The sequence below is a fragment of the Sinorhizobium saheli genome, from assembly GCF_001651875.1.
GTDB classification, from domain to species: Bacteria; Pseudomonadota; Alphaproteobacteria; order Rhizobiales; family Rhizobiaceae; genus Sinorhizobium; species Sinorhizobium saheli.
Map to the genome: position 1 here is coordinate 1 of NZ_LNQB01000083.1, position 57,671 is coordinate 57,671.

General features: G+C 64.5%; 49 protein-coding genes and 2 pseudogenes. 30 read left to right on the plus strand and 21 right to left on the minus strand.

Features of this window, described 5'->3' with window-relative positions; genetic code table 11:
• From ATB98_RS29085 to tssH, 13 genes and pseudogenes are all read right to left on the minus strand, one after another.
• Positions 1-391, minus strand: a 391-nt coding sequence (locus tag ATB98_RS29085) for a hypothetical protein (protein WP_157111054.1), incomplete at its 3' end; no start/stop codon positions are given.
• Positions 392-432: 41 nt separating this feature from the next.
• Positions 433-1,005: pseudogene (locus ATB98_RS19935) on the minus strand (contractile injection system protein, VgrG/Pvc8 family); the annotation flags it as partial.
• A gap of 4 nt (positions 1,006-1,009) precedes the next feature.
• Positions 1,010-1,309: a PAAR domain-containing protein gene (locus ATB98_RS28085; protein ID WP_084435611.1), complete on the minus strand. Its 300-nt coding sequence runs from the start codon at positions 1,307-1,309 to the stop codon at positions 1,010-1,012.
• A gap of 111 nt (positions 1,310-1,420) precedes the next feature.
• Positions 1,421-1,942 (minus strand): hypothetical protein, encoded by a 522-nt coding sequence (locus ATB98_RS29090; RefSeq protein WP_153435707.1) that lies wholly within the window; start codon positions 1,940-1,942, stop codon positions 1,421-1,423.
• A gap of 39 nt (positions 1,943-1,981) precedes the next feature.
• Entirely contained in the window at positions 1,982-2,587 is a 606-nt protein-coding gene (locus ATB98_RS19940; protein ID WP_066876667.1) for a hypothetical protein, read from the minus strand.
• Positions 2,588-2,597: 10 nt separating this feature from the next.
• Entirely contained in the window at positions 2,598-3,203 is a 606-nt protein-coding gene (locus ATB98_RS19945) for a hypothetical protein (protein ID WP_066876669.1), read from the minus strand.
• A 1-nt stretch (position 3,204) separates the two neighbouring features.
• Positions 3,205-4,239 (minus strand): DUF4123 domain-containing protein, encoded by a 1,035-nt coding sequence (locus ATB98_RS29095; RefSeq protein WP_153435706.1) that lies wholly within the window; start codon positions 4,237-4,239, stop codon positions 3,205-3,207.
• A 5-nt stretch (positions 4,240-4,244) separates the two neighbouring features.
• A partial coding sequence (locus ATB98_RS30095) for a bacteriophage T4 gp5 trimerisation domain-containing protein (protein WP_407695297.1) occupies positions 4,245-5,128 on the minus strand: 884 nt, incomplete at its 5' end.
• Position 5,129: 1 nt separating this feature from the next.
• Positions 5,130-6,617, minus strand: a pseudogene (gene tssI / locus ATB98_RS30100) (type VI secretion system tip protein TssI/VgrG); the annotation flags it as partial.
• Between the two features lie 30 nt (positions 6,618-6,647).
• On the minus strand, positions 6,648-7,577 hold the full coding sequence (locus ATB98_RS19965; protein WP_066876674.1) for a hypothetical protein: 930 nt from the start codon (positions 7,575-7,577) through the stop codon (positions 6,648-6,650).
• 9 nt (positions 7,578-7,586) lie between these two features.
• Entirely contained in the window at positions 7,587-8,486 is a 900-nt protein-coding gene (locus tag ATB98_RS19970; protein ID WP_234781956.1) for a hypothetical protein, read from the minus strand.
• Positions 8,487-8,797: 311 nt separating this feature from the next.
• Positions 8,798-9,274 (minus strand): Hcp family type VI secretion system effector, encoded by a 477-nt coding sequence (locus ATB98_RS19975; protein ID WP_066876676.1) that lies wholly within the window; start codon positions 9,272-9,274, stop codon positions 8,798-8,800.
• Positions 9,275-9,310: 36 nt separating this feature from the next.
• Positions 9,311-12,082, minus strand: a complete 2,772-nt coding sequence (gene tssH, locus ATB98_RS19980) for a type VI secretion system ATPase TssH (protein ID WP_066876677.1) — start codon at positions 12,080-12,082, stop codon at positions 9,311-9,313.
• A 232-nt stretch (positions 12,083-12,314) separates the two neighbouring features.
• Between tssH and tssA the strand changes: the two genes are divergently transcribed.
• From tssA to ATB98_RS20050, 14 genes are all read left to right on the plus strand, one after another.
• Positions 12,315-13,358 carry a type VI secretion system protein TssA gene (tssA, locus tag ATB98_RS19985; protein ID WP_234781973.1) on the plus strand — a complete coding sequence of 348 codons (1,044 nt, stop codon included), beginning with the start codon at positions 12,315-12,317 and terminating at the stop codon, positions 13,356-13,358.
• Between the two features lie 61 nt (positions 13,359-13,419).
• Positions 13,420-13,941, plus strand: coding sequence for a type VI secretion system contractile sheath small subunit (tssB, locus tag ATB98_RS19990; protein ID WP_066876678.1), 522 nt, complete (start codon positions 13,420-13,422; stop codon positions 13,939-13,941).
• A 92-nt stretch (positions 13,942-14,033) separates the two neighbouring features.
• Positions 14,034-15,512, plus strand: a complete 1,479-nt coding sequence (tssC, locus tag ATB98_RS19995) for a type VI secretion system contractile sheath large subunit (RefSeq protein ID WP_066876680.1) — start codon at positions 14,034-14,036, stop codon at positions 15,510-15,512.
• A 53-nt stretch (positions 15,513-15,565) separates the two neighbouring features.
• Entirely contained in the window at positions 15,566-16,957 is a 1,392-nt protein-coding gene (gene tssC / locus ATB98_RS20000) for a type VI secretion system contractile sheath large subunit (RefSeq protein ID WP_066876682.1), read from the plus strand.
• Positions 16,954-17,784 carry a type VI secretion system accessory protein TagJ gene (locus tag ATB98_RS20005; protein ID WP_066876685.1) on the plus strand — a complete coding sequence of 277 codons (831 nt, stop codon included), beginning with the start codon at positions 16,954-16,956 and terminating at the stop codon, positions 17,782-17,784. The genes tssC (ATB98_RS20000) and ATB98_RS20005 overlap by 4 nt, the downstream gene beginning before the upstream one ends.
• A complete protein-coding gene (tssE, locus tag ATB98_RS20010; protein WP_066876687.1) occupies positions 17,777-18,289 on the plus strand; it encodes a type VI secretion system baseplate subunit TssE in 513 nt (170 codons plus the stop codon). The genes ATB98_RS20005 and tssE overlap by 8 nt, the downstream gene beginning before the upstream one ends.
• Entirely contained in the window at positions 18,282-20,066 is a 1,785-nt protein-coding gene (tssF, locus tag ATB98_RS20015; protein WP_066876688.1) for a type VI secretion system baseplate subunit TssF, read from the plus strand. The genes tssE and tssF overlap by 8 nt, the downstream gene beginning before the upstream one ends.
• A gap of 10 nt (positions 20,067-20,076) precedes the next feature.
• Complete coding sequence (gene tssG / locus ATB98_RS20020; protein ID WP_066876689.1) at positions 20,077-21,117, plus strand: type VI secretion system baseplate subunit TssG; 1,041 nt, start codon at positions 20,077-20,079, stop codon at positions 21,115-21,117.
• Positions 21,107-22,315, plus strand: a complete 1,209-nt coding sequence (locus tag ATB98_RS20025; RefSeq protein ID WP_066876690.1) for a type VI secretion system-associated FHA domain protein — start codon at positions 21,107-21,109, stop codon at positions 22,313-22,315. The genes tssG and ATB98_RS20025 overlap by 11 nt, the downstream gene beginning before the upstream one ends.
• Positions 22,312-23,652 (plus strand): type VI secretion system baseplate subunit TssK, encoded by a 1,341-nt coding sequence (tssK, locus tag ATB98_RS20030; RefSeq protein ID WP_066876691.1) that lies wholly within the window; start codon positions 22,312-22,314, stop codon positions 23,650-23,652. Before ATB98_RS20025 ends, tssK begins: the two co-directional genes overlap by 4 nt.
• Complete coding sequence (gene tssL / locus ATB98_RS20035) at positions 23,649-25,175, plus strand: type VI secretion system protein TssL, long form (RefSeq protein ID WP_066876692.1); 1,527 nt, start codon at positions 23,649-23,651, stop codon at positions 25,173-25,175. Before tssK ends, tssL begins: the two co-directional genes overlap by 4 nt.
• Positions 25,172-28,648 (plus strand): type VI secretion system membrane subunit TssM, encoded by a 3,477-nt coding sequence (gene tssM / locus ATB98_RS20040; protein ID WP_066876693.1) that lies wholly within the window; start codon positions 25,172-25,174, stop codon positions 28,646-28,648. Before tssL ends, tssM begins: the two co-directional genes overlap by 4 nt.
• Positions 28,649-28,662: 14 nt before the next feature.
• Positions 28,663-30,090, plus strand: coding sequence for a type VI secretion system-associated protein TagF (gene tagF, locus ATB98_RS20045; RefSeq protein WP_066876695.1), 1,428 nt, complete (start codon positions 28,663-28,665; stop codon positions 30,088-30,090).
• Positions 30,087-31,004 carry a protein kinase domain-containing protein gene (locus ATB98_RS20050; RefSeq protein WP_066876700.1) on the plus strand — a complete coding sequence of 306 codons (918 nt, stop codon included), beginning with the start codon at positions 30,087-30,089 and terminating at the stop codon, positions 31,002-31,004. Before tagF ends, ATB98_RS20050 begins: the two co-directional genes overlap by 4 nt.
• On the opposite strand, the gene ATB98_RS20055 is transcribed toward ATB98_RS20050, so the two are convergent.
• Positions 31,001-32,134, minus strand: a complete 1,134-nt coding sequence (locus ATB98_RS20055; RefSeq protein ID WP_066876702.1) for a polysaccharide biosynthesis/export family protein — start codon at positions 32,132-32,134, stop codon at positions 31,001-31,003. The two genes, ATB98_RS20050 and ATB98_RS20055, sit on opposite strands and share 4 nt — an antisense overlap.
• 201 nt (positions 32,135-32,335) lie before the next feature.
• Positions 32,336-33,655, minus strand: coding sequence for a DUF763 domain-containing protein (locus tag ATB98_RS20060; protein WP_066876704.1), 1,320 nt, complete (start codon positions 33,653-33,655; stop codon positions 32,336-32,338).
• Between the two features lie 154 nt (positions 33,656-33,809).
• Between ATB98_RS20060 and ATB98_RS20065 the strand changes: the two genes are divergently transcribed.
• Positions 33,810-34,385, plus strand: coding sequence for a DNA-3-methyladenine glycosylase (locus ATB98_RS20065; RefSeq protein WP_066877379.1), 576 nt, complete (start codon positions 33,810-33,812; stop codon positions 34,383-34,385).
• Positions 34,386-34,502: 117 nt separating this feature from the next.
• Positions 34,503-35,390, plus strand: a complete 888-nt coding sequence (locus tag ATB98_RS20070) for an NAD(P)-dependent oxidoreductase (protein ID WP_066876717.1) — start codon at positions 34,503-34,505, stop codon at positions 35,388-35,390.
• Between the two features lie 64 nt (positions 35,391-35,454).
• On the opposite strand, the gene ATB98_RS28090 is transcribed toward ATB98_RS20070, so the two are convergent.
• Together ATB98_RS28090 and ATB98_RS30565 are read right to left on the minus strand one after the other, a co-directional pair.
• Positions 35,455-35,967 (minus strand): DUF2442 domain-containing protein, encoded by a 513-nt coding sequence (locus ATB98_RS28090; protein ID WP_084435613.1) that lies wholly within the window; start codon positions 35,965-35,967, stop codon positions 35,455-35,457.
• Entirely contained in the window at positions 35,939-36,070 is a 132-nt protein-coding gene (locus tag ATB98_RS30565) for a DUF4160 domain-containing protein (protein WP_153435869.1), read from the minus strand. Before ATB98_RS30565 ends, ATB98_RS28090 begins: the two co-directional genes overlap by 29 nt.
• A 389-nt stretch (positions 36,071-36,459) precedes the next feature.
• Between ATB98_RS30565 and ATB98_RS20085 the strand changes: the two genes are divergently transcribed.
• From ATB98_RS20085 to ATB98_RS20105, 5 genes are all read left to right on the plus strand, one after another.
• Positions 36,460-37,269 (plus strand): TIM barrel protein, encoded by an 810-nt coding sequence (locus ATB98_RS20085; protein WP_066876721.1) that lies wholly within the window; start codon positions 36,460-36,462, stop codon positions 37,267-37,269.
• Positions 37,270-37,506: 237 nt separating this feature from the next.
• Positions 37,507-38,436, plus strand: coding sequence for a sugar ABC transporter substrate-binding protein (locus ATB98_RS20090; RefSeq protein ID WP_066876722.1), 930 nt, complete (start codon positions 37,507-37,509; stop codon positions 38,434-38,436).
• Positions 38,437-38,578: 142 nt separating this feature from the next.
• Positions 38,579-40,120: a sugar ABC transporter ATP-binding protein gene (locus tag ATB98_RS20095; RefSeq protein WP_066876723.1), complete on the plus strand. Its 1,542-nt coding sequence runs from the start codon at positions 38,579-38,581 to the stop codon at positions 40,118-40,120.
• 34 nt (positions 40,121-40,154) lie between these two features.
• Entirely contained in the window at positions 40,155-41,180 is a 1,026-nt protein-coding gene (locus ATB98_RS20100) for an ABC transporter permease (RefSeq protein WP_066876725.1), read from the plus strand.
• A gap of 358 nt (positions 41,181-41,538) precedes the next feature.
• Positions 41,539-43,350 (plus strand): methyl-accepting chemotaxis protein, encoded by a 1,812-nt coding sequence (locus tag ATB98_RS20105; RefSeq protein ID WP_066876726.1) that lies wholly within the window; start codon positions 41,539-41,541, stop codon positions 43,348-43,350.
• Positions 43,351-43,392: 42 nt separating this feature from the next.
• On the opposite strand, the gene ATB98_RS20110 is transcribed toward ATB98_RS20105, so the two are convergent.
• Positions 43,393-44,424 carry a LacI family DNA-binding transcriptional regulator gene (locus ATB98_RS20110; RefSeq protein WP_066876727.1) on the minus strand — a complete coding sequence of 344 codons (1,032 nt, stop codon included), beginning with the start codon at positions 44,422-44,424 and terminating at the stop codon, positions 43,393-43,395.
• A 261-nt stretch (positions 44,425-44,685) separates the two neighbouring features.
• Between ATB98_RS20110 and ATB98_RS20115 the strand changes: the two genes are divergently transcribed.
• The 3 genes from ATB98_RS20115 (at position 44,686) to ATB98_RS20125 (ending at position 48,300) form a co-directional block, all read left to right on the plus strand.
• Positions 44,686-46,212 carry a sugar ABC transporter ATP-binding protein gene (locus ATB98_RS20115; protein WP_066876733.1) on the plus strand — a complete coding sequence of 509 codons (1,527 nt, stop codon included), beginning with the start codon at positions 44,686-44,688 and terminating at the stop codon, positions 46,210-46,212.
• A 70-nt stretch (positions 46,213-46,282) separates the two neighbouring features.
• Positions 46,283-47,293: an ABC transporter permease gene (locus ATB98_RS20120; protein WP_066876736.1), complete on the plus strand. Its 1,011-nt coding sequence runs from the start codon at positions 46,283-46,285 to the stop codon at positions 47,291-47,293.
• Positions 47,294-47,364: 71 nt separating this feature from the next.
• Positions 47,365-48,300 carry a substrate-binding domain-containing protein gene (locus ATB98_RS20125; protein WP_407695298.1) on the plus strand — a complete coding sequence of 312 codons (936 nt, stop codon included), beginning with the start codon at positions 47,365-47,367 and terminating at the stop codon, positions 48,298-48,300.
• 167 nt (positions 48,301-48,467) lie between these two features.
• Here ATB98_RS20125 and ATB98_RS20130 read toward each other — a convergent pair whose 3' ends face one another.
• Together ATB98_RS20130 and ATB98_RS20135 are read right to left on the minus strand one after the other, a co-directional pair.
• Entirely contained in the window at positions 48,468-49,847 is a 1,380-nt protein-coding gene (locus tag ATB98_RS20130; protein ID WP_066876738.1) for a sensor histidine kinase, read from the minus strand.
• The gene (locus ATB98_RS20135; RefSeq protein ID WP_066876740.1) at positions 49,844-50,521 is read right to left on the minus strand and encodes a response regulator transcription factor; all 678 of its coding nucleotides are present in this window, start codon (positions 50,519-50,521) and stop codon (positions 49,844-49,846) included. Before ATB98_RS20135 ends, ATB98_RS20130 begins: the two co-directional genes overlap by 4 nt.
• 76 nt (positions 50,522-50,597) lie before the next feature.
• Here ATB98_RS20135 and ATB98_RS20140 point away from each other — a divergent pair, with 76 nt between their 5' ends.
• From ATB98_RS20140 to ATB98_RS20160, 6 genes are all read left to right on the plus strand, one after another.
• A complete protein-coding gene (locus ATB98_RS20140; RefSeq protein ID WP_066876742.1) occupies positions 50,598-51,665 on the plus strand; it encodes an ABC transporter substrate-binding protein in 1,068 nt (355 codons plus the stop codon).
• 237 nt (positions 51,666-51,902) lie between these two features.
• The gene (locus ATB98_RS20145; RefSeq protein ID WP_066876744.1) at positions 51,903-52,847 is read left to right on the plus strand and encodes a Bug family tripartite tricarboxylate transporter substrate binding protein; all 945 of its coding nucleotides are present in this window, start codon (positions 51,903-51,905) and stop codon (positions 52,845-52,847) included.
• On the plus strand, positions 52,844-53,335 hold the full coding sequence (locus ATB98_RS20150) for a tripartite tricarboxylate transporter TctB family protein (protein WP_066876746.1): 492 nt from the start codon (positions 52,844-52,846) through the stop codon (positions 53,333-53,335). The genes ATB98_RS20145 and ATB98_RS20150 overlap by 4 nt, the downstream gene beginning before the upstream one ends.
• A 14-nt stretch (positions 53,336-53,349) precedes the next feature.
• Positions 53,350-54,867, plus strand: a complete 1,518-nt coding sequence (locus ATB98_RS20155; RefSeq protein WP_066876748.1) for a tripartite tricarboxylate transporter permease — start codon at positions 53,350-53,352, stop codon at positions 54,865-54,867.
• 199 nt (positions 54,868-55,066) lie between these two features.
• On the plus strand, positions 55,067-55,231 hold the full coding sequence (locus tag ATB98_RS29100) for a hypothetical protein (RefSeq protein ID WP_153435418.1): 165 nt from the start codon (positions 55,067-55,069) through the stop codon (positions 55,229-55,231).
• Positions 55,232-55,408: 177 nt separating this feature from the next.
• Positions 55,409-56,191, plus strand: coding sequence for a TIGR01458 family HAD-type hydrolase (locus ATB98_RS20160; protein ID WP_066876750.1), 783 nt, complete (start codon positions 55,409-55,411; stop codon positions 56,189-56,191).
• Positions 56,192-56,241: 50 nt separating this feature from the next.
• Here ATB98_RS20160 and ATB98_RS20165 read toward each other — a convergent pair whose 3' ends face one another.
• On the minus strand, positions 56,242-57,276 hold the full coding sequence (locus tag ATB98_RS20165; RefSeq protein WP_066876752.1) for a glutamine synthetase beta-grasp domain-containing protein: 1,035 nt from the start codon (positions 57,274-57,276) through the stop codon (positions 56,242-56,244).
• Positions 57,277-57,671: the final 395 nt, after the last annotated feature.

The following is a 57,671-nucleotide window of genomic DNA, read 5'->3' on the forward strand; positions in this document are numbered from 1 at the left end:
TGAAAATTTGTTTGTTGTCTTGCTCATATCGGCTCCACTTTCTCAGAAGTTGGAGCCTCCGGCAAACCCGGCGCGGTTCAAGTACTGTCCCATCATTTATTTTGGCACCTCCATTCTCCCTCTCCAAGAATGACAGAATTGAAGTGCCCGGCTGATCAAATAGATTTGTTCCAAGGAATTTAACATTCTCAACGTCGTAGAATGCCTCGATCTCTGTGACTCGACCGTTCTCATATGAGACTATTGGCAAATTGGTTGCACGGTATTCGCGCAGATACATTCCCTCAACATCCGATGATTCTGGTAGACCGATTATTGCGGCCACCTCGCTGGGCGGCATTCCGAATTTTATCGGCCCCATTCCACTAAACGGAATTATTTCCCATTCCATGGTCTACTTCCTCTTCTTTCCCGGCAATAAACCGTGCTTCTCCAAACACCGATGATACGGATGCGGCCGTATTTGTCCGGATGGATTTCCTCGCCCGGCGGGCCGGCGACGATCGCCACCTGCGTGCCTTCGATCCGCGGCCGCTTCGTCTGCCGGTGCGGCGTCAGCGGCACCCGCGATGGCACCGCCTCGAAGCTGTTCACATATTCCGGGTCGTTGGAATTGGTCTCGTAGGAGCGGTCGACCACCGTCTGGCGCATCGAGACGATGACGTGCTCCTCGTAGGCGTGCTCGGGATGGGCGACCTCGTAAGGGGTGAAGCGGCGGCCGACCTCGATGACGCGGGAGGTGGAGCGGCCGAAGACGCGGTCGTGGTCGGCCTCGCTTGCCTGTGCGCGCAGCTTCTGCGCCCTCTCGGCCTCGGCCACCGTCGAAATGCGGGCGGGGTATTCGTAGAGCTCACGCCTCATCGCGTCCGGCATCTGTACCAGCGAGGGGGTGGCGTTTCCCGGCACCATGCGCGGCGTCTCGAAGTTCCAGTCGGCACCGGCCCGCTGGCCCGGCACATAGGAGAAGCGCCGCCCCCAGTCGTTGATGTGGTTGCGGTCCGAGGACAGCTTATTCGAAAGTCAGCCAGGAGACTCCTTGGACAAGTCTTCCACCGTGTTCGCAGGGATCACCTACCCTAGCCACTTTCTTCCCATTGATCTTTGAAATGGACGAGCCGCCGGAAATTGCGGCCGTCGTCGGGACGCCCGTGCAGAGGCATCGGTCGCCCATCGTCGCGACCGGCACCCCGTTCACCGTGACGAAGCTTTGACCGGTTGATTGCACGGGCCCGCCCACGTGCGGTTTCGGCCCAGGATCGCACATCGGACAAATATGCATATGGCCTTTCAGCGATACTGGAGATGCCATACTAAACCCCTATGCTCCGTTCAGGGTGTAAGCCATGAGAAGACGCGAAATCCGTCTTCGTCCAAGGTGATTCTCCCAAACATGCCGATTGAACGATCGGTAAATCGTTCGTCACTCGAATCGAGCAATTTGGGAGCGGACTGACGACCGGTTAGACAAAATCCCTCGGAATATGAGACCGAGATTGAGAAATGCAGCCGTCGTCCCGTGATAAAGACCGGGGATTTTGCTAAGGCTTTCTGCCGTAGCGACGTCCTTTGCCGGCAGCAGGAACACGCCTTTTCCGGCGAGATTCGCCAAACTATGATCAGGTGACAAAGTAATTTCCACTAGTCGATCTTGCTCATAGCGAAGTACAAGACCGTGATCACCGCGAACCTCCGTTACGCTCGAGGCATCTGGGCCGCTCTCGGCATAGAGTGCAAGAAGCGCTTGTTTCTCTTCATCACTTAGATCGCTTCCGAACTGGGCCAGCGTATCCTGTAGGGTGGAATCGGGAATGCGGTCCGACGCCTGCCGAGTGACTGCGCCATAGATGCCTTCACGCGTATCCGCCGCCGCCTTGAGCTCACCAAATCTGAGTTGCCCCAGTCCTGAGCGAGGTGATATCCGCAAATACTCCGTTCTGCCCAAACTAGTAGGCCTCCCATAGGCGATTCGCCGCAGCCATCGTTAAAAGACCGAGTGGACAACAAAGCTTCCAGCTTCCTCAGGGGAAATGTAGGCCTCCTTCCGGACTTCAATCGTTCGTTCACGGAAACGCTCGTCAGACGCTGTTAGCGCCTGCACCTTTCCGGATTCTACCAGACTGAAAGCGTCCAGTGAAACGCCGATATGATCGAAAGCGGCCTGGGTGGAGCGGTAGCGGCCTGGCGCCCCGTTCGCTTTTTCGAAGAGCCTAAGCACGTCCACGGCCGCCGTATCGAAAACCGATATATCTTTGAAATTTGTCCGGCTTTCCCGTGAAGAAGCCATAATTGACACCACACGGTCCGCTTCATAGATCACAAATACGCGCCCGTTATTGAAGATTTCCTGTCGACCTCTTTGAGCCGCCTTGTCTTCGATCGCGCCTCTCACAGCGGCAATATCTTCCTGCGATGCGAATTGACTGAAGAATGCAAGAGTATCGTCAAGTCCGAGTGCTTGGTCGGCATCTTCGGTTACTGTCTCAAGAGGGCCGTAGACTGAACTGAACGCCGCAACCTGATTGGTATCCATTCCAAAGGAGATAAGCCCGAATCCGACTTTGGGTTTGATCGTCCACTCGTTGTCCATCAGGCTAACCTCACTTGATAATGCCATTTTGCCTCAGGCAATTTGCGTAGGCGAACATTTGCGCAATTGCCTCATCATACTTGGTAGGGTTTCCGCTGCGGGCGGCAATGACCCTCACCTCTGCTGCATCCATCATCAGCGCCTGCATTGTCTGTCCGCGAGCGAGCATGGCTCTTTGAGCTGCGTAAGGGGGCCCATGGACCTTACTGCCGTAGGACGAACTTGCATAGTGGTCCTGGGCCTCCATCTGGATTGCTGGCCCTACCGCGCGAGGAAGTGGGGAGTAATGATCGGCCGGCACGTGATGACTGTGGATAGTCCCGGAGGGACCAAGTTTGTTATCCGCCAGACCAACACAACCATGCGCGCCACCCCGATATTTACTGCCGGGAGCACCGCACGCAAGTTCCGCACACGGGTTCTGAGCACAGGTCGCACAGGTGATCGCGGTTGTCTTCGTAGACTCTTCAGGCTTCACCTCTTCTTCGGCCTGCGACATCTCGTTCATTGCGTAGTTGACGCCGAAAGCAGCGGCGGCGGCCGACCCAACGAAGAGCGCTGCCTTGCCTAGCGCGGCAAGGGCGGGCGGAATGAGGGGAACGGCAATAGCAGCCATCTCAGTCCACCTCCCTAGAAGCTTGCTTTTTCACAGCGAGAAACGAGTGCCGCATTAAGAGAGCGACTCGCGTGTCAGCACTGTAGCCCGGCGCATCGGCACGCATTGCTTCCTGCACGCTAGGATTTTGCCCAAGCTGTCCGGACGTCACGAGCGACATGTAGGCCCAGCGACAATGGCCGGCGTCCGTCTCCACTCCGAAGCGGCGGGATTCCCGAAGGGAATATTGGGCGAATTTTTGTAACTTTCCCTCCTCCAAGGCAGACACTCGGTCTGGAGCCACTCTTTCCAGGTAACCGGCGACCTTCCTGGTCAATGCCGCGTCTCTTCGTACGCTTATGGCCCGTATGTTTTCCTGCTCAAGCTTCAGCATTCCTGCCTGCCGTTCAGGCAGATTGGGCGCGCGTCTTGCGCCCATGACACCCCCCGCTTCATTCCATTGCGGGTCGGCGGCGAAGCATAAAGCCTCCGCTGGCCCGAGCAGCCTCGAAACCTGGGCGGGATTGAGGGTCGGCAGCACTTGCGCCATGACATTGGCATCGGCATGACGGAACAATACAAGAACATGATTGGAGGGTGCGGACATTCCTTCCATGGCACCTTCGGTCTGCAAGGGAGAGATCTCGTAGGGTTTGCCGTAGTCGGTTTCGGTATCCTCAGGAACGAGGATCATGTTGGTCGTTCGCAAGTGACGAAATAGCGCATGTCCGCCCGCACTGCATTGCCAGAAGACAGCCGCAGGCGCGAGACCAAGAAGTTCCAGCAGGCGCTCGACAACGTCTGGGTCAGGTGGATTGCGCGTCTCCGTATTTACGGGAGAACCTCTATCTCTGCCCCGGTCGAGCCATACAAGTTGCGGTGCTGTCAGAACGCGGTCCCGGTTGCCATCTCCGCGGTCCAGATATAACGGCGTATGCACGAAATCACCACCAAACAACTTCCTGGGAAGATCCTCGAACTGCGCGCCATCGATTACTGCAAATACAGGTTGCTTCGTCTCCAAAAGAAAAGACTTCAAGCTTGAATTGCTCGCCATTGCACTCACCCTTTGACAAACGGCGTTGAGGACTTCGCCATCTGCCTCAAGCAAGATGCTCCCTCGCCCGGGCCACCGCGACTGAAATTGATCTGATTGCCTTCTATATCGACCTTGAGGCCACGGATTCGAATGCCGCTCTTGTTGATCTCGATATAACCGCCCGGCGCCGATAATAGGATCGTGTCGTCGGCGTAGACTTCCCACAGCTTAGATTCGCCGCGATATCTCTCCTGTGAAACGAGGTTATATAGCTCGCCAACGTGAATACTTATTTTCTTACCAACTGTAGTATGCTGTTCCTTTCCGACATTGACCATCTGCGTCTGCCCGACATTCGTCACCTTGCTGACGCCGATCTGCTCGGCGCGCGCCACGCCGATCGTGTCCGATTTGAACGAGCCGACGATCGTGTTCATGATCCCCGGCAACGGGAACAGCCCGGAGGCCGCGTCGCCGACGCCGGTGCCGGAGCCGGCGAGTGCCGTGCCGGCGTCTGCCCGGGGGCTGGCGCCGGCCACGACGCCCTCGCGGCTGCCGAGGCCGCCGGCGTCGAGGAAGCCGAGGGCGGAGGAGGCGAGCGTGCCGGCGAAGGCGGCGAGCGCCGGGCCGCCGGCGCCGGCGATCTGGCCGGCCTGGGAGAGGAGCCCGGCGGTGTGGCCGGAAAGGCCCTGGACGGCGCCCATCAGCGCCATCGCCATCGGGCCGGTGCCGCCGACCACCGTGTTCATCGAGCCGCCGATCTCGTGCTTCTGGTTGCCGCCGACCTCGACGGCGCGGTTGGCGCCGATCGAGGCGACCTCGTGGCGGTCGATGCGCTTGGTGCGGTCGTTGAGGACCCGCGTCGTCTGGTCCTTCTGGGCGTGGAAGAACTGGTTCTCGCGGCCCGNGCCCTTGTGGGTGTTCGAACGCAGCACCATGCGCGTCTTGTTGGCCGGCAGGTCGTAGGGCACCGGATTGGCCGGGTTCGGCACGACGCCGACGACCAGCGGCCGGTCCGGGTCGCCGTCGATAAAGGCGACCATCACCTCCATGCCGATGCGCGGGATCACCTGCGCGCCCCAGGTGCCGCCGCCCCAGCTTTGCGCCACCCGCACCCAGCAGGTGTCGGAGCCGTCCTTCCTGGCCTTGCGGTCCCAGGGGAACCACAGCTTGATGCGGCCGTATTTGTCCGGGTGGATTTCCTCGCCCGGCGGACCGGCGACGATCGCCACCTGCGTGCCTTCGATCCGCGGCCGCTTCGTCTGCCGGTGCGGCGTCAGCGGCACCCGCGATGGCACCGCCTCGAAGCTGTTCACATATTCCGGGTCGTTCGAGTTCGTCTCGTAGGAGCGGTCGACCACCGTCTGGCGCATTGAGACGACCACGTGCTCCTCATAGGCGTGCTCGGGATGGGCGACCTCGTAAGGGGTGAAGCGGCGGCCGACCTCGATGACGCGCGAGGTGGAGCGGCCGAAGACGCGGTCGTGGTCGGCCTCGCTTGCCTGTGCGCGCAGCTTCTGCGCCCGCTCGGCCTCGGCGACGGTCGAAATGCGGGCGGGATATTCGTAGAGCTCGCGCTTCATCGCGTCCGGCATCTGCACCAGCGAGGGCGTGGCGTTTCCCGGCACCATGCGCGGCGTCTCGAAGTTCCAGTCGGCGCCCGCCCGCTGGCCCGGCACATAGGAGAAGCGCCGCCCCCAGTCGTTGATGTGGTTGCGGTCGGACGATCCCTGCGCCAGACGCACCCGCCCCTCCCCTTGCGCGGAAGCCGACGGCTTCGCCCAGGAGATGGCGCTGTCTGCGACGTGGAGGCGATGGCTGCCCTTGTCGTGGCTGAACCAGAAGTAGAGCCCGTCCTCCTCGAAGCGGCGCATGAGATAGTCGAGGTCGGTCTCGTTCCATTGCACCGAATAATGCTGCGGCGGCGGGCGCGAGACGATGCCGGAGACGTCCGGGGCGGGAATGCCGTGTTCGGAAAACAGCGTCTCGACGATGTCGATCGCCGTCTTGTCCATCCAGATGCGGCAGTCGGAGCGGCGCGAAAGCAGCCACATCTGGGGCTTAAGCACCAGCGAATAGGAACGCAGGCCGCGGCTGACCGGCGGGCCCTCGTTGAGTTCCGTGACGAGACCGTTGAACGGACGGCGCACGCCGCCGTCGTCTTCCTCCCCCTGCTGTACCTCGATGGAGACGTCGACGAGCCGGCCGATCAGCTCCTCGGGCTTCACCGCCTCGCGCTTGGCACGCACCGCGAGGCGGATCTCGAAGAGTTTCGACACCGCCTCTTCGATCTCGACACGCTCGGGCAGCAACTGGTCCCCACCGAGCGGCGAGGAGACCGTGAGGATACGGCTCGCCTGGATGAAGTCAGATGCAAAGGATTGAAGATCGTCCATAACATCAAGTCCCGTCGTGGAAGCGGTGCATCACTGTTGTTGCGGCCGAGGGTGGGTTTTGAGGTGATCCGCCAGGGCGGAGAAATAGTCCTGCAGCATTTTGGTGTTGGCCTGGTTGGCGAGCTGCGTATAACTGTCTACGAGCGCCTGGCGTTTGGCTTTCCCGCCGGCACTCTGATAGAAGTCCGACAGCACCGACAGGTCTTCCGAAGGTAAAGCCGCCAGAATGAGGCTCAGCCGCGCCTGCTCGTCCAGGCGCGCTACCTGTTTCGGAACCGGCTTTTCGTTTTCGTTGCTGGAACGCAACGAGGCGATCGCTTCCTGCGTATCGGCCTTCCGTTTCACTTCAGGAGCGGAAGCCAGAGCCGCCGTGCCGGCGCCGGAGAACGCCTCGACGGCGCGATACATGAGTTGCGCGGTGAACGCGGTCTCGACGGCGAGGTCCGGCGCGGCCATCCGTTCCGTGAGCTCTCTGATGCGCTGTCCGTACTCGGCGTCGGCAAGATGCGCCTCGATGTCTTTCGCTGCCGTCCGGTCCTGCGTCTCGTAGATATGCGCAACTTTCGCCCGGGCGTCTTCGAATGCATCTGCCGCCCTGGCGAAAGCCTCCGCATCGACGGTCTCGCCACCGACGCGTTCGAGCGCCTCCAGGATCTCGGCGCTCGCTACGTCCGCGTCGAATGAAGACCGGACCGCTTTTTCAAGCATGGCTTCTGCGTCCGCGGTGTTCGACGCTCCGTCCGCGGTAGCAGCCTTGACGACATCCTTGACGGACGCAGGGATGCCGGAGAAGCGCGCGCTCACTTGCTCGATCCGCACGAGGGCTTGATCGATTGCGCTGGCGGCATCCGCCGCGGGGCCGCATCCGGCCGCGGCCAGAGCCAGGACGGCCAAGGCCAGGAGCGGGAGCATACGGCGCCGCAATGCGCGTGGCTTCGAGAAAGGGTCCGTCACCGCCATAAGCATCGCCTAGATCATCCGGATGTCGGTGAGCTGCTTGGGGCGCGCATCGGCAGCAAGTCGGTTGATGATCTGCTCGGCCTTCACCAGCTGCGCGCTGCCCGTCGGGTCGACCAGCAGCTTCTCGGCAAAATTCTGCTCGGGATAGAACGAAGAACCGGCCAGCATACGGCTGAGCGTATCGGTGCGCTCTCTTACGGCAGATCCGATGTTCGCGTATTCGACGCGCTTGCCGGGCTCGAAGGGCTGGAACATCTTGCCGGTGAAGCGGGGCACGACTTCCTTGGGGTAATCAGCCGCCGAGGGCATTTGCGGAATGGCTTCCTTGCCATAGACCAGTTCCCTTGCGGTTCCCGGAGCGCTGCCGCCTGCGGGCGGCGAGTAGGTCACGAGCCGGTCGGAGTCCAGCACCGCGCTCATGTAGAAGAGCAGCTCCATTTTCTGGGCCAGCCTGTTCTCATCCACGCGCCTGGTCGCCGGCGGGTTGCAGAAGGGGGTCTTTCCGACCAGATCGGCAAGCTTCAGCTTGTCGGCCTCGGAGATCGACCCGTCGTCCCGCACGCCCGCCGTGAAATCATGAACGCAGATGTGATTGACGCTGACGAAGTCTTCGATCCGCGTCATGAAGTTGATGGCGGTCGGCGAAGAGGCGATGGGCGCACTGCTCGTGAGTTTTTCCGCAGCACTCATGACCTGCTTGCCGGCAATCTTCTTGGCCTCGTCCAGGATACCGCCCAGGGCAAACATGACTGTCTTGCTGCTGGCAGCCGCATGCATCAGGTCGAAAGTGCGGTTGAGATTGTTGTTGCAGATGACGCGAAGGGCTGCGCGGCCGGCCAGCACGCGCAGCGAGGCCGTTGCGAAGGCAGCCATCATGACGCTGCCTGTCAAAACGGACGCGGCGAACACGAAAAGCTCCGCCGTCATCCGATCGCGCGCTTCCTGAGCCTTCAGCGTCCGCTGGAAATTCTCGACCGCAAGGTCATAGGCCCGCACATAGGGGTTGGCCACGTTCAACTGCCATTGCGATTTGTATTTGGGCAGTTCGACGAGAATGTTGTTCAAACGATCGGTTGCGGACGACACGGGTCATCTCCATTGTCCAAGGAAACTTGTCGCCGCCGCGCGCCGACAGGGCCTTCAGGATGCGATCTGCCTGGATAAGGTGCGCAGAAACGGGACGCCGTCGGCGCGATGTCGCGCCGACGGCGATGCCGCAATCAGGCAGCCTTGGTGGTTGCGAGATCGTAGGAGGCGATCATCGGCGACTGCGGCGAGTGGTTGTCGTCATAAGGCGTGTACTTCACTTCGAGCTTGGTGAAGTTGAGCTTGATCGTCTCGACCGGACGATCACCGTTCGAATCGATCGAGTAGCTGGCAATCAGCGTGTTCGTGAGCGCGTATTCGATATAGGTGTCGCCCGGATTGCCGGTCGTCACCAGGTGGATGGTGGCGCGCTTGCCGGTGCGTCCGGAGCAAGCCTCCTGGAAAAGCTTGGTCGAGGAGGAATCGCTGACCTTGGTCAGGATCACTTCCGAAACGGTCGGCTCGGAGGCCTCGCGGTTCGCGGCAGAACCGGCGGTCGTGTTCATGTTGCGCGAAACGTTCCAGTGGATCGCTTCGATATCCATCCACTTGCGGTGCTGCTCATGGGTGGCATCGCCCTGGATACCGTCGATCTGCAGATAAATCGGCATGTCTTACTCTCCTGTTGGTTCGTTTGCCCTGCCGCCTCAGGGCGTGGTTGCCTTTCGGGTTGTCGCCGCGCTCGGGCGATCAACTTGCGGGACTGCTGCATCCGCTCGTCCTTGCCCGGACGAGGCGAATTCCGTCTGATCCGTCGCGCCCGCATGCGGGGCGTCGACGGTGAAGATCCGGCCGTCAAAGCCGATCTCGATATGGGCGACCTTGCGCTTGTCGGCGACCAGATCGAGGAAGAAGGTCGAAAGCACAGGCAACAGGTCGCGCGCGATCATCACTTCGATGGCACGCGCGCCCATTTCGGAAGACTTCGCACGGGCGATGAGCGCCTCGCGCGCCTCGGCCGTCAGCGCGGCCGTGGTGCCGTAGGCGGCCGAAAGCCGATCGCGAATGCGGCCGATCTGGATGTCGACGATGCCGGACAGGGTCTCGTGCCCGAGCGGCATGAAGGGAAGAATGATGGCGCGGCCGAGGAAGGCCGGCTTGAACTGCTTCTTGAGTTCCGGGAGGAGCAGCTCTTCGAGCGCCTCGCCTTCCGGCATCGTATCCGGATCGGCCGAAAGCGCAGCCAGGAGTTCCGCGCCGGTATTGGCGGTCATGAAGATCGTCGTGTTCTTGAAGTCGATGTCGCGGCCTTCGCCGTCGCGCAGCGTCCCCTTGTCGAACACCTGGTAGAAGATCTCCTGGACGCCGGGATGCGCCTTGTCGATCTCGTCGAGAAGCAGGACGCCGTAGGGCCGCCGCCGGACAGCCTCCGTCAGCACCCCGCCCTCGCCGTAGCCGACATAGCCGGGCGGCGAGCCGAGCAGCATCGAAACCTTGTGCTCCTCCTTGAACTCCGACATGTTCAAGGTCGTCAGGTGCTGGCTGCCGCCATAAAGCATATCGGCCAGCGCCAGCGCCGTTTCGGTCTTGCCGGTGCCCGACATGCCGACGAGCAGAAACACCGCCGGCGGCTTGCGCGGGTCCGACAGCCCGGCGCGTGCCGCGCGCATGGTCGAGGCGATGCGCTCCAGCGCAAGGTCCTGCCCGATCACCCGTTCCTTCAGGCGCGATTCCAGGGTCTTGACGGTCTCGACCGCGTCCGAGAGCAGCTTGCCGACCGGAATCCCCGTCCAGCGGGAAACAACGCTGGCGACGACGTCGCGGTCGACGACACGCGGCACGAGCGGCTTCTCGCCGGTCAACGCCACGAGCCGCGCTTCGGCCGCCGCGAAGGCCTTGCGGGCAGTCTCGGCGGAATGCTCCGTCAGCGGCAGTTGTGCCACATTGGCGCCGGCCGCTTTCGCTTCCGCGGCAGTCGCAGTAGATAGCGCCTCGCCGGAAAAGGCTGCCTCGCTCCGGTCGACCTCGCCGAGCAGCCGCAACTCCTCGGAAAGCCTGTCGTCGAGCGCCCGTATTTCTTCGCCCAGCCGCTGCCGCTCCGCCTCGATGCGAAGCAACCGTTCGGCAATCTCGGCCGTCTGCGGCTCGGCCTCGAGCCAGAGCGCCTCGCATTCCAGGAGTTCCAGCTCGTTCCTCAGCGTCGTCAGAGCCTCTGGCGTCGTCTGGCGGGCAAGCGATACGGCGGCGGCCGCCGTGTCGATGAGGCTGATCGCCTTGTCGGGCAACTGCCGCGACGGAAGATAGCGGGCCGAAAGCCGCACAGCCGCGGCGATCGCCTCGTCGCGAATGCGGACCTTGTGGTGGGTGGAAAAGGCCTTCGCGACACCGCGCAACATGCGGATGGCCGTTTCCTCGTCCGGCTCGCGCACCTGAACGACCTGGAAGCGCCGGGTGAGCGCCGTGTCCTTCTCGATATGGCGCTTGTATTCGCTCCAGGTGGTCGCGGCGATGGTGCGCAGTTCGCCGCGCGCGAGCGCCGGCTTGAGAATGTTTGCGGCATCCCCCTGCCCCGCCGGTCCGCCGGCGCCGATCAGCCCGTGAGCCTCGTCGATGAACAGGATGATCGGCTGCTGCGATTTCCTGACCGCGTCGATGACGCCATGCAGGCGCCGCTCGAACTCGCCTTTGACGCCGGCGCCCGCCTGCAACAGGCTGAGGTCGAGCAGCAGCAGGCGAATGTCGCGCAGTCTCTCCGGCACGCTGCCGGCGGCGATGGCGAGCGCCAGCGCTTCGGCAACCGCGGTCTTGCCGACCCCCGCCTCGCCGACGAGAATCGGGTTGTTCTGGCGCCGGCGCATGAGAATGTCGATCACCTGCCGCAATTCGCCGTCGCGGCCGATGACGGGATCGATCCGACCGCCGCGCGCGTCCGCGGTCAGGTCCTGCGTGTAGAGCCGCAGGAATTCGCTGTCGCCTTCCGCGCCGTTCGCGACCCGCATGGCCGCCGCTTCGCCGGAGGGGGTGTCAGCCGCTTTCAGCCGCGCCTCGAGTGCCTTGAGGTCGATGTCGCGGATCGACGGCGCGATCGCGCGCACCACGATCCGCAAGGACTGTTCGCTCGTCAGCGCCGACAGAAGATCGGCGAGGCCGACGGTCTGCCGGCCATATTGCAGCGAAGCGACGATCCATGCTTCCCGGGCAAGCGTCAGCAGGTTCTGCGAGAGCGAGAGCGCCGCGGCGCCATCGGCCCTGATGTCCTCGATCGCCGCGTCCAGTTCCTGCCGCAGGGCGGCAGTCGGCAGGCCGACGTCGTCAAACAATACGACGGCTTCCTCGAGGTCGAGCAACGACCTCAGCCAGTGAGATATATCCACAGTTGTATGTCGATGGCGGGCCGCCAGGGAGGCGGCAGCCTCAAGGCCGATACGCAAGCTGGGCACCAGCGTTCTTATCAGCCGGTTGAGATCGATATGCGACATCCAGAAGTCCTGTTTCTGCGACAATTGCCAGGGCAACCATGAGATGCGGGGAGACAACTACGGCGATTGATGGGGGTTGTCCAGACGGAAGGTAAAAAAAATAGCGATACCCCAAAAATCTAAGGGTATTTCACAAATTTGTCATACTGCCATCGTGGTTGACAACATGCATCTGCATAACCAATGTATAAACCCCATACTTGATGGGGCATGCCCGGGGAGACTGACGTCGGTGACGCACCGAGATATTATCACATCGCTAGATGAATATACGCCATGCGGAGAAAATCTTCGCATTGATGCCGCGCATAAGGAACTATACTTTAGAATTAAAGACGCCAGGAACGTGGCTCGCGCGGCTGAGCGAGGCATTGCGCCGGGAGAAAGACTTGCGATTTCGCCAGCATGGGTTGATGTGAGCAACCTCGGGATGCACATCCTTGCTTCCTTGAGCAAGGACATCGAAGTATTGGCGTGGGTGGCGGAGGCGCAATTACGCTTGCACGGTTTCCGTGCACTCGGCGAGATCTACGCCGCAACGGCGACGCTCCTTCGCAACCACTGGGAGCATGTGCATTCGATCGGAGACGAGGCGGAGGAACGCTTCGCACCGCTCGCAGGCCTGAACGGCGTCGGCAGCGAGGGCACGATCATCCAGGCGATCCGACTCGCACCGCTCGTTCCCGGCGCCAAATTCGGCCAGTTTTCGCTTTGGGATTTCCAGCTCAGCCAGCGCAGCGGCGAGGCCGAGCGGCGCGGCGAGCTGCAGGAGGCGGTCGACGGCGCCGGGCGTGCGGCCATGACAGCCCACCTCGCCGATCTCAACCAGTGCATCGCCGATTTCGACGCACTCATGGCACTCATCGACGAGCGCTGCGGGGACGCGGCGCCGCCGAGCTCCAACACCAGAAACGTGCTGCTGGAGGCGGCCGCTGCGATTCGCGCGCTCGCCGGCATCGACGCGACGGCCGACACCGGGTCCGAGGCGGAGGCCGGGGTCCCGGAAGCGGCCGGCCGGCAACCGGTGGTCGTCAGGCCGGCGACCCAGGGCCACGGCATCGCTTCGCGGGAGGAGGCTTTCGAACTGCTGCTGACGGTCGCTCGCTATTTCCGCAAGAGCGAACCGCATTCGCCGATTTCACTGTCGATCGAAACGCTCGTGCGGCGCGGCCGGATGGACTTCTCCGAACTGCTCGCGGAGCTGCTCCCCGAGCAGAACACCAGGAACGCCGTGCTGACTGCCGCCGGCATACAGCCGAGAGCCGAGGGCCGCTGACGGTCCCGCCCGATGAACAGTCCGAATCACACAACGAGTTTTCGCATCAAGGAGAATTCCGATGGCAAGCGTGCATGAGAAACTGGAGCGGGTCCGCAAGCCGCGCGTCCACATCAAATACGAGGTGGAGACCGAGGGGGCGATGGTGGTCAAGGAACTGCCTTTCGTCGTCGGCGTGCTCGGCGACTTCTCCGGGGATCCGACCGAGCCGCTCAAGCCTTTCGGCGAGCGCAAGTTCGTCCAGATCGATCGCGACAATTTCGACGAGGTCATGCGCCGCATGACGCCCGGCCTCGAAATCACCGTCGACAACACGCTTGCCGATGACGGCTCGCAACTGCCCGTCTCGCTCAAGTTCGAAAGCATGAAGGATTTCGAACCCGGCTCCATCGTCAACCAGGTGCCGGCGTTGAAAGCGCTGCTCGACGCCCGCAACGAACTGCGCGACCTGATGAGCAAGGCCGACCGATCCGAGGAGCTCGAGCGTCTGCTCGAAGGCATCCTGCAGAACCGCAACGATCTTTCGAAACTGGTCTCCGAGCTCTCCGGCGCCGACAGGGCCGGCAAGGATTCTGAGAACTGACGATCGACGGCATAGCCGGCCCATCATCTCCCGAGCACCAGAGCAGAGATCGCCACGGCTGATCCTGCTGCTCTTTCCGAAAGGATCGACACATGAATGCCGAAACGCAACTCAAGGCCAAGGACGACGCGGTCTACGCCGAGGACAACCTCTTGTCCAAGGTTGTTGCCGCGACGCGCCAGACCGAACCGGACCGGGCGCAGGACCTGCTGCGTACCCTGACCGACCAGGCCCTCAAGGGCACCGTCAAATACGACCGCAATCTCACGGTCACGCTCAACAACGCCATAGCCGAGCTCGACAGGGCAGTTTCGCGCCAGTTGGCCGTGATCATGCAGTCACCGGAATTCACCAAGCTGGAGGGCACCTGGCGAGGCCTGCACTACCTGGTCAAGAACAGCGAGACGAGCGCCAACCTGAAGATCCGCGTGCTCAATGCCTCGAAGCGGGATCTTGCCAAAGACCTCTCCAAATCCGTGGAGTTCGACCAGTCGCGGCTGTTCAAGTCGATCTACGAGGACGAGTTCGGCACCCCCGGCGGCGAGCCGATGGGCACGATCATCGGCGACTACGAATTCGACAACTCGTTCGAGGACGTCGAATTGCTCCAGGGCATCTCCTCGATCGCCGCCGCCGCCTTCGCCCCCTTCATCTCGGCTGCGAGCCCGCGCATGTTCGGCTTCGAGGATTATCGCGAGCTGTCGCGTCCGCGCGACCTGGAAAAAATCTTCGAGACCGTCGAATACGCCAAATGGCGCAGCCTGCGGGAGAGCGACGATTCCCGTTTCGTCACGCTCGCCCTGCCGCGGGTTCTGTCGCGCATGCCCTATGGCCCGAAGACGAACACCATCGACGAATTCAACTTCGACGAGACGCGCGGTTCGAAGACCGGCGAACTGCCGCATGACGCCTATTGCTGGATGAATGCGGCTTACGTCATGGGCACACGGCTGACCGAAGCCTTTGCAAAGAGCGGCTGGTGCACCTCGATCCGCGGTGCGGAGAATGGCGGCAAGGTGGAGAACCTGCCGATGCACATCTTCTCCAGCGATGACGGCGATCTCGACCTGAAATGCCCGACCGAGGTCGGCATAACCGACCGCCGCGATGCGGAGCTCGGCAAGCTCGGCTTCCTGCCCCTGTGCCATTACAAGAATACCGACTATGCGGTGTTCTTCGGCGCCCAGACGACCCACAAGCCGAAGATCTACGACAAGCCCGAGGCGACCGCCAATGCCGCGGTTTCGGCCCGCCTGCCTTACATGATGGCAACCTCGCGTTTTGCCCACTACCTGAAGGTGATGGGCCGCGACAAGATCGGTTCCTTCATGGAGGCGAAGGACTGCGAAACGTGGCTGAACCGGTGGATATCCAACTACGTCAACGCCAATGACGAGGCGGGCGAGGAGTCCCGCGCCAAGTATCCGCTGCGCGATGCCAAGGTCACCGTGCAGGAAATCCCCGGCAAGCCCGGCTCCTACAATGCCGTCGCCTGGATGCGCCCCTGGCTGCAGATGGAGGAACTGACCACCTCGCTGCGCATGGTCGCCCGCATTCCATCGAAGAACTGATCGGCGTGCCCGCGCCGACACCCGCGCGGGCCGCCCGTCACTCCGTGGCATCGATGACCGAGACATCAAACATCGTTTGGCGGCGGCGCGTCGATCAGCTCATCACGCTGATCGACGATGCGCTCACCCGCCAGGTGAACGCGATCCTGCACAATCCCGATTTCAAGGCGATGGAGGCGAGATGGCGCGGCCTCGCCATGCTCGTCGGCGAGGCGGGCCGGGCCTCCGACGTCAAGGTCAAGCTTCTGAGCGTCGACTGGCAGACGCTTGCGCGCAGCATGGAAAGGGCGGCGGACTTCGACCAGAGCCACCTTTTCGAACTCGTCTACAGCCGCGAATTCGGCATGCCCGGCGGAGAGCCCTTCGGCCTCCTCGTCGGCGACTATCATTTCTCGCCAGTCGATCCCGCCGGCGACGCGATCGGGACGCTCGGCCAGATCGGCATGGTCGCCGCGGCGGCATTCTGCCCCTTCGTCGCCGGCGCCTCGCCGCGCGCCGTCGGGCTCGAGCATTTCGGCGAACTCGACCGGGTCCATGATTTCTCGTGGCTCGAGCACGACCCTGAGCGGCTGCGCTGGAACAGCCTTCGCCGGCGCGACGATTCCCGCTTCATCGGCCTCGTCGCCCCTCGCATCCTGATGCGAACGCCGCTTCGGCCGATGGTGCGCGGGCGCGCTGACGGCTTTCCGTTCCGCGAGCACGTCGCGGCAGACGGTTCGACGCTGCTTTGGGGAAACGGCGCCTTCGCCTTCGCGATGATCGTCATCCGCAACTTCATCGAGTCGGGCTGGTTCGCGGACATACGCGGCGTCAGCCAGGACGCCGTCGACGGCGGCATGCTGGCGGCCGACCAATTGCCGCCCTATGACTTCGCCACCGAAAGCGAGGGGCTATCGGCGCAGCCACCCGTCGAAGTGCGCCTGACCAGCGGCCAGGAACAGCAGTTCTGCGACCTGGGGCTGATCCCGCTTTCGACGACCTATCTGTCCGCGGCGGCGATCTTCAATTCCAACCAGTCGCTTCATGCGCCGCAGACCCTTGGCAACGAGCATGCCCGGCAGAACGCGCGGATAGCGGCGATGCTGCAATATGTGCTCTGCGCCTCGCGCTTCTCGCACTATCTCAAGGTCATCATGCGCGACGAAATCGGCCAGCTGGCCGATGCCATCTCGATCCAGCGCCGGCTCGAAGACTGGCTTTCCGGCTATACGCTCGGCAACGACGACGCCGATCTCAGTCTTCGCGTTCGCCGGCCGCTGCGCTCGGCCGGCGTGACCGTCGCGGAAGTCCCGGGCAAGCCGGGAACCTATTACTGCACCGTCCGGCTTCAGCCGCATTTCCAGCTCGACGACGTCTCGACGAGCTTTCATCTCATCGCCGAAACCGCGCAGGCCGGCCGGTCCGCGCCGCCGCCTTCGGCCTCCGTTCAAAGGATGTCCGCATGAGTTTTGCCGCCCGGGTCGCTGAATTCCTCGCTAACGATGCACTGCTCGACGCCATGGACGCGGCGAAATCGCATGTGAAGTCGGCGCCGACGGACAAGGCGGCGCGCCACCTCTATATCGACCTTCTGGTCCTCCTCGGCGAATACGAACGCGCGGACGCGCAATGCAGTCTGGCGGCGGGTTTTGCGCCGGAGGAGACGATGGGATTTGCGCTGCTTCGCAATCAGCTTCGCGCCATGGCGGCGCGTGACGCCTGGTTTGGCGACGCAGCCGTGCCCGCCTTCCCGCAGGGCCCGAGCGACCTCGACAAGGCCGCCGTCAAGCTCGGCATCGCCCATCGTGCAGGGGCTGCGAGCGAGGCGGTCGTCGCGCTCGACGAACTGGAGCGCCTGCGCGGCGAGCGGGCGATGCTGTGGAACGGCAAGCCGGTGACGGACCTCCGCGATCTCGACGATCGCACCCCGCACGCGCTCGAGGTGATCATGACGGGGGGTGCCTATCTCTGGGTCGACTTCACGAAGATCGCCTCGGTCCGGGTCGAGCCGATCGCCCGGCCGCGCGATCTCGCCTTCCGCCGCGCCGAGTTGACGCTGAACGACGGGGCGGTGGCTTCCGTGCTGCTGCCGGCCATCTATCATGGAACGACGGCGGACGAGCGGCTGCTGCTCGGGCGCGAAACCGTCTGGATCAGCGAAGGATCGGGCATCACCACCGGCCGTGGCCAGCGTTGCCTGCTCGCCGGCTGCGAACTCGTGTCTTTCCATGACGCCGTCACCCTCGCGGCCGCTGGAGGCGAAACCGCCGATGCGAGGATTGCCCATGGCTGATCCGCTCGAGCGCTACCGGCCGCGCGATCGCGTCCTTGCACGGTCGATTCTCGACAGGCTCATCGACGACAGTCCGGATCTCGCCGCCGATCCGCCGGCGAGTCTTGCCGAGCAGGTGCGCGAGATGCGCGAAGCGATCCGCCGCGACATCGAGGCCCTGCTCAACACCCGGCGTTGCCCGAGGACGCCGCCGACGGTGCTGACCGAACTCGGCGACGCGCTCGTCAACTACGGCGTCGACGGCATGGTTTCGGCCAATCTCGTCACCGACGAGTCCAAGGCAAGGCTCGCCCGGATCATCGAGCGGCGGATCGCCCTCTTCGAGACCCGCCTGACGCAGGTCCGGGTCACCATCCTGAAGAGCCGCTCGCTCGCCGAGCGGGCGCTGCGACTGCGCATCGAGGCGAGCTTCCGGCTGATCGACGGCATGCCGCCGATCAGCTTCGAATCGGTCATCGATCCCTCCACGCAGCGTTTCATGGTGGAGGGCGCGGCGAATGGCTGAAGGCTTCCTGCAGCGCTACAGCGATGAACTGGCGGCGCTCCGCCGGCGCGCGGCGCGCTTTGCCGATGCCTTCCCCAAGATCGCCGGCCGCCTGCGCATGACCGGCGACGTCGCCGACGATCCCCATGTCGAGCGGCTGATCCAGAGTTTCGCCTATTCCGCGGCCCGTGTGCGCCAGAAGCTCGACGACGAGTTTCCCGAACTGACCGACGGGCTGCTCGAAACGCTCTATCCGCACTATCTGGCCCCGTTGCCGTCGATGAGCATCGTCCGTTTCGAGCCGAGCGAGGCCCTCGCGTCAGTGCAGGTGGTCCCGCGCCACACCGAGATCATCGCCGAACCGGTGCGCGGCGAAGCCTGCCGGTTCCGTACCACCCAGGATGTCGGGATGGTGCCTGTCGAGATCGCGGCCGCCTCGCTCACCGGCCAGCCGATCGCTGCACCCGCCTCGCCCTTTGCCGGTGCGGCCGGCTGCCTCCGGCTGTCAGTCCGGCCACGCGACCCGCGTATGGCGCTCGGCGACACCGGCCTCAAGTCCTTGCGCCTCCATGTCACCTCGCCCTGGCAGCAGGCCGTCCCGCTCCACGAACTCATGGCCAATCACACAATCGGCATCGCGCTCGCCCGGCATGCGGACGATACCGCCCCGGTGTTCCTGCCCGCGACGAGATTGAAACCGCTCGGGTTCGATGCCGACCAATCGATGCTGCCCTACCCGGCCCCGAGCTTCAGCGGCTATCGCCTGCTCACCGAATTCTTTGCAATGCCGCGCAAATTCCTGTTTCTGGACATTGACGGCCTCGACGCCTGGCGGAGCGCCGCGCCCCTCGACATCTTCATCTATCTCGACGCAAGCGACGCCAAACTGGAACGGTCGGTTTCGGCCCGCGATTTCGCGCTGAATGCGACGCCGGTCGTAAACCTCTTCAGGCAGACCTGCGAACCGGTGCCGCTAGACGGCACCCGCACCGAATATCGGCTGCTGCCGGACGCGCGGCGGCAGACGACGCGCGAGATCTACATGATCGAAAAGGTGCTGCTCACCGGGCCTGAGGGCAAAGAGGAGAGCTGCCAGCCATTCTTCGGGCGCAGCCAGCGGAGCGGTTCGGCCTCGGTCCACTGGCAGGCCTGCCGACGTTTCGACGAAGAAGACGGCACATCCGACATGGACATCGCCTTCGTCGATCGGGCGCGCCGATCCGCCGGCCCCCTCGACGCGGTCGCGAGCGTCGATGCCATCTGCCTCAACCGCGACCTCCCCGAGCAACTGCCCTTCGGCGGCGGCCATCCCTATCTGCAGCTTGTCACCGGCAACGAGGCCGTTTCCACGGTTCATGCCCTGCTGCCGCCGACCGCGTCGGTCCGGATGAACGAGGAACCGGGGCGCAACTGGCGGCTGATGTCGCACCTCATGCTGAACCACCTCTCGATCTTCGACAACGAAGGCGCGGCACTGAAGGACATCCTCTCGCTCTATGCCTTTCGCGACAGTGCGGAAACGCGCCAGCTCATCGACGCCATCCTGCGCATCGAGGCGAAAGGCTCGGTCGCGCGGCTCGCCGGCGGCGCCATGGTGCCCGGCACCGAGATCGAGCTCACATTCGACCCGGCGGCGATCGACCGCGGCTCCGCCTATCTTTTCGGCGCGGTGCTGGACCGGTTCTTCTCGCTTTACGCCTCGATCAACAGCTTCACCCGCCTCACCGTGTTGCTGAAGGGCCAGTCGGCGCCGCTTGCGCGCTGGCCGGCGCGCGCGGCCGAGCGGCCATTGCTCTAGGGGTGACGGCATGAGCGATCCTGCTGCAGAAGAGACGGAGATGCTGGCCGCGCTGCTCGAGCGGGACCCCGGTCGCTTTGAGCCGACCACCGCCTTCCGCGTCGCTCAGTCGGCGGCCGAACTGGCCTTCGAGGGCGTGAATCTGGACGTCAGGTCGCATTCGGGCGTCTCGCCGGCGGCATTGCCGGTCGGCGCCTTTCGCCGTCGCAAGGGCAAGGCGTCGCTGACGAGCACGCTCGCCGCCCTCACCGGACCGCTCGGCTCCCTGCCTCCGTTCTACAACGACCTGGTCATGCGCGAGGAGCGCAACCGGTCTCGGGCACTCGGCGCCTTCTTCGACCTGTTCAGCGCCCGCATGAGCGAACTCTTCGTGGCCGCCGGCGAAAAATATCGCCTCGCCCGCCGCCTGCGCTGGAGTCGCGACCGCAGCGACAACGCCTTCATCACCAGCCTCTTCGCCCTCACCGGTTTCGGTACGGCTCGGCTCAAGGAGAGGAGCGGTGTCGACGAGGACCTGATCCTGCGCTTCAGCGGCTTTTTCGCCGCGCGCACCCGCAACGCCGCCAACCTTCGCGCGATGCTCCGGGAGTTCACCGGCCTTCCCATCGAAATAGAGCAGTTCCGCGGCCGCTGGCTGGCGATCCCGGTCGAGGAGCGAAGCCAGCTCGGGCAGCCAGGCGGCATCCAACTGGGCGTAAATGCATCTGCCGGGGCCTTCGTGCAGAATTTCAGCGGCAGTTTCCGCCTCGTCGTCGGTCCGCTCGACTACCCCGATTACCAGGCGCTCGCACCCGGCGGACGCCGCGTTTCGGAGATATTCGCGCTGACGCGACTCTATGTCGGCGCTGGCCTCGATTTCGACGTCCAGGTGATCCTGAAGAAGGAACAGATCCCTGAGTGCAGGCTCGGCGATCAAAGCGAACCGGCAAGGCTCGGCTGGAACAGCTGGGCGCGCGTCGCCCCGGCGGCACAGGACAGCGGCGACGCAATCATCCCCGAGCCGGTCCGCCTCGAGGCCGGCAGCCAGAGCGAGGTCGATAATGCGGCTTGAACTCAGGCAGATCGCCGGCGAGGCCGTTCGCGCCGGTCAGGAGGGCTGGGCTTTCGAGCGCGGCCGCCGGACGATCGGGCGCGGCGCCGATTGCGATTGGCAGACGCCGGACCCGCGCCGTCTCGTCTCCAAGCACCATTGCACCATAGAGCGCGACCGGGAGGGCTTCATCCTTCGCGACCAGAGCGCCAACGGCTCGCTTGTCGACGGGGTTCAATTGCGCGAAGGCGACTCCGCCCGGTTGAGCGACGGGTCGCGGATCGCATTCGGCGGGCTCGCCTTCTCGGTCCGCATCAGCGGCGAACCCGACCGCGATCTCGATGATCCCGATACCAGGCTCACGCTCAGCGATGAACCGCTGACCATATCCTCGATCCTCGCCGACGTGGCGCCGGGCGGGTACACGGGCGACGGCATTCTCGGCCGGCGCGGCGCCGACTTGACGGATTTGCCGCCCGCCGCGCCGTCGAAAAAAGCCGGCGTCAAGTCCTCGCGCGATGTCGAGATCGGCTGGGAGGGAGCGCCGCCGATCGACGGCCTGGCGCGGCCGATCCTGCCGGACGACTGGAATGCGGACTTCGACAACAGCAACCGCTACGAACACCAGCCGGCGCCGCATGTCGCCATTCCCGAGCCCAAGCGGCGGCAAAAATCCGTGCCGGCACCCGACGAGGAAGCGGCGGACGCGACGGTCATCGCGCCAGTCGCCGGCAAATCCGCCGGCGCTGCCATGTCACCGAGTGCTGCGCTGCACGACGCCTCGCCGCTGCTGAAGCGTCTCGAAAACCTGCTCGACCAGATGGATGAGGCGCTTGCCGGCGCCTATTCCACCTTCGAGCTCGCTCCTCCGGCCGCGACCGGCGACGACGATTTCCTTGCGGATGATCGGGAGCAGGCGCTTCTCGACCGCCTTCAAGGGCTGATCGCGCTTCAGATCGGCCTCAACGAGCGGCTGGGGCGGCTCGTCAATGAGGCGAGCCACATGCTGGAGCCGCGCATCATCGAGGCCCGGGTCGATGCCGAACCGCGCAGGCTGCCGTGGCTCAACGACCGCAGCTATTGGCAGGCCTATCGCGCCCAGTTCGAAAAGGATGAGCGGCAACTCTCCCTGCGCGAGCTGTTGCGAGCGGCCATGCTCGGAACCGGCGAGGGAGAGGACCACCGTGATACCGCAGGAAGGACACGTCCGGATAAATGAGACACGAAAACAGAGTGGCCTGGAGCGAGGGCATGTTCCTTCGCGTACAGCATTTCCAGCAGTCCGATCGCTGGACGGAACGGCTCGTCCGCAGCGCGACCCGTCCCCTCAGCCCCTATCCCTGGGGCATCGCGGAGATCGGCATCGATCGCAGTGCGCTAGCGATCGGCCAGTTCGCGTTATCGACCCTGCGCGGTATCATGCCGGACGGGACCCCCTTCGAGGCGCCGGTCGATGCCGACCTGCCGCCGCCGCTCCCGCTCGACGAGGCGACGAAGAACGCCATCGTCTACCTCGCGCTCCCCGCGCGCCAGCCCGGCAAGGCGGATATCGCGCTCAATGGTGGCGGCAAGCTCAATCAGGTCCGCATCGTCGCCAGCCACTACGAAGCGCCGGATGCCAATGTGGATACGGATTTCATGGCGCCGATCGACGTCGGCCGGCTCGGTCTGAGGTACCTCAAGTCCGGCGACGAGCTTTCCGGCTATGACCTGATCGGGCTTGCCCGCGTCATCGAAGTGCGTTCCGACAGGGCGGTCGTGCTCGACCCGGACTATATCGCGCCGAGCCTCAGCTGCGCGGCCGAGCCGCGGCTCAACGAGTTGATCACCGAACTGCTCGGCATCGTCCGCCATCGCGCCGCGGCGATTGCCGAGCGCATCGGTGACCCGACGATCCGCGGCACCGCCGAAGTCGGCGACTATTTCCTGCTGCAGATCCTCAATCGCGCCGATCCGATGCTCAAGCACATCGCCTCGAACGCGACACGGCTGCACCCGATCGTCTTCTACGAGCAATGCATCCAGCTCGCGGGAGAGCTGGCGACGTTCACCACCGACAGCAAGCGAGCAAGCGACTTTCCGCCCTACCGCCACGACGACCTCAAGGGGACATTCGCCGCGGTCTTCGACGACCTGCGCGCCTCGCTGTCGTCGGTGCTGGAGCAGGCCGCCGTTTCGATCGAGCTCATCGAACGCCGCCATGGCGTTCGCGTCGGCATGGTCAACGACCGCTCGCTCTTGAAGGACGCCGGCTTCGTGCTGGCCGTCAGGGCCGAGATGGAGGCGGAAGAGGTCAGGCGCAAGCTGCCGGCGCAGATCAAGGTCGGACCGGTCGAGCGCATCGCCGATCTCGTCAATGTGGCGCTCGCCGGCATACCGGTGCGGCCGCTGCCGGTGCTGCCGCGGCAGCTGCCCTACCGCTCCGGCACCGTCTATTTCGAACTCGACACCAAGAACCCGCTTTGGAAGCAGCTCGACACCTCGGGCGCGATCGCGCTCCATCTCGCCGGCGAGTTTCCCGGGCTTGAAATGGAACTGTGGGCGCTAAGAGAATGACAAACGAACGCTCAACTTCCTGGCAGGACCTGCCGACCGTCGTCGAGATCACCGAGGAAGGCGCCCGCAAGGCGAAGACCGCCCGCAAGATGGCGGAAATGCTGGACGACATCGTCGAGTTCAAGGGCGCCGCGGATGCGGGCGGCCAGTCGTCGCCGCGTGGCTGGTCCGTCCAGTCACTGGTCAAGGACTTCGATTTCGGCGGCGAGGGTATTCCGACTCTCGTCAAGTCGGGCGCGCCGCTTCTCAACCTTGCCCATGCACTGCGCCATGCCGAAACCGAGCCGGACATTCAGGATCTGCGCCGCACGGCGGTCGGGGCGATCACCCGCTATGAGCGCGACCTGGCGTCGGCCCGCATCAGCCCGGAACGGGCGCGCGCCGCCCATTACATCGTCTGCGCCACGGTGGACGACGTCGTTCTCAGCAAGCCTTGGGGCGTTCGCGCCGGCTGGGCGCGCTCCGGCCTCGTCTCGACCTTCCACATGGACGTGACCGGCGGTGACCGCGTCTTCGACCTGCTCGATCACTTCCACCAGAGCCCGGGCGCCAACAAGGACCTGCTGCTCCTCATCTATCTCAGCCTGTCGCTCGCCTTCGAGGGACGTACCCGCATCTCGGATCGCGGCACGCTGGAGCTCGGCCGCATCCGCGACGGACTCTACAAGACCCTGCTCGGCCAATATGGCGTCTTCGAGCGGGAGCTTTCACCGCATTGGCAGGGGGGTTCGGCCCGTCACGAGCCGTTGCGCACCGCCGCGGCGCTCTGGACGCTCCTGTCGGCGCTCGTCCTGCTTCTGGCGATCGGCTACGTCGTCGTGACCTATTCGCTGAACGACAGTTCCGACGGCACCTTCCGCCGGCTGGCCAATCTGCCGCCGCGCGAAGCGCCGAGCCTCTTGGTCGAAGCGCCGCCGCCGGCCGAGCCGCCGCCGGTCGTCGCGGCACGGCCGGCACCGCCCCCGCAACCGCCGCAGCCGGAACCGCCTCCGGCCCCGAGCCGGCTTGAAAACCTGCTCGCCTTCCTGCAGCCGGAAGTCGACCGCAAGCTCGTGACGCTGTCGAACGCCGAGGGCCGCCTGCTCGTCCGCATCAACAATTCGGGGCTGTTCGATGTCGGAAGCGCCGAGGTCCGCGAGACCTTCCGCGGCCTCATCGAGCGGATCGGCGGTGCGCTCGCCGCCGAGAAGTTCCGTGCGATCGTCATCGGCTATACGGACAACGTCCCCATCCGGACGGTCGAATTCCCCTCCAACTGGCATCTGTCGGAAGCGAGGGCAAAGGCGGTCGGCCGGATTCTCGCGGCCTATACCGGAACCGATGCGATTCTGACCGACGGGCGCGCCGACAGCGATCCGATCGCAAGCAACGACACGCCGGAAGGCCGAGAGATGAACCGGCGCACGGAAATCCTGGTGCTGACCGATCCCGAAGAACGGCTCGACGACGCCGGGATTGGGTCGGCGCCGGTCCGCACCGCGCCCCCCACCGGCACGCCCGACGCAGGAAACGCTGCACCATGAATCCATTAAGCTATTTCTACACGCTCCGGTCCTATGTCGAGTCCTATGCGGGGCTGCTCGGACGCCGCTTCCTGTCGGTCATCTGGGTGGCGGCGATCTGTGTCGTCATCTGGTTCTACGGCTATCTTCTCGGCTTCGGCGAATTCAAGCCGCTTGCGAGCGTCACCGCCCGGCTCGTGGCGATCGCCGTGGTTCTAGTCGGCTGGGCCGCCTATCTCGCCTATTCGTTCTATCAGGCGCGCAGGCGCGACACGGAACTCGTCGAGGGTCTGGCCGGAGGTGCCGAGGCAGATGCGGCCGCGAGCCAGCAGGCGGAGGTCGCGGAGATCCATGGCCGGCTGAAGGAAGCCCTGGCGCTGCTTCGGCGGGTTACGCGCAAGCGGTTCGGCTATGTCTACGAGCTGCCCTGGTACGTGATTTTCGGTGCCGCCGGCTCCGGCAAGACGACGGCGCTTACAAATGCGGGACTGAAGTTCCCGCTCGGCGATGCGCTCGGCAGCAACGCTGTCCAGGGCGTCGGCGGCACGCGGAACTGCAATTGGTGGTTCACCGACGAGGCGATCATCGTCGATACGGCCGGACGCTACACCACCCAGGACGACCTCAACGGCGCCGCCAAGGCGGGGTGGGAGGGTTTCCTGAACCTCCTGCGCAGATATCGCCGTGCACAACCGGTCAATGGCGTGCTGGTAACGATCTCGATCGCCGACCTCAAGTGCCGCGACCACGAGGCGCAACTGGAGGAGATCCGGGCGATCCGCCAGCGCCTCGCCGAGCTCGACGAATTCCTCGGGGCCCGCGTGCCGGTCTATATCGTGCTGACCAAGGCCGACCTCCTGGCCGGTTTCGTCGAATTCTTCGACGGCTTCAGCAAGACCGACCGCGACCAGGTCTGGGGCATGACCTTCGGCCTCGATGAAAGCCACAAGGCGACCGGCCTACCCGAGCGCTTTCTCGAGGAATTCGCCCTCCTGCAGGAGCGTGTCGACAAGATGCTGATCGAGCGGCTGCAGCAGGAGCCGGATGCCGAACTGCGCGGACGGATCTTCCGCTTTCCGGCCGAGCTCGCCGCGCTCAGGGACCGCCTGCACGCGGTGATGAGCGAACTCTGCACCGGCTCGAAGCTCGTTGATCCTCCCCTCTTGCGCGGCGTCTATCTTGCGTCGGGAACGCAGTCGGAAACCAGGGGGGCCACACCGCGCCTGAAGCGAAGCTATTTCCTGTCGCGCCTTTTCAAGGAGGTCATCTTCGGCGAAGCCTCGCTCGTCGCGAGGGACCGCCGGCTTTCGCGCCGGCAGTTGCTCCTGCGGCGCGGCGCCTACGGAGCGGCGACCGCCATTCTCGTCGTCGTTCTGGCGAGCTGGGTTTCGAGCTATGTCCAGAATGCCGGCGCGCTCGCGGATGCCGAAAGGCGCCTCGATGCCTATGAACAACTGGCGCGCGGCATCTCGGTCCGCGACGTCTCCGATGCTGATTTCCTGCGCGTCCTACCGGCGCTCGATGAACTGAGGGCGGTGCCGTCGGGCTTCGCGCAGGCGAGCTTCTGGCCCTTCAGCTTCGGCCTCAGCCAGGAAAGCAAGATCGCCGGGCGCCACCGCGACGCCTATCAGCGTGCGCTGAACGCCCTTCTCCTGCCCCGCATGCTGGTCCAGTTGCAGAAGGAGATGAAGGCGGGTGGCGACACGGCGCGGACCTTCGACGCGCTGAAATTCTACGGCATGCTCGGCGGGCTCGGCCCCATCGACGACGAGTTCGCGGCACTCGAAGCGGAGGACATGTTTGCGGCCCTCTATCCCGGCGAGGGACGCGCCGCGGCGCGGCACGCGCTCCTCGATCACGTAACGGCGATGGCGGCGGGCGCGCTGCCGCCGGTCGACCTCGACCCGCGGCTGATCGCCGAGACCCGCGAGAAGATCCGCGTGCAGGGTCTTGCGGCCCGGGCCTTCGACATTGTCGCCAATTACCGCGAGGCGCGGGCGCTGCCCGCCTGGAACGCGGCCGACGCACTCGGCCCGCTCGGTGAAAAGGTCTTCGTCCGGGCCTCGAAGGCGCCACTGCGGCAAGGCATTCCGGGTCTGTTCACCGCTCCCGGCTACCGCACCGTCGTCCTGCCGCGCATCACCGATGCGGCGCGCGAGGCGGTGGAAGAGCATTGGGTGCGAGGCGGCAAGGACGAGTTTGCGGGGATGACCGTCGACGCCGTGGCGCAGGCGGCGCTGCAGCTCTATTTCGATGCCTTTCGCCAGCATTGGACCGGATCGCTTGCGGATATCCGCGTCCGTTCGTCCGAAACGCCGGCCGAGGCTACGGAAACGGCGCGGATCCTCGCGAGCGATCCGAGCCCGGTGGAGGCGGCGGCGAGATCGATCATCGCTGCCACGGATCTTCGCACCTTCACGGGCGGCGAAGTGGCGTCGACCGCCGCCGAGACGACCAGCGCAGCGACGACCGCACTTGCCAGCGCAGCAAATGCACCGGACCTCTATGCCGGACTGCGCGAGGCGCTCGAGGTGCCGCAGGGGACCGGCGACGCCGCAGGCGAGGAGAAGCCCCGCTCGCAGGTCCAGGCGCTGCGGCCGCTGCTGCAGAATGTCTACAACCAGCTCTCGCGCGCCTCCACGGCCTCGGCCGAGATTGCCAAGGTCTTCGACGTCGACGGTCAGTTGACGAGCGCCAATCAGGACCTGCTGCAGGAGGCGCGCCGCCTGCCGGCGCCGCTTGATGCCTGGATGGCGGGCGTTGCCGTCGACATCGGTTCGCTTGCGGTGAAGACCGCCAGGACACGTGTCGCCGACTTGTGGGCGAGCGAGGGCGCAGGTCTTTGCTCCAGCATCATCTCCGGCCGCTATCCCTTCGACCGCGCCTCGCCGCGCGACGTGCCGATGGGGGATTTCGTGCGCCTTTTCGGGCCGGAGGGCCTGTTCCACACCTTCTTCAAGGAGCGGCTGGAAGCCTTCGTCGATACCACGTCGAGCCCCTGGGGATGGCGCGGCACCTTTGGTGCCGAAGGCATCCCGAGCGCCGGAATTGCCGCTTTCGAAAAGGCTGACGCGATCCGCCGCGCCTTCTTCCCGACGTCCGACGCCGGCCCCACCGTCGCGATCAAGATCAAGCCATTGTCGCTCACGCAATCGGCCAACGCCGTGCTGCTCGAGATCGAGGGCGAGAGGGTGGTCTACTACCATGGCCCGATCCAGGCGAAATCGATCGCCTGGCCTGCGAACGAGGGCAGCAAGGTTTCGCGCATCGCGTTTCAGCCCGGCGGCTGGCAGCAGGCACTGACGGAGAACGGCGACTGGTCGCCGTTCCGGCTGTTCGACCGGGCCAAGCTGACGGAGGAAGGGCGGGATCTGTTCCGCGCCCGCTTTGAAAACAACGGCCAGGCGGCGGAATTCGAGGTGCAATTCGGCACCGTGCTCAACCCCTTCCGCTTGCCGGCGCTCGCTGATTTCTCCTGCCCCGTCCAGTTCTGAAGGGACATGATGCGATGAGCCAGTACCGGACGAGCGAAATCAAGGCGGCGGAAGTCGACCGGATCGGCTTCTTCGGAAAGCTCCCGACCCATGGCGATTTCGTCGCGACCGGCATCGGACAGGTTCTCCAGCGCGAGCTCGACGATTGGCTCCAATCCGGCTTGAGAGCCGGCGAGGAACGCCTTGGCAGCGGCTGGCGTGCCGTCTTCCATGCCATGCCGCCCTGGCGCTTCATCGTCGAAAAAGGACTTTGGGGGCCGGCGACGGTCGCCGGCATCCTGTTGCCGAGCACGGATCGGGTCGGTCGCAGCTTCCCCCTCGTCATCGCGGCGCAGCTCCATTCCTTCGACGATCATCCGCGGCAGCTTTATCTCGATGCCGCCTGGTTCACCGCGGCGGAAGCGCTGGCGGAAACCTCATTTGCCCGCGACTTCGACATCGCCACGTTCATCGCCAGCCTGAAGCGGCTCCGCCTGCCGCACGCCGAAAAATCTCCGATCGCCGGCTGGTTTTCCGCGCAGCGGCGGGAGGGCAGCACGCTTTGGTGGAAGGCGGAGGCGATAGACCGTGACGTCAAGGCGTTCCGCACTGCTTCGGCGCCGACGACCATGGACTTCCTGCGGCTGATCGACGGCGTGCGGGCCTCCAAAGCGGCGGAGGCCCAATCCCGCGACGACGCCGAGCCGGCGGCGGCATTGGCGTCCCCGCGGGCGACGGGGACGGAGGCTCCTGCCGCCGTACCGCCGGTATGGGGAACGGAGCCGGCAAGGCCGCTTTCCGACATCGCCCATAGCCATGCCACCCATCCCGGTACACGGCTTTCGCTTAACGCGGACGCACTCGTTCTATCCGACGCCGCAGGCCTGTTCGCCCTTGCCGACGGCATAGGCGACGATGTGGCCGCGGTCGAAGCGGCACGCCTCACGGCAGCGACGCTTGCCGAAGCGAACCGACATGACGCCATCGAAGACAACGCGCAGGAGATCAAGGGAAAGCTCGGTCGCGCCCACGGGCTGCTGCAGTCCATCGGACACTCCGGACAGCGCCAGACGCCGGCCGCGAGCGTCGTGGTGCTTTCCGTCAGGAACGACGCTTTCGCCGTGGTCTGGGCCGGCGACGCGCGGTGCTATCTACTGCGCGACGGCCTGATGCGCTGCCTCACCCGCGACCACGTGGAGATCGGCATGAAGCGAAGGCTGACGCGCCATCTCGGCGCCGAGCGCCAGCTCGTTCCGGAAACGCATGTCGGCCGGCTCGCCTCTGGCGACCGCTTTCTCCTGTGCAGCGGGAGCCTGCCGCGCGTGCTGAGCGAACGGGCAATCGCCGAGGTGCTCCTCGACATCGAGTTGGGGCGAGCGGCAAGCGTCCTCGTGCAGGACGGGCTGATCGCCAATTCGCGCGACAATCTCAGCGCAATCGTCGTCGAAGCGAGCCTGGCATGAGCGATGCGGCAGACGATCTCGCCATCGTCTCGGCGCGGTTCTCGGCGCTCTGGGATGCGATCATCGACGCCGGTGCGGCTTCGCCGGAGAACCGGCTGTTGTTGGTCGACCGCGTCCGCGACGCACTCGACCGAGGCCATTCGAGGCTCTCTCCGCTCGCGCCCGAACTCATCGCCAACAGCTTCGCCGTCGAAGACATCGTCCATGCCGGCGATCGCACCCTCGTGCTCAGGCTCCGCCACCGGGACCTCGGCACCGTTCACGCCTTGAAGACCCTGCCGCCGGAACGGCGCGACGATGCGGTCCTTCGGGGATGGTTGCTGCACGAGGGTCGACTCGCGGGCGCTCTCGACCATCCGAACATCGTCACACCTCGCGCCGTGCTGCGGCTTTCCGATGGCCGGCCGGCACTTCTCTCGGACTGGATGCCGGCGACTTTGTCGTCGCGGCTGACGGGAGGCCGCTTCAGCGCGTCAGAGATCGCCGATCTCCTGCACCCGCTGCTGACGGGTCTCGGCTATCTTCACGGCAAGGGCATCGTTCACGGCGATATCTCCCCGGCGAACCTGTTCTTCGCCGACGCGGCCTCTGCCCAGGTCATGATCGGTGATTTCGGTCTGGCACTTCGAGAGGGCGAGCGGCCGGGAGACCTCGCCGTGGCGCGAGGCGCCCATCCGCATTTCGCCGCCCCGGAACAACTGGCCGGCGCGCGCCCCGACCCGAGGTCCGACCTCTACTCATGCGGCCGCATTCTCGATCTGCTGATGACACGATGCGGCACGGCCGCGGCAGCAATCCCGGAGCTCACCTCACTTGCGTCCCGGCTCACGCAGCCGGATCCCGCTCATCGACCGGCCGACGCGGCTGCGGCACTGGCTTGGCTCGGCAGCTCATTGCAGCAGGCCCGGCGTTAGTTCGACCCCGGAAGCGGCGCCGCCGCGGTGGGCGCGCTCTTCTGGAACACCGTGATCAGCTTGGCGGCGTCGACGAGGCCGGCATTGCTGGCGTAGAGCATGTCGCCGTCCTGCATCTTGAACTGCTGCATCAGCCCGAAATTGGCGACGTCATGCAGGTTGACCCGGTAGATCACCGGCTTCGAGGTCACGACCGGGACGGCGGCGGATTTCAGGTCGCCGCTCGTCGGCTGGATGAAGACCTGCTGGTTGCGGAAGACATAGAAGTTGCGTGCATCGGCGCGGTCGTCGAGCAAGCCGCCGGCCCGGGCGAGCGCCTGCGCCAGGGTGAGTTTGCCCTGCTCGAAGTCGAATTCGCCGACGCTCTTGAACGCGCCGATCGCGGTGAAGGTCGGCGCGTCGTTCTCGACGAACACCTGGTCGTCCGGCAGCAGGTAGACGTTCTGGCTGCTGTCCTCCAGCAGGCGGGCGAGCGGCACGCTGGCGCGCTGCTTTCCGCGGATGAGCGTGACCGTCGTCGAACCCGGGGCCGAGGAGGCGCCGCCGGCAAGCGCGATCGCGTCGAGCACCCGTTCCTTGCGTGCCGTCAGCGGAAAGCGTCCGGCTGCCCTTACATCGCCGTTGACGACAATACCCGTGGTCGGCTTTTCGACCACGTTCACGATCGCCTGCGGGTTGACGGCAGTGCCTCGCAGACCGCTGACGATCTGGGCCTGCAGACCTTCCGGGGTCGACTCGAGCACGCGCTGGCGACCGACGAAGGGAAGAGTCACGAAGCCGCTCGAATCGACGGTGAAACGACCAAGGTTGAGGGTCTTGCTGTTGGCGGAGGAAAACAGGGCCTCCTCGCCCGAATCGATGATCGTCACCTCGATCACGTCGCCCTTGCGCAGCCGCTGGTCGAGGTAGCCTGCGGAGCGCATCACGCTCAGGCCTTTGTCGCTCGGAAAATAGGACAGCGTCGCCGCGGACGTGACACCGACGGGAGCCTTCGACAGGTCCACGACCTGGATGCGTTCGCCCGTGCCGGCAACCTTCGCGTTGTAGATATCGCTTGCGTTCGGCCCGTCGGAGGGACGCGCGCAGGCGCTCAACACGAGGCAAATGGCGACCGGCAGCAACTCCCGCATGGCATATCCTCTTGGTAGATTCGCGCGACGCAGAAATACCAGCCATGCGTGTTCTGACAATATGCTCAATCGGCAATTATGAAGTGTGACAACTTTAAGGCAAGCCAATGTGGCACAAACGCAACCACCCATCCTGCGGCCCCTCCGAGCCGGCAAGATGAGGTCTTCGCCGTTCGACACTTTAGCGCGCTGCAACCCGTATCATCGGGATCGATTCGCAGGGGATGCGCGGCTTACTCGTCCCGCCTTGTCGGCCGGCAAGGGAGCATCGGCCCCACCGTCTTCGCCGTGGTGCGGCTCCCAACCGAAAACGCTGCGCCCGCCGAAACGGGCCGAGTCCCGGAATTCGCCCGCCACGATCTCCTTGAGGTCCGGACCCGTGACGTAGCGCTCCAATCGACGCGACTGGTCATCGAGCCGCTTCAAGGCTGCGAGCTCTTCCTCCCGCCCGAGCCTGCCGTTCCTGACGGCCGACTTCATGACGTTGATCGTCTCGTCATAGACCTTCAAGGGGACAGGAAACGGATGCCGGTCCTTGCCGCCATGGGCAAGCGAGAAGCGGGCGGGATCGGAGAAGCGGCACGGCGCACCGTGCACGACCTCGGCGACCATCGCCAGCGCCTTGACGGTGCGCGCACCGACGCCGGGCACCATGAGCAGCGCCTGGAAATCCTTCGGCCCGCGATCGGCGGCGGCCGCGAAATTGCCGTGCAGGCGCCTGAGATTGACGTCGCTTTCACGCACGTCGTGATGCGCCGGCATGATCAGATGCGGCAGGAGCGGCTGCGCCGGCGCGGCCGGTTCGACGCCGCGCTGCTCGATCGAGGCGAATTCCCGCACCAGGCCGTCCGGCCCCAGCGAGTGGAGGAGGTCGAGCTGCAGCGCCCGCGAGGCGGCCGCGCGGCGATCGGCGAGGTTGACGATCTCGCCCTGCCCTCTGCCTTCGATCGCGGCATGCGGCGAATCGACGAAACTCGTGAAGCCCTCCGACAGCCAGTGATAGCGCCTCGCCTGCCGCCGCTCGCCGTTCATGCCTTGCTGGACGACGACCCACTTGCCGTCGTCGGTGACGATGAAGCCGTGCAGATAGAGATCGAAGCCGTCCTGAACGGCGGCACTGTCGACCTTGGCGACAAGGCGGCTCGCATCGGCGAGCGCGCTGCCGTCGAAACCGACCCGCTCGCCGATCGAGACGAGTTCGCCCGGTGTCTTGCGGGAGTGCTGGCCGCGGCCGCCGCACACATGGATTCCGAGTTCACCGGCACGCGGCCCGAGTCCGCGCTTCAGCGCCCCGACGACGCTGGTGGTGATACCGGAGGAATGCCAATCCATGCCCATGACGGCACCGAAGGATTGAAACCAGAAGGGATGTGCAAGGCGCCGCAGAAACTCGTCACGCCCGTAATGCTGCACGATCGCCTCGGCAATCAGCGCGCCGAGCCGCGTCATGCGATCGCCGAGCCATTTCGGGACCTGCCCGCCATGCAGCGGAAGATCCGCATTGCCTGTTCTCTGTGCCATGATTTTCCCGTTCGCTTCGCCGCCACGCTACCATGGCCGCAAGCGGCACCGGAAGCACGCGCTGCGTGCGGGCGCCAGTTCCGTCAGCGCGCCCATCGTGGGCTGCAGCCCTGTGAATTGCCGCCTGGCTTCCCTAAATCGGTTCTTATCCTACATGGAGGCAACGACCCTGCTCAATCAAGTGACGTGGGATACCAGTTTCTTCGAACGCCGCGCCACCGAGGTGGCGGCGGACCTCATCGGCGCCGAATTCGCGGTGTCGGGCATCGGCGGCATCATTGTCGAGACGGAGGCCTATCTCCCCGATGATGCCGCGTCCCACAGTTTTTCCGGCGCGACCGACCGCAACCGGGCGATGTTCGGTCCGCCGGCGCATGCCTATGTCTATCTCTCCTACGGCCTGCATTGGTGCCTGAACTTCGTCTGCCTTCCCGGCAGCGCCGTGCTGATCCGCGCCATCGAACCGAGGTGGGGCATCGAGACGATGCAGGCGAGGCGGGGTGTCCGCGAAGAAAGGCTCCTATGCTCCGGCCCGGGACGCCTCGGCCAGGCGCTGGCGATCAGCAGGACACAGGACGGCCTGCCGCTCTCGAAAGAACCGTTCCGCCTCCACCTGCCCGCTCGTCGTCCGCCGATCTCAACCGGCATCCGCGTCGGGATCACCAGGGCCGTCGAGCACCCCTGGCGTTTCGGGCTTGCGAACTCGCGCTTCGTCAGCCGAAAATTCTAGCAACGAGAAACGCTTGCACGGGGTCCCCCGCGCAGGCTCGACTTATCGGAGTCGATCGCGTTCAATGATTCCGTGACGACCCCGAACACCGGACAGCCAATCACAGGAGGGAGACCAATGACGAAAGCGAATGTGGGCTTCATCGGACTCGGGCTGATGGGTCAGGGCATGGCGGCGAACATCCTGAGGAAGGGCTGGCCGCTCTGCGTGATGGCGCATCGCAACCGCGCGCCGGTCGACGCGCTCATCGCCGAGGGCGCGACGGAGGCAAGGACAGCGCGTGAGCTGGCGGAGCATTGCGACATCATCGTCCTTTGCGTCACCGGCTCGCCGGAAGTCCTCTCGGTCGTTGAAGGCCCGGACGGCATCGCGGCCGCCGGCAAGCCGGTCACCATCGTCGACTGCTCGACCTCCGATCCCTCCGTCACCACGAAACTTGCCGCTGACCTCGCCGGCCGGTCAATGACCCTCATCGACGCGCCGCTCAGCCGCACGCCGGCGGACGCCGCTGCCGGCACGCTCGACGTCATGGTCGGCGGCGGAGACGAGGACGTGCGCCGCGTCCGGCCCGTGCTCGAATGCTTCGCCGGGCGCATCGTCCATACGGGTCCGACCGGCACCGGCCACACGATGAAGCTGCTCAACAACTTCCTCGCGATGGGCTATGCGGCGCTCTATTCCGAGGCGCTGATGCTCGGACGCAAGGCCGGGCTCACCCCGGAAGTCTTCGACAGCGTCATCCGCGGCGGCCGCATGGATTGCCCCTTCTACCAGACCTTCTTCCGCTGGGTGCTGGAGCGCGACCGGAACGCGCACAAGTTCGCGATCCGCAACGGTTTCAAGGACATGAGCTATCTCGCCGCCTTTGCCAATGCGAGCGGCGCCGCCAACCCGATCGGGGCCGCGGTCCGAAACGCCTTCGCCCAGGCGGTGGGCGCCGGCCGGGGTGAGGACTACGTGCCGATGCTGTCGGACTTTATCGCCGAGGCGAACGGGATCCGTTGACCAGCCAAAGACCGATGTCCTCATCGCGCGGAAACAGTGTTTCGCCGGCCGCGCAGCGCCAACATCATGCCTTGAGAAGCGCCTCCGACGGGCTCCCCTGATTGTCGTTCGCTCCGTCTTGTCGGTCGATAAGGTAACGTGTGGCGAATGCTATATGGCGGGGGATCGGCTTGGTACCTCGGTAATCGGCAACCAAGCGGCGCGAGATATCCAGAGCCGCGGCCATGCCTTCCAAGCTCATGCCCAACTCGTCCATGGCTCTCACAAAGTCTTGGTTACTAAAGATCGCCGGTGGCAATTTACTCAGCCAGACTGCAGAAAAGTCCAGGCCATTACTCCATTCGATCGAGTCACCAAACTCGCTCACACGAAGGGTCTGAAACAAGGCGTCATCGGTTCGAAGCGGTATGTAAATTCGCCGGCTTTCAAGTGCCGGCGCTAAATCGACTATTCTTTCCTGGCCGGACTGCCAACGAACGTGCACGAGACGAGCCTCGCGCGCTTCAGCTTTCAGTATCCGTGGAAGCGGCGAGCCTACAGAAATGACGTCATTGTTCGTTGAGTCGATGCCACTCATCTTCCAACTCCTTCCGGTGCTCACGGGCCCAATCTACAGCAGCGCGCAAACTTGCCGAGTCGATGCTGCCCTGAATGACAATCAAGTCCGAGATCGTAATCATCGCCTGATGGTCAGGCGTCACGACGTGGAAATGGGGGGATTATGGTCGTTCGAGAAAATTCTGATGTGAATATTCCCGATGCGCTTAACAGTCGGCATTCTCTCATCTCCACCGCGAAGCAGCTTAATGCACGACATGCACCATTTCAAGACTCAGTGCATAGCGTGCACTATTTATTCCGCGGATCGTTGTTCGGGCGGAGGACATTCGCTAGGCGTGAGAGAATTCCATCATTGTCGGATTACTATCTTGCAGGAATGCGATGACCTTGGTCCCCTGAAGCTTTGACTGACACCTGCTAACTGGCGAATGTGCCATGAGCCCGAAATGGAACAAACGTTCCGAGTTGCCGCGGCAATCATTCCAAGCATTCCTGGAGGACTTCTCAAATGACCGCCCTTGCCTTCGCCCTCAACCATATGGCCGCGCCCGGCCTGCCACTCGACGCATTCTTCGCGCTGGCGAAGTCGCTCGGCATTTCGGCGGTAGAGATCCGCAACGACCTCTCCGGCAACGCCATCCTCGACGGTACGACGCCCGCGGCGGTGAAGGCGCTTGCTGAAAAGCACGGCGTGACGATCATCTCGATCAATGCGCTGCAGGGCTTCAACGAATGGAACGAAGCGCGGGAAGCGGAGGCGCGCGACCTCATTGCCTATGCGCGCGACTGCGGCGCCAGGGCACTGGTGCTCGTGCCGGTCAACGACGGCAGCGGCCAGAAGGACGGCGAGCGCCAGGAGAATCTTCGCATTGCCTTGAGGGCGCTGAAGCCGATGCTCGAGGCGGCCGGCATCCTCGGCCTCGTGGAACCGCTCGGTTTCGATATCTGCTCGCTTCGTTCCAAGGCCGAAGCGGCAGAGGCAATCCGTGAGATCGGCGGCGCGACCTTCCGTCTGGTGCACGACACGTTCCACCATCACCTCGCGGGCGAGGACGCATTCTTCCCGGAGCTGACCGGTCTCGTGCACATTTCCGGCGTCGCCGACAGGCACGTCGCGGTCGGCGACATGCGCGACCCGCACCGCGTCCTCGTCGATGCGGAAGACCGGTTGGACAATGCAGGGCAGATTCACCGTCTTCGGGCGGAAGGCTATCAGGGCCCCTTCTCTTTCGAGCCGTTCGCTCCGCCGGTGCATGCACTCGGCGAGCCTGCGGTCGCCCTCCGCGAAAGCATGGAATACCTCCGGTCCCGCGCCTGATCATGGCCGCCCGGGAAAGAGGATAAATTCACCGGGGCGCCGCATGATGCACTTGACGGCGCCCGGATAAAATGGAATACATATTCCGTAATAGTGAACCACTGGTTTGTTTGTTCCGTTTTCATCGGATGCGCAGCGGGAGTGCCGCATCCGGTTGGCAATGAGCTCGATCAGAGAAAATCGAGTTTCCGGCGTGAGAGAGGGTGTTGCCGGCACCAGGTGTGGAGGAGAAATAATATGAAGAAATTCATTCTGGGCACCGCGATGGCCGTCATGATGTCGACGGCTGCGCATGCGGAGACGATCGGCGTCTCGATGGCGCTCTTCGACGACAACTTCCTGACGGTTCTGCGCAACGGCATGCAGGACTACGCCAAGACGCTGAACGGCGTCGAGCTGCAGATCGAAGACGCGCAGAACGACGTCGCCAAGCAGCAGAGCCAGATCCAGAACTTCATCGCCGCCGGCGTCGACGCGATCATCGTCAACCCGGTCGATACCGACGCCACCGCAGCCATGTCGAAGATCGCCGCGGATGCCGGCGTCCCGCTGGTCTATGTCAACCGCGAACCGGTGAACATCGACTCGCTTCCGGACAATCAGGCCTTCGTCGCCTCGAACGAAGCCGAGTCCGGCACGCTGGAGACGCAGGAGATCTGCAAGATGCTCGGCGGCAAGGGCAAGGCCGTCGTGATGATGGGCGAGCTCTCCAACCAGGCGGCCCGCATGCGTACCAAGGACGTCCATGACGTGCTTGCTACCGATCAGTGCAAGGGCATCGAAATCGTCGAGGAGCAGACCGCCAACTGGTCCCGCACCCAGGGCGCCGACCTCATGACCAACTGGCTTTCCGCCGGCCTCGAGTTCGACGCAGTCATTGCCAACAACGACGAAATGGCGATCGGTGCCATCCAGGCGCTGAAGGCTGCCGGCCGGTCGATGGACTCAGTCGTCATCGGCGGCGTCGATGCCACCCAGGATGCGCTCGCCGCCATGGCCGCCGGCGATCTCGACGTGACCGTGTTCCAGAACGCTGCCGGCCAGGGCCAGGGCTCGGTCGACGCCGCGCTGAAGCTCGCCAAGGGCGAGAAGGTCGAGAAGAAGGTCTACATCCCCTTCGAACTCGTCACGAAGGAAAACCTGGACAAGTACCAGACCAAGAACTGATCGTTCTCTATGGGGGTGCGGTCAGGCCCGCGCCCCCTTTCTAAAACGAGTCCCGCCGAGGCCCCGATGGGTCTAAAGAAGGCACACTCCGCCCGCCGCGTGGACGTTCCGGCCAATGCCCGGAAAATGGGGAGGCAAGAGAATGACGCTCAGCCCGAAAACGATGGCAGCCGTGCGCGCCAGCGGTGCCGTACCCAATGCCGAATATCTGCTGACCGCAGAAGGCGTGCGCAAGGAATTTCCCGGCGTCGTCGCGCTCGACGACGTCGAGTTCAAGCTGAAGCGCGGCTCCGTGCATGCGCTGATGGGCGAAAACGGCGCCGGCAAGTCGACGCTGATGAAGATCCTCGCCGGCATCTATCACCCCGACCGCGGCTCGGTGAAGCTCAAGGGGGTCGGCATCCAGCTGAAGTCGCCGCTCGACGCGCTCGAGAACGGCATCGCCATGATCCATCAGGAGCTGAACCTGATGCCGTTCATGACGGTCGCCGAGAACATCTGGATCCGCCGCGAGCCGAAGAACCGCTTCGGCTTCGTCGACCATGGCGAGATGCGCCGTATGACGGCGAAGCTCTTCGAGCGGCTGAAGATCGCCATCGACCCCGAGATCGAGGTGCGCCACCTCTCGGTCGCCAGCCGGCAGATGGTCGAGATCGCCAAGGCGGTCTCCTACGAATCCGACGTCCTGATCATGGACGAGCCGACCTCGGCGCTGACCGAGCGCGAGGTGGCGCATCTCTTCGAGATCATCCGCGACCTGCGCTCGCAGGGCATCGGCATCGTCTACATCACCCACAAGATGAACGAGCTGTTCGAGATCGCCGACGAATTCTCGGTGTTCCGCGACGGCAAATATATCGGCACGCATGCCTCCACCGACGTCACCCGCGACGACATCATCCGCATGATGGTCGGCCGCGAGATCACCCAGATGTTCCCGAAGGAGGAAGTGCCGATCGGCGACGTCGTGCTGTCGGTGAAGAACCTGACGCTCGACGGCGTCTTCCACGACGTCTCCTTCGACGTGCGCGCCGGCGAGATCCTCGGTGTCGCCGGCCTCGTCGGCTCGGGCCGCTCCAACGTCGCCGAAACGCTGTTCGGCGTCACCCCGGCAAGTTCGGGCACGATTTCGATCAACGGCAAGGAAGTCGTCATCGACAGCCCCAACACGGCGATCCGCAACCGCATGGCGTTCCTGACCGAGGACCGCAAGGACACCGGCTGCCTGTTGATCCTCGACATCCTCGAGAACATGCAGATCGCCGTGCTGCAGGACAGGTTCGTCAAGGGCGGCTTCGTCACCGAGAAGGAGGTCACCGCCGCCTGCGAGGAGATGAGCCGCAAGCTGCGCGTCAAGACGCCGAACCTCAATGAGCGCATCGAGAACCTGTCGGGCGGCAACCAGCAGAAGGTGCTGATCGGCCGCTGGCTGCTCACCAATCCGCGCATTCTCATTCTCGACGAGCCGACGCGCGGCATCGATGTCGGCGCCAAGGCCGAAATCCACCGCCTGGTGACAGAACTCGCCCGCAACGGCGTCGCCGTCATCATGATCTCGTCGGAAATGCCCGAGGTGCTCGGCATGAGCGACCGCATCATGGTCATGCATGAGGGCCGCGTCACCGGCTTCCTCGACAGGGCAGAAGCCACCCAAATCAAGGTCATGGAACTTGCCGCGCGCTGACCGCGTGCAATGCCGACCGCAGGGAGGAACGAAAATGGATACCAATATCGCTGCACAGGGCACGACTTCGACCCTCGGCGGGTCGAGGCGGCGCATGCCCCCCGAACTCAACATCTTCCTGGTGCTGATCGGGATCGCGCTCGTTTATGAAGTTCTCGGCTGGCTTCTCGTCGGCCAGAGCTTCCTGATGAACCCGCAACGCCTGACGATCATGATCCTGCAGGTGTCGGTGATCGGCATCATCGCGGTCGGCGTCACCCAGGTCATCATCACCGGCGGCATCGATCTTTCGTCGGGCTCGGTGGTCGGCATGACGGCGATGATCTCGGCCAGCGTCGCGCAGGCCTCCACCTGGCCGCGCGCCCTTTATCCGTCGCTCACCGACCTGCCGGCGATCGTGCCGATCGGGCTTGGCGTCGGCATCGGTCTCATCGCCGGCATCATCAACGGCCAACTGATCGCCAGGACCAGGATTCCGCCCTTCATCGCGACGCTCGGCATGATGGTATCGGCCCGCGGCATCTCCAAGTGGTACACCAAGGGCCAGCCGGTCTCGGGCCTCACCGAACAGTTCAACTTCATCGGCACGGGCATCTGGCCGGTCATCGTCTTCCTCGTCGTCGCGCTGATCTTCCACGTCGCTCTGCGCTATACCCGCTACGGCAAGTTCACCTATGCGATCGGCGCCAACGTCCAGGCGGCACGCGTCTCGGGCATCAATGTCGAAGCGCACCTGGTCAAGGTCTATGCGATTGCCGGCATGCTGGCGGGCCTCGCCGGCGTCGTCACCGCGGCGCGCGCCCAGACCGCACAGGCCGGCATGGGCGTCATGTACGAACTCGATGCGATCGCCGCGACAGTCATCGGCGGCACCTCGCTCACCGGCGGCGTCGGCCGCATTACCGGCACGGTGATCGGCACGATAATCCTCGGTGTGATGACCTCCGGCTTCACCTTCCTCAGGGTCGACGCCTATTACCAGGAGATCGTCAAGGGCGTTATCATCGTTGCCGCCGTCGTCGTCGACGTCTACCGCCAGAAAGGCCGGAAAAAGAGCTAAAAAAGACTACTCCTCCCAGTGCAGTGACTGGCCGGGATGACGATGGGCATCCCGGCTTTTTCTTGTCTGCCCGTCGGGCAGCGAGATCGTCCCTCCTTTGCGGGGAGGATCGGCTGGGCGATCGGCGGCATGAAGCCCCGCGCTTAATTGCGCAGTAATAATTGTCATATAATTATGCTCGCTATACGAGAACGCCACCAAGTTTCGCCTTTAGCGGAAGGCTTGGTCTGCATGACGCTGGACGTTCGGCGCCGGGGTTAGCCCGGATATTTTCATCACTTGCTACTGATTTGCCGATCCCTCGGGGCATCGCGTCAGCGGTGGCGCCTCGAGCGCCCGGGTATTTTTGGAGAGATTGATGAAGGTGACCATTGCACGCGGCCTGGCGATCTTCGGGATCATCGTTACCGCCGGCCTGATGATTTCGATCGGAATAAAGACCTATGCCTTCGACAAGCTTCGGGTGAACGGCAGCGTCTACACCCAGGTCGTTTACGGGAAGGACCTGATCGCCGACATCCTGCCGCCGCCTCTCTACACCGTCGAATCCTACATGCTGGCGATGGAAGCGGTATCCAATCCGGAGCTTGCCGGAGGCAATCTCGAAAAGATCGCGACCCTGAAGCGCGCATTCGACGAGCGGCGTGCCTATTGGAAAACATCGACGGCCCCCGAGGCGCTGAAGGCGAAGCTCGCGAACGACGTCATCGGCAGGGCCGACGTCTATTGGGCGACGATGGATGAAAACTTCCTCGCGCCGTTTCGCAACGGCGATCCGGCGTCCGCCGCGCAGGCGCTCGGAGAACTGAAGACGACGTTCCATCACCACGAGACCGCCGTCAACGAGCTGGTGGCGATGGCGGACAGCTTCCTCAAGGGGCAGGAAGCGGGCGCGGCGTCCGACACGGCCACGCTATCGCTCGCCGCAAACGTCAGTTCGGTGGTTTCCGTGCTTCTGCTCTTGACCGGCCTTTGGTTTTTCCGCCAGCGCGCGGTGAAGCCTCTGGCCGCCATGTCCGGCTACATGGAGATCTTGGCGGCCGGCGACTACAGCCGCGATGTCCCCTATGCGGAGCGTTCGGACGAGATCGGCGCTGTCGCGCGCTCCGTTGCCGTTTTCCGGACGGCGGCGATCGAGCGTCGCAATGTGCGCGAGCGGACCGAGGAGGAACGGCGCCTTCGCGACGAGCAGGAGGCCGCGCAGAGGCAAAGGAAGGCGATCGAGGAACAGGAGCGGTCGCAGGTCATAACGCATCTCACCCATGGCCTCGGGCGTCTCTCCGCCGGCGATCTTTCGGTTCGCATCGAGGAAAGCTTCGCACGGGAGTACGAGGAACTCAGGGGCGAATTCAACGCGAGCGTCGAACGGCTGGCAGAGACCATCTCCACCGTCCTCAACGCGACCGCAAGGCTGCGCACGAGCTCCTCGGAAATTGCAGGCGCCACCGACGATCTCGCCAGGCGGACCGAACAGCAGGCGGCTTCGCTAGAACAGACCGCCGCTGCCTTCGACGAGATCACCGCGACGGTGCGCAATTCCTCGGAGCGCGCGCAGGAGGCAAGCGTCGTCATGGGGGCGGCGAAGGAGCGCGCCGAGAAATCCGCCATGGTCGTGAAGAGCGCGGTGGCGGCGATGGAGCGCATCGCCGGATCCTCCGCACAGATCCAGCAGATCATCAATGTCATCGACCAGATCGCTTTCCAGACCAATCTCCTGGCGCTCAACGCCGGCGTCGAAGCCGCGCGCGCCGGCGACGCCGGCAAGGGCTTTGCGGTCGTCGCCCAGGAGGTGCGGGAACTCGCCGGCCGCTCGGCCAATGCCGCCAAGGAGATCAAGGCGCTGATCGAGACATCGTCGCAGGAGGTCGCCGGCGGCGTCGAGCTCGTCAACCGCACGGGCGAGGCACTGACCGGGATCGAGGAACACGTCCAGCAGGTGACGCATCTGATCGCGGCCATCGTAACCGCCGCGGGCGAACAGTCGAGCGCCCTGTCCGACATCAACGCCGCCCTCCATCGGATGGATGAGGTAACCCAGCAGAATGCGGCCATGGTCGAAGAGACCAATGCCGCCTGCCGCGAGCTCAGCGATGAGGTCCAGGACCTCGACCGCATCGCCGGCCGCTTCGAGGTGCAGGACCATGGCGACAGGAGAGGGCGCGCGGCTTGATACATGTCGCCCGGCGGGGCACACCGGCCCCGCCATCGCGGCCTATCTTGCCAGCCACCGCGCTGAAGGCACCGACACCGAATTGCGGACAACCAGGTCCGGCCGGAGCAGGATTTCCGTTTCCGCCGGCTGCCTGCTGGAAAGCAGGTCGAGCAGAAGCGCCATGGCGTGTTTCCCGATCGACGTGCGCGGCTGACGGATCGTGGTCAGTGCCGGGGTCATGAACGTCGCCTGCGGCACGTCGTCGAAGCCCGTCACCGAGAAGTCGCCGGGTATGTCGTAGCCGCGCGCTTTCAGCCCGATCATCACGCCGAGTGCCGTCTGGTCGTTGACGCACATGAAAGCGGTCGGCAGCGTGTCGCGCACGAACAGCCGCTCGACGGCGGCCCGCCCGCTCTCGAGCGTGCCGTCGCCCTCCTGGACCAGGCGAAGCTCCGCCGGCACGCCGGCTGCATCGAGCCCTGCGTCGTAGCCGGCACGCCGCCGCTTGTAGGCGAGCCGGGTGCGGGAATCGCCGATAAAGGCGATCTTGCGGTGGCCTTCGGCAATCAGCAGGTCGACCACCTTGCGGGCCCCCTCCATGTCGTCGACGCCGACATAGGGTATGCCGCCGTTGAAGACGGGCTCGAAGATGCCGACGCTCGGCGGCAGCCGCGCCGTCATGGTATCGTGGCCGAAGGGCAGGATGCCGGTGAAGAGGATCAGGCCCGCCGCCTGGTTGGAGTTCAGGAATTTCAGATATTCGAGCGCGCGCTGGGCGTCGTTCTGCGTATGGCCGATCAGCACGCCATAGCCGTGCGACCGCGCCTCGTTTTCGAGACCGACGAGGATGCTGGAAAAATTCGGGTCGCCGATGTCGGGGGCGACAACCAGGATCATGTTCGACCGGCCGAGCCGAAGACTGCGGGCCATGGCATTGGTCGTGTAGCCGGTGATCGCGATGGCCTGATTGACCTTCAAGCGCGTGGACTTTGCCACTTTCTCGGGATTGTGGATGGCCCGCGACACCGTCGCGATCGACACTTCGGCGATCCTGGCGACGTCTTCGATGGTTGCGGGCGTGGAATCCGACACTCTCGCTCTGCCTTAGGTCTCGTCTACTGCATGCATCCCGGAACCGAGGATAAAAATACGCAGCGATTCAAAGTGCTACAGCGGCTCCTCACGCATCTCGAAGATGCAGAAACGCTGTAGCCGCGGGACACTACACACAGTTTTCCCAACGTCAAAGGCCATGGGAAAATTTCCCGCGTTGCACATGATGTAAACCTTTACATCGAGAGTGTAAAGGTTTACATAACAAAGGAAGCGGATGGGAGCCGCAAGGGGGAATCGATGAGTCCGGAGACTGCCGAGGCAGCGGGCGTCGTCTTGGAGGCGCGCCGCATCAGCAAATCCTTCAGCGGTGTGCAGGTGCTCTTCAGCGTCAATTTCGAGCTGCGCGCCGGCGAAATCCACGCCCTCATGGGCGAGAACGGCGCCGGCAAGTCCACGCTCGTCAAGATCCTATCGGGCTTCGAACAGCCCACCTCGGGCGAAATCCTCCTCGACGGCAAGCTGGTAACGCTTCCGCCGAACGGTGCCGCCGAGGCGCTCGGCATCGTCATCATTCACCAGGAATTCAATCTTGCCGAACACCTGACCGTCGCCGAGAGCCTTTTCCTCGGCCGCGAGGTGACGCGCTTCGGCGTTCTCGACCGCAAATTCATGCGCGCCGAGGCGCGCCGGGTCCTCGACCTTCTCGGCTGTCGCGTCGACGCCAATGCGCTGATCGGCAGCCTGTCGATCGCCGAAAAGCAGATGGTGGAGATTGCCAAGGCGATCAGCCGCGACGCGCGGATCATCTTCATGGACGAGCCGACGGCCGTTCTCTCCCGCGAGGAGACGAACTTCCTCTTCCGCCAGGTGCGCAAGCTGCGCGACCAGGGCACGAGCTTCGTCTTCGTGTCGCACAAGCTCGACGAGGTCATCGAACTCAGCGATCGGGTGACAGTCTTGCGCGACGGGCAATGGGTGAAGACCGCCCCGACCGCGATGCTCGACGGGGAATCGATCGCCCAGCTCATGGTCGGCCGCGAGATGTCGAGCCTCTACCCGGCCAAGACCGAGCCGGATGTGGACGAAGAAATCGTGCTCCGCGTCGACGCCGTTTCGACCGACTATGTGAGCGACGCCAGCTTTGAGGTGCGCAAGGGCGAGATCCTCGGCTTCTCGGGCATGATCGGCTCGGGAAGAACCGAGCTGATGGAGGCGATCGCCGGGCTCAGGCCGCGGCTTGCGGGAGAGGTGGTGATCCGCGGAGAAGCCGTGCCCTCGGGCGACGTCCACGCCGCCAATCGGCGCGGCCTCGCCTATATGACCAAGGATCGCAAGGCAAAGGGCCTGCTCCTGAATTCGGGCATGGCGGCGAACCTCACCTTGCAGTCGCTCGACCAGCATACGCGCCTCGGCTACCTCAACCCCACGAGCGAGGCCGCCGCGCTCGAGAAGGCCCGGCGCCGCTTCGACATTCGCGTGCGCGACGGCAACGTGGTCGCAAGGCGCATGTCCGGCGGCAACCAGCAAAAGCTGCTGCTCGCCAAGGTGATGGAAACGGAGCCCGATATCATCATCATCGACGAGCCGACGCGCGGCATCGATGTCGGCACCAAGCAGCAGATCTACCATTTCATCTCGGCGCTGGCGCGCGACGGACGCTCGATCATCGTCGTCTCCTCCGAAATGCCGGAAGTCATCGGGCTTTGCACACGCGTTGCCGTCATGCGCGAGGGACGCATCGTCGGCATGCTCGAGGGCGACGAGATCTCCGAGCAGGAGATCATGCGCTACGCCGCGGGACTGAAGCGGATGGCTGCGGCCTGACGCAATGGACGGCCGCAGGCCGTCCAGGAATGAAATTCCCGGGCTCCGGGGCGGGAGGTCAAGTGTGGATATGAGCGTGAACGAGGAAAGCCTTCAAGCAACAAGTCACCGCCGTACCTGGCGGGACATCGATCTGAGGGCCGTGGCGCCCTTTGCCGCGCTCGCCTTGCTGTTGATCGTCGGCGCGATCGTCAACCCCAACTTCATTGGCCTCAACAATCTCGCCAATGTCGCGACCCGCTGCGCCTTCATCGCCATCATCGCGGTCGGTGCGACCTTCGTCATCTCGGCGGGGGATCTCGATCTTTCGGTCGGATCGATGGTCGCCTTCGTGGCGAGCCTGATGATCCTGTTCATGAATTTCGGCGTCATCGCCGACCCGGCGCTGATGCTGACGGCGGCAATCGTCTTTGCCGTCGCGGCCGGCGCGGCCTGCGGGCTTGCCAACGGGCTGATCACCACCGTCGGCAGGATCGAGCCCTTCATCGCCACGCTCGGCACCATGGGCATCTATCGCGGGCTGACCACCTGGCTTTCGCAAGGCGGCGCGATCACGCTGCGCGAGCCGGCGATACAGGAACTCTATCGCCCGGCCTATTTCGGCAGCATTCTCGGGGTCCCTGTGCCGATCGCGATCATCCTCGCGGTCACCGCCGTCGCCGCCTTCATCCTCTATCGCACCCGCTACGGCAGGCACGTGGTGGCGGTCGGCTCCAACAGCGACGTCGCCCGCTATTCCGGCATCGCCGTCAACCGTGTGCGCACCATCGCCTTCGTCATCCAGGGCCTCTGCGTCGCGATCGCGGTGCTGCTCTACGTGCCGCGCCTCGGCTCGACCTCGGCGACCACCGGCATCCTCTGGGAACTGCAGGCGATCACCGCCGTCGTCGTCGGCGGCACGGCGCTCAAGGGCGGCGCGGGCCGCGTCTGGGGCACGATCTGCGGCGCCTTCATCCTCGAATTGGTCGGCAACATCATGCTCCTGTCGAACTTCATCAGCGAATACCTGATCGGCGCGATGCAGGGTGCGATCATCATCATCGCGATGCTCGTCCAGCGCTCGCTGGTGCGAAAGTCGTGACCCCGCCGGGGTGACCCGGCCATATCAAAGACCTGACACATTGGGAGGAAGAAATCATGCGAAAGGGATTAATGGGCATCGCTGCCATCGCGATGATGGCACTGACGGGCGTCGCCCACGCGCAGGAAAAGAAGGTAACGATCGGCGTGTCGATTCCGGCGGCCGACCACGGCTGGACCGCCGGCGTCGTCTTCCATGCCGAGCGCGTCGCCAAGCAGCTCATGGAGCAGCATCCGGGCCTCAACGTCATCGTCAAGACCTCGCCGGATCCGGCAAGCCAGGCCAATGCCGTGCAAGACCTCGAAACCCAGGGCATCGACGCGCTGGTGATCCTGCCGACCGATCCCGATCCGCTGGTCAACGCCATCAAGGAGGTCAAAGGCAAGGGCACGTTCGTGGCGCTCGTCGACCGTGCACCCTCGGTCAACGACAACAGCGTGCGTGACCTCTATGTCGCCGGCAACAACCCCGCCCTCGGCCAGGTCGCCGGCGAATACATCAAGGCAACCACGCCCGAAGCCAAGGTAGTCGTCATCCGCGGCCTGCCGATCCCGATCGACCAGCAGCGCCAGGACGGCTTCGACGCGGGCATCGCCGGCTCGAAGGTCGAAATCCTCGACCGCCAATACGGCAACTGGAACCGTGACGACGCCTTCAAGGTGATGCAGGACTACTTGACCAAGTATCCGCAGATCGACGTCGTCTGGTGCCAGGACGACGACATGGCCGTCGGCGTGCTGCAGGCGATCGAACAGGCCAAGCGCACCGACATCCAGTACGTGGTCGCCGGCGCCGGTTCGAAGGAGATGATCAAGAAGGTCATGGACGGCGACAAGATGATCCCGGTCGACGTGCTCTACCCGCCGGCAATGGTGGGCACCGCGCTCGAAATGACGGCCGCCAACTTCTACGGCCAGGTTCCGGTGCGCGGCACCTATACGATCGACGCGACGCTCATCACCAAGGACAATGCGAAGGACTTCTATTTCCCGGATTCGCCGTTCTGATCGAGGGCACTGGGGATCACTCAAGCTCGGCCTGCCCGCGGATTTCCGGGGCGGGCCGTTTGCTCGAGGGCGGACTTTGATTTGACGGAGGCGATCGGATTGCCGCCTCAGAGCGGGTGCAGCGCCCGATGACCCGAAAACGCATCGCCTGCCGCTCCGTCATGCCCTCACCCCGCCGGAAAGGCGATCGCCACCCTGAGGCCCCGGCCGCCCTCGCCTTCCTCCAGGCGCATCGTCCCGCCGTAGAGTGTCGCGATCTCCTCGACGATCGGCAGGCCGAGACCGGTGCCGGGGGCCTCGTCGCCGCCGCGGCGGAAGCGCTGGAGTGCCGCCTCGCGCAGCTCCGGCCGGATCCCGGGGCCGTTGTCCTCCACTTCCAGAACGACAGTCTCCTCGCGCCCTTCGACGCGGACCGTGACCTCGGCGCCGCGCCCGGCATAGAGGAGCGCATTGCCGATCAGGTTCTTCAGGAGTTCGCCGACGAGCAGCGGCTCGGCGCGCACCCAATGCTCGCCCTCCCCCGCAAATCCGAGGTCGATGCCGGCATCGCCCGCCGCCGGAACATGGTCGGCGGTGATGGCGCGGGCGAGGCCGGCGAGCTCGATGCGCTCCGAGCCTCGCGCCTCGTCCCTCCCCGCCGCGTCGATCTTCGCCATCAGGAGGAGTTGCGCGAGAATGCGCTCGGCATTGGAGACGGCTTCATCGGCCTTTGCCGCCGCCGCCCGCGTTTCCTCGATCGTCGTCGCCCGCTGTGCCAGCGCGAGCTGCGTGCGGATGATCGCGAGCGGCGTTCTCAGCTGATGGCTGGCATTGCCGGTGAAGTGGCGAAGGGCGTCGAGCGCCGATTGCAGGCGCACCATGAAGGAGTTGACCGTGTCGACGAGCCCCTGGACCTCGTTCGGCACGCGCTCGCGGATCGGGTGCAGGTCGTCGGGACTGCGCTCGGCGATCGCATCGCCCAGGCGGTAGAGCGGACGCAGCGAGAAGGTGACGGCGACCCAGACGATCATCGCCGCGCCGGCGATCATCATCCCGAGGCGCAGGGCCGAGCGCAGAAGAATGGTCTCGGCCAGTTGGCGCCGCGCGATAGTCGTCTCGGCGACGGTCACGACGAAGGGAACGGAGTTGACACCTGTCGACGCGGAACGCCTGAGCGCTGCCACGCGGATCGGCTCGCCGCGGAAGACCGCATCGGCGAAGCTCGTCGGCTGACCGGAACTCTCGGGTAGCGAGGGGAGCGTCTGGTAGCCGGTGATGAATTCGCCCGGCGGCCCGTCCACCCGATAGAAAACCCGGTCCTGCGCGGCCGAGGTCAGCATTTCGAGCGCCACATAGGGGATGTCGACCTGCAGCGAGCCGTCTTCGGCGACGACCACGCGCTCGGCGATCGCGAGCGCCGATCCGGCGAGCACCCGGTCCGAGACGGCATTCGCCGTCTTCACCGCCTCCCGGTAGGTGTCGACCAGCGCAACGACGCCGATGACCGCGGTCGATATCAGCAGCCAGGCAAGCAGCCTTCGCCGCAGCGAATAAACGGCGCTCTTCATTCGGATGCGGCCGTCTTGTCGAGATAGTAGCCGATGCCGCGCGCGGTGCGGACGGTAAGACCATAGGGCGCAAGACGCTTGCGCAGCCGGCTCACATATTGCTCGATGGCGTTGGGGCTCAGATCGTCGTCGAGGCCGGTCAGCGACTGTACGATCGCATCCTTGGCGACCACTTTGCCGGCGCGCATGAACAAGAGCTCGAGCAGGCCGAGTTCGCGGGCGGGAATCTCGATCGGTACGCCGGCTGCCGAAAAGCTTCGGGCGGTGAGGTCCAGCGAGACGTCGCCGTAGCTGACGACGGAGGCACGCAATCCCGCCTGGCGGCGCAAGAGCACGCGCACCCGCGCCTCGAATTCGCCGATGTCGAACGGCTTGATCAGGTAGTCGTCGGCGCCGAGGTCGAGGCCCTTGATGCGCTCCTCCGGCGTCCCACGCGCCGTCAGGATCAGCACGGCGGCGCGATTCTGGCGCGCCCGCATGGCGCGCAGCACGTCGAGGCCGTCCATTTCCGGCAGGTTCAGGTCCAGGATCACCAGATCGAAGCTCTCGGCCGCGGCGACCGCATGCGCGGAGGCGCCGTCGCTGACGACGTCGACGGCATAGCCGCTACCGCGCAACAGCGTCGAGAGACCCTCCGCCAGGGCCCGGTTGTCTTCAACAAGCAAGATTCGCAAATGCCACTCTCCCGGCCACACTCTATCGGGCGCGAGCTTGCTTGTGAACGGCGGCGGCGTGAGGCATTGTGAATTTATGCGGTTCTTGATTTCCCTTGCTTTTCTGGTGCTCTTTTCCACGTCGGCGCACGCGGCGATCGCGTTCTTTCCGGCCCCTTCCGGCAATTCCGCCGCCCCCGTTCTCACCGTCTATTCTTCGCTCGACGAACCCCTGGCACGGCCGATGATCATCGGCTTCCAGAAGGCCAATCCGGACGTGGCCGTGCGCTACGAGGACATGCTGACCGGCGAGATCTACGACCGGATCGTCAAGGAGACGGACGCCGGCCAGAAGACGGCCGATTTCGCCTTCTCGTCCGCCATGGACCTGCAGGTCAAGCTCAGCAATGACGGCTATGCGCAGCGCAGCGAGCTGCCGATGAGCGGCCGCTGGCCGGCCTGGGCCAACTGGCGCAACACGGCCTATGCGCTGACCTTCGAGCCGGCGGTCTTCGTCTATCACAAGCCGAGCTTCCGGAACGAGCGTCCGCCGGCGACGCGCGCCGAATTCGTCGACTACCTCAAGCGGCAGGGAAGCGCCGTATTCGGCCGCATCGGCACCTACGACATCGAGCGCTCCGGGGTCGGTTTCCTGTTCATGTCGCGCGACCAGGAGCAGTTCGGCGACATCTGGACGGTCATCCAGGCCATGGGGGCCGCGGGCGTGAAGCTCTATTCGACGAGCCAGGCGATCCTGGAAAGGGTCTCGGACGGGCGATTCGTGCTCGGCTACAATATCCTCGGCTCCTATGCCGCCGACTGGGCCTCGCGGCATCCGGACGTCGGCATCGTGCTTCCCAAGGACTATACCGTGGTGATGTCGCGCATCGGCCTCGTGCCGGAGGCCGCCGCCTCGCCCGAACTCGGCCGGCGCTATCTCGAATTCTTCATGTCGAAGGAGGGCCAGACGATCATGGCGCGCGAGCTGCAGATCCCGGCGGTGAGCCCCGACGTCGCCGGCGAGAACACCGCCAACACGATGCAGGAAATGCTCGGCGGACAGCTCAAGCCGGTGCCGGTCAGCCCCGGTCTGATGGTCTATCTGGACCAGGTCAAGCGCGCGCGGCTGATTGCCCGCTGGAACGAGGTGCTGCGGCTGCAGTGAATATTTCGGCAAGTAAACAAGTGATTTACGCGAAGCCGAGTTGATGTCAGGTTAATGTCAGCTTTCTGTGATGGCTTAAAGCCGCTGGCGACCGTGGAGGCGGAATCGCCGGCAGCGTTCGGGAGGAAATCACCAATCCGGTCGGAGGTCGCGCTTACGCGGTCGCCATCGCCTTTCTCCCGTTCGCGACGATAATCAACGTGCGCGTGGCGAAACGCGCCTCACGGAGGACCGACCTTGAAACATTTCTTCATCGCATCCATTCTCGCCGGCGCGCTGGCGCTTCCGGCCTACGCCGCCGACTACACGATCATCGCGCCGGCGAACCCCGGCGGCGGCTGGGACCAGACCGCCCGTTCGCTGCAGACCGTCATGCAGCAAGAAGGCATTTCCGGCAACGTCCAGGTGCAGAACGTGCCCGGTGCCGGCGGCACGATCGGCCTTGCCCAGTTCGCGAGCCAGCAGAAGGGCAACCCGAATGCGCTGCTCGTCGGCGGCTACGTCATGGTCGGCGCCATTCTCACCAACAATTCGCCGGTGACGCTCAAGGACGTCGAGCCGATCGCGCGCCTGACCGGCGAATATGAGGCGATCGTCGTTCCGGCTGCTTCCGAGATCAAGTCGATGGCCGACCTCGTCGAGGCGCTGAAGAAGGATCCGGGCACCGTCTCCTGGGCCGGCGGCTCGGCTGGCGGTGTCGACCACATCGCCGTCGGCCTCATCGCCAAGGCCGCGGGCGTCGATCCGACGAAGATCAACTACATCGCCTATTCCGGCGGCGGCGAAGCGCTCGCCGCGATCCTCGGCAGCCAGGTGACCGCCGGCATCTCCGGCTACGGCGAGTTCGAATCGCAGGTCAAGGCCGGCACGCTCCGGTTGCTCGCGGTCACCAGCGCCGAACGCATCGCCGGCGTCGACGCTCCGACGCTGAAAGAATCGGGCCTTGACGTCGTCGTCGAAAACTGGCGCATGGTTGCCGCCGCCCCCGGCCTGACCGAAGAGCAGAAGGCTGCCGTTACGGCCGACATCGAGAAGCTCGCCAAGTCCGCCGGCTGGCAGGAAGTGCTGAAGACCAAGGGCTGGCAGGATACCTATCTCGCCGGCGACGCCTTCAAGGAACAGCTCTCCAAGGATGTTTCCGCCACCGAAGCCGTCCTTAAGGGCATCGGACTGGTCAAATGAACAAGGGAAACACCCCTTCCGTCGAAACGCGCCGCCCTGACAGGGCGGCGCTGATCATCGCCGCCGTGCTGGCGGTCATCGCCGGCGTGATCTTCTGGGACGTTTCCCGCCTGACCGGCCTTGCCGGCTACTCGCAGGTGGGTCCGACCACGGTGCCCTACGTCATCGCCTGCTGTCTCATCGGCCTCGCAATCTGGACGGCCGCCGAGGGCATCAGAGGCGACTTCGCCGAGCGGGAACCGCAGCAGTTCGGCCCGGTCATCTGGATCGTCGCGGGGCTCGCGGCGCAGATGCTGCTGCTCAACATTCTCGGCTTCTCGATCGCCACCGGCATCCTCTTCGCCCTGACGGCGGGCGGGTTCGGAAAACGCAGGCTTTGGCTCACGATTCCCATCGGTATCGCCTTCAGCTTCTTCGTCTGGGTGATTTTCGCCAAGCTCCTGCAATTGTCGCTGCCGGCAGGACCGTTTGAACGCCTGTTCTTCTAAGAGGGCCGACGACCATGGCTACTTTTGAATTCCTTCTGCAGGGGCTGCTGGTCGCTGCCCAGCCGATGAACCTGCTCTACGCCCTCATCGGCGTGACGCTCGGCACCGCCGTCGGCGTGCTGCCCGGCATCGGGCCGGCATTGACGGTCGCGCTGCTGCTCCCCGTCACCTACCAGCTCGACCCGGGCGGCTCGCTCATCATGTTCGCCGGCATCTATTACGGCGGCATGTACGGCGGTTCGACGACGTCGATCCTGCTCAACACGCCCGGCGAAAGCGCCTCGATCGTCACCGCGCTCGAGGGCAACAAGATGGCGCGCGCCGGTCGCGGCGGCCCCGCGCTCGCGACGGCGGCGATCGGCTCCTTCGTCGCCGGGCTCATCGCGACGCTCGCGCTCGCCTTCATCGCTCCCTTCATCGTCAAGCTCGCGCTCGTCTTCGGCCCGCGCGAATACTTCGCGCTGATGGTGCTCGCCTTCGTCACCGTCTCCTCCGCCTTCGGCGACTCGACGCTGCGTGGCCTCACCTCGCTTTTCGTCGGCCTGACGCTCGCCTGCATCGGCATCGACCAGTTGACCGGCCAGGCGCGGCTTTCCTTCGGCGTTCCGGACCTGCTCGACGGTATCGAGGTGACGACGCTTGCCGTTGCGATGTTCGCCATCGGCGAAACGCTCTATATCGCCGCGCAGGGCGACAAGGGCCCCGAAACGGTTGAAGCGGTCCGAGGCTCCGTCTGGATGAGCGCGATGGACTGGGCACGCTCCTGGAAGCCGTGGCTGCGCGGCACCTTCATCGGCTTCCCGATCGGCGCCATGCCGGCCGGCGGCGCCGAGATCGGCACCTTCCTCTCCTACGCCGCTGAGAAGCGCCTGACCAAGCATCCCGAGGAATTCGGCAATGGCGCGATCGAAGGCGTGGCCGGTCCCGAAGCGGCGAACAACGCTTCGGCTGCCGGCACGCTGGTGCCGCTCCTGACGCTTGGCCTGCCGACAACGGCAACCGCGGCGATCATGCTCGCCGGCTTCCAGCAATACGGCCTGCAGCCGGGGCCGCTGCTCTTCGCGACCAACCCGCAGCTCGTCTGGGGCCTGATCGCGAGCCTGTTGATCGCCAACTTCATGCTGCTCGTCCTGAATCTGCCGCTGATCGGGCTTTGGGTGAAGCTGCTGACGATCCCGAAGCCGTGGCTCTATGCAGGCATCCTGCTCTTCGCCACGCTCGGCACGATCGGCGCCAATCCGTCGGTGTTCGAGCTCGGCATGCTACTTGCCTTCGGCCTGCTCGGCTACGTGATGCGGGTTTTCGGGTACCCGATCGCCCCGGTCGTCGTCGGCCTGATCCTCGGACCGCTCGCGGAACAGCAGTTGCGCCGCGCACTTTCGATCAGCCAGGGCGACGTCACCGTGCTCTTCACCTCGCCGATCGCGGCGGTGCTTCTGGTGATCGCGGCGCTGGCCTTCATCGTGCCGCTCATCCTCAGGGCCCGCGGGCGCGGCGAAGTGCTCGCACAGCTCGCCGCCAGCGAAGACTGACGCTTTCGCCTCCCAAGGCGCTTTGAAGAGCGGGACGTGGAGGGGCAGCCCGTCCCGCTCGATTGCAGGCCCGGTCGGCTGACAGCCGACCGGGCCTGCTTCCATTGCATGGCTGGACTGAGGTTTTGTGCATTGCAAAAGGACCGCCGCAGGCCCATCTTCTGCTCATCGAATTGAAACGGAAAAGTGAGCAAAGACAATGACTAGCAATCACCGCATGGGCTTCATTGGCCGCGCCTTCGCCGTTCTCGGCGCAGCGACCGCCGCAGCCGCGGCAGTCGAAGGTCACCGCCGCCCGAACGCCCGCGACCTCCACACCCTCGGCATCAATCCGGCCAACTTCCCGGACACCCGCCGCGGCTGACGCGGAGCCCTGCCGCGGGCGGGGCGACTGTAGAACATACGGCGGCTGTTCGGCCGCCGCCGGGCTGAGGTTCTTCGATTGCGCCTGACGGCGCGGCCCTCGCCCGCCCGGTACAGCAGACGATGGCAACCGAGCCTCGCCCCTTGACCGGCTCCAGCCACATGTCATCCTCAGCACATGATCAGCGCTGTGCTGTTGGATCTTGCCGGCGTCATCTATGATGGCGCGGAAGCCTTGCCCGGAGCGGCGGAAGCCGTTGCGCGCCTGCGCGGGGCCGGGCTGCCGATACGCTTCGTCAGCAACACGACCCGATCGAGCAAGCCGTCGATCCTTGCCAAACTCGAAAGACTGGGGCTTGCGGTGACGGGCGATGAGCTCTTCACGCCGGCTGCGGCAGCCTGCAACTGGCTTCGCGAGCGTGGCCGATCGGCACATCTTCTCGTCCACTCCGATCTTCTCTCCGAATTTCAGCATCTGCCTGCCGGCAGCCGCGGCACGGCGGTCGTCGTCGGCGATGCCGGCGACGCCTTCGACTACCGGTCGCTCAACGATGCCTTCCGGCAACTGGTCGATGGCGCCGAATTGCTGGCGCTTGCACCGAAGCGCTCCTTCAGGGACGCCGACGGCCGGTTGAGCCTCGACGCGGGAGCCTTTGTCGCCGCACTGGAATTCGCCAGCCAGAAAAAGGCGATCGTCCTCGGCAAACCGGCTCCGGGCTTTTTCCGCTCGGCCCTTGCCACCATACCTTGCCCGGCCGCGGCGGCCGTCATGGTCGGGGACGATGCGGAAACGGATGTTGCCGGTGCGCTGAGCGCCGGTCTCGGCCATGCGCTGCTGGTGCGGACGGGAAAATACAGGGCGGGAGATGAAGCGCGCTTTTCGCCGCAGCCGACGGCAACGGCCGGCGACATCGTGGCGGCCGTCGAGTGGATTCTCGCCGAGCGGAGCGGCGCCACCTGAAAAAAGCATGGCGCCGACCATGAGGTCGACGCCATGTAGAGGCTTGGGAGTTACGCTACCTTCGAAACTTCCGTCGGGACGGAATCGATCGTCTTCAGCACGCGCGAAGCGATCTGGTAGGGGTCGCCCTGGGAGTTCGGACGACGATCTTCCAGATAGCCGCGGTAGCCGTTGTTGACGAAGCTGTGCGGAACGCGGATCGACGCGCCACGGTCGGCAACGCCGTAGCTGAACTTGTTCCACGGAGCCGTTTCATGCTTGCCGGTCAGGCGCAGGTGGTTGTCCGGGCCGTAGACCGCGATGTGCTCCTGCAGGTTCTTTTCGAATGCTGCCATCAGCGCCTCGAAATAGTCCTTGCCGCCGACTTCGCGCATGTAGGCGGTCGAGAAGTTGCAGTGCATACCGGAGCCGTTCCAGTCGGTGTCGCCGAGCGGCTTGCAGTGCCATTCGATGTCGATGCCGTATTTTTCCGTCAGGCGCTGCAGCAGGTAGCGCGCCATCCAGACTTCGTCGGCGGCCTTCTTGGAGCCCTTGCCGAAGACCTGGAATTCCCACTGGCCCTTGGCGACTTCCGCGTTGATGCCTTCATGGTTGATGCCGGCAGCCAGGCAGATGTCGAGATGCTCTTCGACGATCTGGCGGGCGATGTTGCCGACGTTCTTGTAGCCGACGCCGGTGTAGTAGGGGCCCTGCGGTGCCGGATAGCCCTGCTCCGGGAAGCCGAGCGGACGGCCGTCCTTGTAGAAGAAGTATTCCTGCTCGAAACCGAACCAGGCGCCTTCGTCGTCGAGGATCGTGGCGCGGCTGTTCGACGGATGCGGCGTCTTGCCGTCCGGCATCATGACTTCGCACATCACCAGCACGCCGTTGGTGCGGACCGGATCCGGGTAGACGGCAACCGGCTTCAGCACGCAATCGGAGCTGCGGCCTTCGGCCTGGTTCGTCGAGCTGCCGTCGAAGCCCCAGAGCGGAAGCTGGTCGAGCGTCGGAAACGCATCGAATTCCTTGATCTGCGTCTTGCCGCGGAGATTGGGTACCGGCGTGTAGCCATCGAGCCAGATGTACTCGAGCTTATACTTTGTCATCAGCGAATCTCTCTAACGTGGTGCTGCGAGGTTTGAGCCAATCCTGAAGCGGCCTCGACACGCGAAACGATGCTCGACCGCCAGGGATCCACTCCCCCCAAGCATCAAGTGTGCCAGTTCGCCGGCGGACCCGACTCTTTTTTGCGGCGGCCAACGGATTTGAACCGGACCGCCTGGCTGCGATTGCGTGGGCAAAGCCGGCAAAGCCAGGACGCGCCGCCCGGCATTGCATTGATTTTGCTGCGACTCCCAAGCTTTGCCAGCCGCCGGCCTTTGGAAGAGCACGCCGCTCACATTAGATTCGCGCCGCAAAAGGCATCAGGCGGGTGCTGCTGCCTAAAAAATCACACCGCGCGCGATGCTCCGCACGGAAAAGGCGAGGAGTGCTTGCGATT

Excerpts from the sequence above, each read along its gene's own strand:
- ATB98_RS20070 (WP_066876717.1), top strand. The coding sequence starts at position 34,503 with ATGACGAAAGCGAATGTGGGCTTCATCGGACTCGGGCTGATGGGTCAG.
- ATB98_RS19975 (WP_066876676.1), bottom strand. The coding sequence starts at position 9,274 with ATGCCGATTTATCTGCAGATCGACGGTATCCAGGGCGATGCCACCCAT.
- tssM (WP_066876693.1), top strand. The coding sequence starts at position 25,172 with ATGAATCCATTAAGCTATTTCTACACGCTCCGGTCCTATGTCGAGTCC.
- ATB98_RS20150 (WP_066876746.1), top strand. The coding sequence starts at position 52,844 with ATGAACAAGGGAAACACCCCTTCCGTCGAAACGCGCCGCCCTGACAGG.
- ATB98_RS30565 (WP_153435869.1), bottom strand. The coding sequence starts at position 36,070 with ATGATTACGATCTCGGACTTGATTGTCATTCAGGGCAGCATCGACTCG.
- ATB98_RS28090 (WP_084435613.1), bottom strand. The coding sequence starts at position 35,967 with ATGAGTGGCATCGACTCAACGAACAATGACGTCATTTCTGTAGGCTCG.
- tssB (WP_066876678.1), top strand. The coding sequence starts at position 13,420 with ATGGCAAGCGTGCATGAGAAACTGGAGCGGGTCCGCAAGCCGCGCGTC.
- ATB98_RS20125 (WP_407695298.1), top strand. The coding sequence starts at position 47,365 with ATGGGCATCGCTGCCATCGCGATGATGGCACTGACGGGCGTCGCCCAC.
- tagF (WP_066876695.1), top strand. The coding sequence starts at position 28,663 with ATGAGCCAGTACCGGACGAGCGAAATCAAGGCGGCGGAAGTCGACCGG.
- ATB98_RS20140 (WP_066876742.1), top strand. The coding sequence starts at position 50,598 with ATGCGGTTCTTGATTTCCCTTGCTTTTCTGGTGCTCTTTTCCACGTCG.
- tssC (WP_066876682.1), top strand. The coding sequence starts at position 15,566 with ATGACCGAGACATCAAACATCGTTTGGCGGCGGCGCGTCGATCAGCTC.
- tssH (WP_066876677.1), bottom strand. The coding sequence starts at position 12,082 with ATGTCGCATATCGATCTCAACCGGCTGATAAGAACGCTGGTGCCCAGC.
- ATB98_RS20085 (WP_066876721.1), top strand. The coding sequence starts at position 36,460 with ATGACCGCCCTTGCCTTCGCCCTCAACCATATGGCCGCGCCCGGCCTG.
- ATB98_RS20005 (WP_066876685.1), top strand. The coding sequence starts at position 16,954 with ATGAGTTTTGCCGCCCGGGTCGCTGAATTCCTCGCTAACGATGCACTG.
- ATB98_RS20055 (WP_066876702.1), bottom strand. The coding sequence starts at position 32,134 with ATGCGGGAGTTGCTGCCGGTCGCCATTTGCCTCGTGTTGAGCGCCTGC.
- ATB98_RS20090 (WP_066876722.1), top strand. The coding sequence starts at position 37,507 with ATGAAGAAATTCATTCTGGGCACCGCGATGGCCGTCATGATGTCGACG.
- ATB98_RS20050 (WP_066876700.1), top strand. The coding sequence starts at position 30,087 with ATGAGCGATGCGGCAGACGATCTCGCCATCGTCTCGGCGCGGTTCTCG.
- ATB98_RS29100 (WP_153435418.1), top strand. The coding sequence starts at position 55,067 with ATGACTAGCAATCACCGCATGGGCTTCATTGGCCGCGCCTTCGCCGTT.
- ATB98_RS20160 (WP_066876750.1), top strand. The coding sequence starts at position 55,409 with ATGATCAGCGCTGTGCTGTTGGATCTTGCCGGCGTCATCTATGATGGC.
- tssK (WP_066876691.1), top strand. The coding sequence starts at position 22,312 with ATGAGACACGAAAACAGAGTGGCCTGGAGCGAGGGCATGTTCCTTCGC.
- ATB98_RS19945 (WP_066876669.1), bottom strand. The coding sequence starts at position 3,203 with ATGGCTGCTATTGCCGTTCCCCTCATTCCGCCCGCCCTTGCCGCGCTA.
- tssG (WP_066876689.1), top strand. The coding sequence starts at position 20,077 with ATGAGCGATCCTGCTGCAGAAGAGACGGAGATGCTGGCCGCGCTGCTC.
- tssL (WP_066876692.1), top strand. The coding sequence starts at position 23,649 with ATGACAAACGAACGCTCAACTTCCTGGCAGGACCTGCCGACCGTCGTC.
- ATB98_RS20025 (WP_066876690.1), top strand. The coding sequence starts at position 21,107 with ATGCGGCTTGAACTCAGGCAGATCGCCGGCGAGGCCGTTCGCGCCGGT.
- ATB98_RS19965 (WP_066876674.1), bottom strand. The coding sequence starts at position 7,577 with ATGGCGGTGACGGACCCTTTCTCGAAGCCACGCGCATTGCGGCGCCGT.
- ATB98_RS20115 (WP_066876733.1), top strand. The coding sequence starts at position 44,686 with ATGAGTCCGGAGACTGCCGAGGCAGCGGGCGTCGTCTTGGAGGCGCGC.
- tssE (WP_066876687.1), top strand. The coding sequence starts at position 17,777 with ATGGCTGATCCGCTCGAGCGCTACCGGCCGCGCGATCGCGTCCTTGCA.
- ATB98_RS20100 (WP_066876725.1), top strand. The coding sequence starts at position 40,155 with ATGGATACCAATATCGCTGCACAGGGCACGACTTCGACCCTCGGCGGG.
- ATB98_RS20130 (WP_066876738.1), bottom strand. The coding sequence starts at position 49,847 with ATGAAGAGCGCCGTTTATTCGCTGCGGCGAAGGCTGCTTGCCTGGCTG.
- tssF (WP_066876688.1), top strand. The coding sequence starts at position 18,282 with ATGGCTGAAGGCTTCCTGCAGCGCTACAGCGATGAACTGGCGGCGCTC.
- tssC (WP_066876680.1), top strand. The coding sequence starts at position 14,034 with ATGAATGCCGAAACGCAACTCAAGGCCAAGGACGACGCGGTCTACGCC.
- ATB98_RS20165 (WP_066876752.1), bottom strand. The coding sequence starts at position 57,276 with ATGACAAAGTATAAGCTCGAGTACATCTGGCTCGATGGCTACACGCCG.
- ATB98_RS20065 (WP_066877379.1), top strand. The coding sequence starts at position 33,810 with ATGGAGGCAACGACCCTGCTCAATCAAGTGACGTGGGATACCAGTTTC.
- ATB98_RS20095 (WP_066876723.1), top strand. The coding sequence starts at position 38,579 with ATGACGCTCAGCCCGAAAACGATGGCAGCCGTGCGCGCCAGCGGTGCC.
- ATB98_RS20105 (WP_066876726.1), top strand. The coding sequence starts at position 41,539 with ATGAAGGTGACCATTGCACGCGGCCTGGCGATCTTCGGGATCATCGTT.
- ATB98_RS19940 (WP_066876667.1), bottom strand. The coding sequence starts at position 2,587 with ATGGACAACGAGTGGACGATCAAACCCAAAGTCGGATTCGGGCTTATC.
- ATB98_RS28085 (WP_084435611.1), bottom strand. The coding sequence starts at position 1,309 with ATGGCATCTCCAGTATCGCTGAAAGGCCATATGCATATTTGTCCGATG.
- ATB98_RS29095 (WP_153435706.1), bottom strand. The coding sequence starts at position 4,239 with ATGGCGAGCAATTCAAGCTTGAAGTCTTTTCTTTTGGAGACGAAGCAA.
- ATB98_RS20120 (WP_066876736.1), top strand. The coding sequence starts at position 46,283 with ATGAGCGTGAACGAGGAAAGCCTTCAAGCAACAAGTCACCGCCGTACC.
- ATB98_RS20060 (WP_066876704.1), bottom strand. The coding sequence starts at position 33,655 with ATGGCACAGAGAACAGGCAATGCGGATCTTCCGCTGCATGGCGGGCAG.
- ATB98_RS20155 (WP_066876748.1), top strand. The coding sequence starts at position 53,350 with ATGGCTACTTTTGAATTCCTTCTGCAGGGGCTGCTGGTCGCTGCCCAG.